The organism is Ancylobacter sp. WKF20, assembly GCF_029760895.1.
In the GTDB taxonomy this organism is placed as follows: Bacteria; Pseudomonadota; Alphaproteobacteria; order Rhizobiales; family Xanthobacteraceae; genus Ancylobacter.
Window position 1 is genome coordinate 220,155 of sequence record NZ_CP121679.1, and the last position, 56,026, is coordinate 276,180.

General features: G+C 68.5%; 49 protein-coding genes and 1 pseudogene (2 of these 50 only partly in view). 17 read left to right on the forward strand and 33 right to left on the reverse strand.

The features are described from left to right. Window positions 1-306: the final stretch of an acyl-CoA dehydrogenase gene (locus AncyloWKF20_RS01055; RefSeq protein WP_279316131.1), read on the forward strand. The gene continues 927 nt to the left of window position 1, outside the view; 306 of the gene's 1,233 nt are visible here — the last part of the coding sequence; its start codon lies beyond the left edge, outside the window; the stop codon is at window positions 304-306. A gap of 54 nt (window positions 307-360) precedes the next feature. Here the strand turns inward: AncyloWKF20_RS01055 and AncyloWKF20_RS01060 are convergent, their stop codons facing one another. From AncyloWKF20_RS01060 to AncyloWKF20_RS01080, 5 genes are all read right to left on the reverse strand, one after another. After that, the gene (locus AncyloWKF20_RS01060) at window positions 361-825 is read right to left on the reverse strand and encodes an Rrf2 family transcriptional regulator (protein WP_279316132.1); all 465 of its coding nucleotides are present in this window, start codon (window positions 823-825) and stop codon (window positions 361-363) included. Between the two features lie 262 nt (window positions 826-1,087). Beyond that, the gene (locus AncyloWKF20_RS01065; protein WP_279316133.1) at window positions 1,088-2,380 is read right to left on the reverse strand and encodes a DEAD/DEAH box helicase; all 1,293 of its coding nucleotides are present in this window, start codon (window positions 2,378-2,380) and stop codon (window positions 1,088-1,090) included. A gap of 86 nt (window positions 2,381-2,466) precedes the next feature. Beyond that, window positions 2,467-3,306 carry an EamA family transporter gene (locus AncyloWKF20_RS01070; protein WP_279316134.1) on the reverse strand — a complete coding sequence of 280 codons (840 nt, stop codon included), beginning with the start codon at window positions 3,304-3,306 and terminating at the stop codon, window positions 2,467-2,469. Window positions 3,307-3,370: 64 nt separating this feature from the next. Beyond that, on the reverse strand, window positions 3,371-4,225 hold the full coding sequence (locus AncyloWKF20_RS01075; protein WP_279316135.1) for a DMT family transporter: 855 nt from the start codon (window positions 4,223-4,225) through the stop codon (window positions 3,371-3,373). 87 nt (window positions 4,226-4,312) lie between these two features. Next, window positions 4,313-5,770, reverse strand: coding sequence for an NAD-dependent succinate-semialdehyde dehydrogenase (locus AncyloWKF20_RS01080; RefSeq protein WP_279316136.1), 1,458 nt, complete (start codon window positions 5,768-5,770; stop codon window positions 4,313-4,315). Between the two features lie 217 nt (window positions 5,771-5,987). On the opposite strand from AncyloWKF20_RS01080, the gene AncyloWKF20_RS01085 reads away from it, so the two are divergent. Next, a complete protein-coding gene (locus tag AncyloWKF20_RS01085; protein ID WP_279316137.1) occupies window positions 5,988-6,362 on the forward strand; it encodes a hypothetical protein in 375 nt (124 codons plus the stop codon). 31 nt (window positions 6,363-6,393) lie between these two features. Here the strand turns inward: AncyloWKF20_RS01085 and AncyloWKF20_RS01090 are convergent, their stop codons facing one another. Both AncyloWKF20_RS01090 and AncyloWKF20_RS01095 read right to left on the reverse strand, forming a co-directional pair. After that, window positions 6,394-9,186: a DNA translocase FtsK gene (locus AncyloWKF20_RS01090; protein WP_279316138.1), complete on the reverse strand. Its 2,793-nt coding sequence runs from the start codon at window positions 9,184-9,186 to the stop codon at window positions 6,394-6,396. A gap of 206 nt (window positions 9,187-9,392) precedes the next feature. After that, window positions 9,393-9,710 carry a GNAT family N-acetyltransferase gene (locus AncyloWKF20_RS01095; RefSeq protein WP_267583281.1) on the reverse strand — a complete coding sequence of 106 codons (318 nt, stop codon included), beginning with the start codon at window positions 9,708-9,710 and terminating at the stop codon, window positions 9,393-9,395. A gap of 163 nt (window positions 9,711-9,873) precedes the next feature. On the opposite strand from AncyloWKF20_RS01095, the gene AncyloWKF20_RS01100 reads away from it, so the two are divergent. Next, on the forward strand, window positions 9,874-10,485 hold the full coding sequence (locus AncyloWKF20_RS01100) for a nitroreductase (protein WP_279316139.1): 612 nt from the start codon (window positions 9,874-9,876) through the stop codon (window positions 10,483-10,485). 4 nt (window positions 10,486-10,489) lie between these two features. Here AncyloWKF20_RS01100 and AncyloWKF20_RS01105 read toward each other — a convergent pair whose 3' ends face one another. The 6 genes from AncyloWKF20_RS01105 to AncyloWKF20_RS01130 all read right to left on the reverse strand — a co-directional run bounded on the left by AncyloWKF20_RS01105 (window position 10,490) and on the right by AncyloWKF20_RS01130 (window position 19,356). Further along, window positions 10,490-12,841 (reverse strand): mechanosensitive ion channel family protein, encoded by a 2,352-nt coding sequence (locus AncyloWKF20_RS01105; RefSeq protein WP_279316140.1) that lies wholly within the window; start codon window positions 12,839-12,841, stop codon window positions 10,490-10,492. 131 nt (window positions 12,842-12,972) lie between these two features. Beyond that, window positions 12,973-13,770, reverse strand: a complete 798-nt coding sequence (locus AncyloWKF20_RS01110) for a hypothetical protein (protein WP_279316141.1) — start codon at window positions 13,768-13,770, stop codon at window positions 12,973-12,975. 11 nt (window positions 13,771-13,781) lie between these two features. Further along, entirely contained in the window at window positions 13,782-15,074 is a 1,293-nt protein-coding gene (locus AncyloWKF20_RS01115) for a hypothetical protein (protein ID WP_279316142.1), read from the reverse strand. 242 nt (window positions 15,075-15,316) lie between these two features. Next, on the reverse strand, window positions 15,317-17,494 hold the full coding sequence (locus AncyloWKF20_RS01120) for a malate synthase G (RefSeq protein WP_279316143.1): 2,178 nt from the start codon (window positions 17,492-17,494) through the stop codon (window positions 15,317-15,319). A gap of 180 nt (window positions 17,495-17,674) precedes the next feature. Then, on the reverse strand, window positions 17,675-18,973 hold the full coding sequence (aceA, locus tag AncyloWKF20_RS01125; protein ID WP_279316144.1) for an isocitrate lyase: 1,299 nt from the start codon (window positions 18,971-18,973) through the stop codon (window positions 17,675-17,677). Window positions 18,974-19,128: 155 nt separating this feature from the next. Beyond that, a complete protein-coding gene (locus AncyloWKF20_RS01130) occupies window positions 19,129-19,356 on the reverse strand; it encodes a hypothetical protein (protein ID WP_267583274.1) in 228 nt (75 codons plus the stop codon). Between the two features lie 144 nt (window positions 19,357-19,500). Between AncyloWKF20_RS01130 and AncyloWKF20_RS01135 the strand changes: the two genes are divergently transcribed. Together AncyloWKF20_RS01135 and AncyloWKF20_RS01140 are read left to right on the forward strand one after the other, a co-directional pair. After that, on the forward strand, window positions 19,501-20,922 hold the full coding sequence (locus tag AncyloWKF20_RS01135) for an XRE family transcriptional regulator (protein ID WP_279316145.1): 1,422 nt from the start codon (window positions 19,501-19,503) through the stop codon (window positions 20,920-20,922). A 146-nt stretch (window positions 20,923-21,068) separates the two neighbouring features. Next, on the forward strand, window positions 21,069-21,458 hold the full coding sequence (locus tag AncyloWKF20_RS01140; protein ID WP_279316146.1) for an acyl-CoA thioesterase: 390 nt from the start codon (window positions 21,069-21,071) through the stop codon (window positions 21,456-21,458). Between the two features lie 95 nt (window positions 21,459-21,553). Here the strand turns inward: AncyloWKF20_RS01140 and AncyloWKF20_RS01145 are convergent, their stop codons facing one another. The 3 genes from AncyloWKF20_RS01145 to AncyloWKF20_RS01155 form a co-directional block, all read right to left on the reverse strand. Then, on the reverse strand, window positions 21,554-23,542 hold the full coding sequence (locus tag AncyloWKF20_RS01145) for a primary-amine oxidase (RefSeq protein WP_279316147.1): 1,989 nt from the start codon (window positions 23,540-23,542) through the stop codon (window positions 21,554-21,556). A gap of 94 nt (window positions 23,543-23,636) precedes the next feature. Beyond that, window positions 23,637-23,852, reverse strand: a complete 216-nt coding sequence (locus tag AncyloWKF20_RS01150; protein ID WP_279316148.1) for a hypothetical protein — start codon at window positions 23,850-23,852, stop codon at window positions 23,637-23,639. After that, window positions 23,849-25,348, reverse strand: coding sequence for an APC family permease (locus AncyloWKF20_RS01155; protein ID WP_279316149.1), 1,500 nt, complete (start codon window positions 25,346-25,348; stop codon window positions 23,849-23,851). Before AncyloWKF20_RS01155 ends, AncyloWKF20_RS01150 begins: the two co-directional genes overlap by 4 nt. Before the next feature lie 128 nt (window positions 25,349-25,476). Between AncyloWKF20_RS01155 and AncyloWKF20_RS01160 the strand changes: the two genes are divergently transcribed. The 4 genes from AncyloWKF20_RS01160 (at window position 25,477) to AncyloWKF20_RS01175 (ending at window position 28,776) form a co-directional block, all read left to right on the forward strand. After that, the gene (locus AncyloWKF20_RS01160) at window positions 25,477-26,490 is read left to right on the forward strand and encodes an AraC family transcriptional regulator (protein ID WP_279316150.1); all 1,014 of its coding nucleotides are present in this window, start codon (window positions 25,477-25,479) and stop codon (window positions 26,488-26,490) included. A gap of 90 nt (window positions 26,491-26,580) precedes the next feature. Next, entirely contained in the window at window positions 26,581-27,078 is a 498-nt protein-coding gene (locus AncyloWKF20_RS01165) for a DUF892 family protein (RefSeq protein ID WP_279316151.1), read from the forward strand. 511 nt (window positions 27,079-27,589) lie between these two features. After that, the gene (locus AncyloWKF20_RS01170) at window positions 27,590-28,036 is read left to right on the forward strand and encodes a DUF2934 domain-containing protein (protein ID WP_279316152.1); all 447 of its coding nucleotides are present in this window, start codon (window positions 27,590-27,592) and stop codon (window positions 28,034-28,036) included. Between the two features lie 182 nt (window positions 28,037-28,218). Continuing rightward, a complete protein-coding gene (locus tag AncyloWKF20_RS01175; RefSeq protein ID WP_279316153.1) occupies window positions 28,219-28,776 on the forward strand; it encodes a histidine phosphatase family protein in 558 nt (185 codons plus the stop codon). 3 nt (window positions 28,777-28,779) lie between these two features. Here the strand turns inward: AncyloWKF20_RS01175 and AncyloWKF20_RS01180 are convergent, their stop codons facing one another. After that, window positions 28,780-29,886 (reverse strand): DNA topoisomerase IB, encoded by a 1,107-nt coding sequence (locus tag AncyloWKF20_RS01180; RefSeq protein ID WP_279316154.1) that lies wholly within the window; start codon window positions 29,884-29,886, stop codon window positions 28,780-28,782. Window positions 29,887-30,047: 161 nt separating this feature from the next. On the opposite strand from AncyloWKF20_RS01180, the gene AncyloWKF20_RS01185 reads away from it, so the two are divergent. The 5 genes from AncyloWKF20_RS01185 (at window position 30,048) to AncyloWKF20_RS01205 (ending at window position 33,363) form a co-directional block, all read left to right on the forward strand. Continuing rightward, window positions 30,048-30,506 carry a DUF2934 domain-containing protein gene (locus tag AncyloWKF20_RS01185; protein WP_279316155.1) on the forward strand — a complete coding sequence of 153 codons (459 nt, stop codon included), beginning with the start codon at window positions 30,048-30,050 and terminating at the stop codon, window positions 30,504-30,506. Between the two features lie 70 nt (window positions 30,507-30,576). Further along, window positions 30,577-30,837: a hypothetical protein gene (locus AncyloWKF20_RS01190; protein ID WP_279316156.1), complete on the forward strand. Its 261-nt coding sequence runs from the start codon at window positions 30,577-30,579 to the stop codon at window positions 30,835-30,837. Further along, the gene (locus AncyloWKF20_RS01195; RefSeq protein ID WP_279316157.1) at window positions 30,837-30,995 is read left to right on the forward strand and encodes a hypothetical protein; all 159 of its coding nucleotides are present in this window, start codon (window positions 30,837-30,839) and stop codon (window positions 30,993-30,995) included. Before AncyloWKF20_RS01190 ends, AncyloWKF20_RS01195 begins: the two co-directional genes overlap by 1 nt. Window positions 30,996-31,248: 253 nt before the next feature. After that, window positions 31,249-31,527 (forward strand): hypothetical protein, encoded by a 279-nt coding sequence (locus AncyloWKF20_RS01200; protein WP_279316158.1) that lies wholly within the window; start codon window positions 31,249-31,251, stop codon window positions 31,525-31,527. 168 nt (window positions 31,528-31,695) lie between these two features. Then, window positions 31,696-33,363 carry an alpha-amylase family protein gene (locus tag AncyloWKF20_RS01205; protein WP_279317843.1) on the forward strand — a complete coding sequence of 556 codons (1,668 nt, stop codon included), beginning with the start codon at window positions 31,696-31,698 and terminating at the stop codon, window positions 33,361-33,363. On the opposite strand, the gene AncyloWKF20_RS01210 is transcribed toward AncyloWKF20_RS01205, so the two are convergent. The 6 genes from AncyloWKF20_RS01210 to AncyloWKF20_RS01235 all read right to left on the reverse strand — a co-directional run bounded on the left by AncyloWKF20_RS01210 (window position 33,360) and on the right by AncyloWKF20_RS01235 (window position 38,930). After that, window positions 33,360-33,923 carry a cysteine hydrolase family protein gene (locus AncyloWKF20_RS01210; RefSeq protein WP_279316159.1) on the reverse strand — a complete coding sequence of 188 codons (564 nt, stop codon included), beginning with the start codon at window positions 33,921-33,923 and terminating at the stop codon, window positions 33,360-33,362. The genes AncyloWKF20_RS01205 and AncyloWKF20_RS01210 overlap by 4 nt on opposite strands. A gap of 63 nt (window positions 33,924-33,986) precedes the next feature. Then, entirely contained in the window at window positions 33,987-35,585 is a 1,599-nt protein-coding gene (locus AncyloWKF20_RS01215; RefSeq protein ID WP_279316160.1) for an alpha-amylase family glycosyl hydrolase, read from the reverse strand. A 24-nt stretch (window positions 35,586-35,609) separates the two neighbouring features. Next, entirely contained in the window at window positions 35,610-36,578 is a 969-nt protein-coding gene (locus tag AncyloWKF20_RS01220; RefSeq protein ID WP_279316161.1) for a TIGR03885 family FMN-dependent LLM class oxidoreductase, read from the reverse strand. Between the two features lie 6 nt (window positions 36,579-36,584). Continuing rightward, complete coding sequence (locus AncyloWKF20_RS01225; protein ID WP_279316162.1) at window positions 36,585-36,836, reverse strand: GlsB/YeaQ/YmgE family stress response membrane protein; 252 nt, start codon at window positions 36,834-36,836, stop codon at window positions 36,585-36,587. A 115-nt stretch (window positions 36,837-36,951) separates the two neighbouring features. After that, window positions 36,952-38,289 (reverse strand): NAD(P)/FAD-dependent oxidoreductase, encoded by a 1,338-nt coding sequence (locus AncyloWKF20_RS01230; RefSeq protein ID WP_279316163.1) that lies wholly within the window; start codon window positions 38,287-38,289, stop codon window positions 36,952-36,954. Window positions 38,290-38,384: 95 nt separating this feature from the next. Continuing rightward, window positions 38,385-38,930, reverse strand: a complete 546-nt coding sequence (locus AncyloWKF20_RS01235) for a DUF4142 domain-containing protein (protein WP_279316164.1) — start codon at window positions 38,928-38,930, stop codon at window positions 38,385-38,387. 263 nt (window positions 38,931-39,193) lie between these two features. On the opposite strand from AncyloWKF20_RS01235, the gene AncyloWKF20_RS01240 reads away from it, so the two are divergent. Continuing rightward, window positions 39,194-40,480 carry a histidine-type phosphatase gene (locus tag AncyloWKF20_RS01240; RefSeq protein ID WP_279316165.1) on the forward strand — a complete coding sequence of 429 codons (1,287 nt, stop codon included), beginning with the start codon at window positions 39,194-39,196 and terminating at the stop codon, window positions 40,478-40,480. Between the two features lie 3 nt (window positions 40,481-40,483). On the opposite strand, the gene AncyloWKF20_RS01245 is transcribed toward AncyloWKF20_RS01240, so the two are convergent. Continuing rightward, on the reverse strand, window positions 40,484-41,446 hold the full coding sequence (locus tag AncyloWKF20_RS01245; RefSeq protein ID WP_279316166.1) for an EamA family transporter: 963 nt from the start codon (window positions 41,444-41,446) through the stop codon (window positions 40,484-40,486). Window positions 41,447-41,831: 385 nt separating this feature from the next. Here AncyloWKF20_RS01245 and AncyloWKF20_RS01250 point away from each other — a divergent pair, with 385 nt between their 5' ends. Next, entirely contained in the window at window positions 41,832-43,565 is a 1,734-nt protein-coding gene (locus AncyloWKF20_RS01250) for an ABC transporter ATP-binding protein (protein ID WP_279316167.1), read from the forward strand. Between the two features lie 13 nt (window positions 43,566-43,578). On the opposite strand, the gene AncyloWKF20_RS01255 is transcribed toward AncyloWKF20_RS01250, so the two are convergent. From AncyloWKF20_RS01255 to AncyloWKF20_RS01280, 6 genes are all read right to left on the reverse strand, one after another. Then, window positions 43,579-44,451 (reverse strand): alpha/beta hydrolase, encoded by an 873-nt coding sequence (locus AncyloWKF20_RS01255; RefSeq protein WP_279316168.1) that lies wholly within the window; start codon window positions 44,449-44,451, stop codon window positions 43,579-43,581. 98 nt (window positions 44,452-44,549) lie between these two features. Next, the gene (locus tag AncyloWKF20_RS01260; RefSeq protein WP_279316169.1) at window positions 44,550-45,596 is read right to left on the reverse strand and encodes a polysaccharide export protein; all 1,047 of its coding nucleotides are present in this window, start codon (window positions 45,594-45,596) and stop codon (window positions 44,550-44,552) included. 368 nt (window positions 45,597-45,964) lie between these two features. Next, window positions 45,965-46,159 carry a hypothetical protein gene (locus tag AncyloWKF20_RS01265; protein WP_279316170.1) on the reverse strand — a complete coding sequence of 65 codons (195 nt, stop codon included), beginning with the start codon at window positions 46,157-46,159 and terminating at the stop codon, window positions 45,965-45,967. A gap of 56 nt (window positions 46,160-46,215) precedes the next feature. Then, window positions 46,216-46,959, reverse strand: a complete 744-nt coding sequence (locus AncyloWKF20_RS01270) for an ATP-binding cassette domain-containing protein (RefSeq protein ID WP_279316171.1) — start codon at window positions 46,957-46,959, stop codon at window positions 46,216-46,218. Further along, a complete protein-coding gene (locus tag AncyloWKF20_RS01275; protein WP_279316172.1) occupies window positions 46,956-47,780 on the reverse strand; it encodes an ABC transporter permease in 825 nt (274 codons plus the stop codon). The genes AncyloWKF20_RS01270 and AncyloWKF20_RS01275 overlap by 4 nt, the downstream gene beginning before the upstream one ends. A gap of 14 nt (window positions 47,781-47,794) precedes the next feature. Next, window positions 47,795-49,207: a hypothetical protein gene (locus tag AncyloWKF20_RS01280; RefSeq protein ID WP_279316173.1), complete on the reverse strand. Its 1,413-nt coding sequence runs from the start codon at window positions 49,205-49,207 to the stop codon at window positions 47,795-47,797. A gap of 241 nt (window positions 49,208-49,448) precedes the next feature. Between AncyloWKF20_RS01280 and AncyloWKF20_RS01285 the strand changes: the two are divergent. Further along, a pseudogene (locus tag AncyloWKF20_RS01285) lies at window positions 49,449-50,732 on the forward strand (LTA synthase family protein); the annotation flags it as partial. A 44-nt stretch (window positions 50,733-50,776) separates the two neighbouring features. Here the strand turns inward: AncyloWKF20_RS01285 and AncyloWKF20_RS01290 are convergent. The 3 genes in view from AncyloWKF20_RS01290 to AncyloWKF20_RS01300 are tightly spaced (at most 53 nt apart) and all read right to left on the reverse strand, a layout consistent with a single transcriptional unit that may run on beyond the window. Beyond that, window positions 50,777-52,255, reverse strand: a complete 1,479-nt coding sequence (locus AncyloWKF20_RS01290) for a glycosyltransferase family 1 protein (RefSeq protein ID WP_279316174.1) — start codon at window positions 52,253-52,255, stop codon at window positions 50,777-50,779. Then, window positions 52,252-53,583: an aminotransferase class I/II-fold pyridoxal phosphate-dependent enzyme gene (locus AncyloWKF20_RS01295; RefSeq protein WP_279317844.1), complete on the reverse strand. Its 1,332-nt coding sequence runs from the start codon at window positions 53,581-53,583 to the stop codon at window positions 52,252-52,254. The genes AncyloWKF20_RS01290 and AncyloWKF20_RS01295 overlap by 4 nt, the downstream gene beginning before the upstream one ends. Window positions 53,584-53,636: 53 nt before the next feature. Continuing rightward, on the reverse strand, window positions 53,637-56,026 hold the final stretch of the coding sequence (locus tag AncyloWKF20_RS01300) for a type I polyketide synthase (protein ID WP_279316175.1). It continues 4,894 nt past the right edge of the window; only the last 2,390 of its 7,284 coding nucleotides appear in the window; its start codon lies beyond the right edge, outside the window; it ends in the stop codon at window positions 53,637-53,639.

Consider the following 56,026-nt stretch of genomic DNA (forward strand, 5'->3'; position numbering starts at 1 on the left):
AAGCTGGCGGACATGGCGACCGAGATCACCCTTGGCCTGCAGCTCGCGCTTCAGGCGGGCCGGCTGTTCGATGCCGGGCGGCTGCCGGTGGAGTCCATCTCCATGCTGAAGCGCAACAATTGCGGCAAGGCGCTCGACATTGCCCGCGCCGCCCGCGACATGCATGGCGGCAACGGCATCTCGTCCGAGTACCCGGTGATGCGCCACATGATCAATCTGGAGACGGTGAACACCTATGAGGGCACGCATGACATTCATGCGCTGATCCTCGGCCGGGCGATCACCGGCCATCAGGCGTTTTTCTGAGCCCCGCTGCCGGGGACGTGCCGCTTGCGGTCCTTCCGCAGCCGGCACCTCCGGTCAGCGCAGCGCGTCGATGTCGATGCTGTCCTGCCCGGGCCGATCGCCTGTGCTGGCGCGGACGAGTTCGCCGAGCGTGAGCGTATCCAGCACGCCGGCGACAGCGGCATTCACCTGGCTCATCGTGGTGCGGACCCCGCACAGTCCGGGGTCGTCGCAATCCTCGCACGGCACCGCGCTGTCGGAAGCGGTGCAGGGCAGGCGGGCCATGGGAATTTCCAACGCGCGCATGATCTCGCCGACACGGATGACGGAGGGGCATCGTGTCAGCGCGTAGCCGCCACCGGGACCCTTCTTCGAACGGACCAGACCCGCGGCCCGAAGCTCCAGTAGAATGCCGTTCAGGAACTGCTTGGGAATGTGATTGGCGTTGGCAATGTCCTGGCCCAGAGCGGTAGCGCCTCCCGCGTGGCGCGCCAGAAACATCATCGCCTTGAGACCGTATTTGCCCTTGTTGGTCAGCATATCCGTCGATTCGAGTCCGAAAGGCGCACGCTAGGCAGGGGGTGGGGTTGCGGGGTGTTATCCGGCTATAGCCCGTGAACCCCGGGGTGAGGCTCCAGCCGCGGGCCATTCCGGGCCGCCGGCGAGGGCCGACCCTGCGCAAGGGCTGAAAGCAACATCCCGCGTCAGCAGCGATGTCACCGCGCCACCTTCCTCATGACGGGAAGAAATTGCAATTAATTTCGTATTAATAAATGTGATGCCATGCTGGAGCGGCGTCGGCTCAGACGATGGCGTCGGGCGGCAGCCCCGCCTCGAATGCCGCCGTGAAGGCGGCGACCCGCCGGTCGATGCGGATGTCGGAGGCGCGCAAGGGCCGCGCGAGCGAGAGCCCTTCCAGCGAGCGGGCGCGCGAGAGCGCGACATAGGCCTGCCCGGCAGCGAAGGCGCCGCTGTCGAAATCGATGCGCACATCTTCCAGCGTCAAGCCCTGCGCCTTGTGGACCGTGACGGCCCAGGCCGGGACAAGGGGAAGCTGGGTGTAGCTGCCCACCACCTTGGCTTCGATCTTGCCCGTCGTCTCGCTCCAGTCGTAGCGGATGCGTTCCCAGCTGGTGCGCTCGATCTCCACCACCCCGCCCGCGTCGAGCCGGACGAAGGCGCGGTCATGGGCGAGGCCGGTCACGGTGCCGACGGAGCCATTGACCCATTGCCGCTCGGGATCGTTGCGCACCGCCATGACGCGGGCACCGACCTTGAGCACCAGAAGCTCCGGCACGGGCAGGCGGTCATTGGCGAGGTCGAACTCGCCCTCGCTGCGCCCCTCATAGATGCGGCCGGCCTCGACCAGCCCGTCCATGCCGTGGCGGTTGTAGCCGTCCACCCGCATATTGGTCGGCGCCAGCACGACCGGGACGCGGCCGGGGCGATGCTCGCGGAAGGAGGCGCTGTTGATGGCGTCGATGGCGCGCATCATGTTGCGGCCGGCGCGCAGGTCCGCGAGGTGATCGACGAAGGTGGCGTCGCTCTGCCGGTAGACCTGGCGGAAGGGCAGGCGGGTGATGTCCACCTCGCGCAGCACCCGCGCGTCGAAGGCGAACGGCCCCTCATAGCCGAGATGGCCGAGGATCTCGCGCTCGGCCTGCGGCACCACCGGCGGGAGCTGCAGGAAATCGCCGACCAGGATCACCTGCACGCCGCCAAAGGGCGTCGGATCGTTGCGAGCGATGCGCAGCGAACGGTCGACCGCGTCCAGCACATCGGCGCGCACCATCGACACCTCGTCGATGATGAGCCGCTCCAGCTTCTTCATCAGCGTGCGCTTGGGCGCGCGCGGCTTCACCTGGTCGGGGTCGATGAGGCGCGGCGGCAGGCCGAAGAAGGAGTGGATGGTCTGCCCGCCGAGCTGCAAGGCGGCGACGCCGGTGGGCGCCAGAAACGCCTGCTTGCTGCCGCCCTGCCGGCGCAGCGCCTGCAGGAAGGTGGTCTTGCCGGTGCCGGCGCCGCCGATCACCATCACCAGCGGCGCGCCCTCGCGGATGAGCGCCAGCGGCCCGGCAAAGGCATCATCGGGCACGGTGGGTCGAATCGCAGGGGTGGGGCGCTCGGTCATGCCGGCAAAAAAGCACAGGAACGCCCGGAACACACGCCGGGGCGCTGGCGCTAATGCAGCTTGATGAGGGCGAGGCCGAGCACGATGAGCCCGGCTGCCCCCAGCCGCTCCAACTTCAGCGGCTCGCGCAGCACCACCACGGCGATCAGCGCGGCGAACATGACGCTGGATTCCCGCACGGCCGAGACCAGGCCGATGGGCGCCTTGGTCATCGCCCAGATGGTGATCCAATAGGCCGAGAGCGACATCGCCCCGCCGAAAATGCCCGGCACCACGAAGCCGGTCGCCGGGCGCAGCGCCGCCGGACCGAGCCGGAGCAGTGCCACGATGAGCACGCAGGGCCCTTCCAGCAGGAACAGCCAGGCCGAATAAAGATGCGGGCTGCCGGCGGAGCGTGCGCCGAGCCCGTCGATCAACGAATAGACCGCGATGCTGAGCGCGCAGGCGAGCGCGAGGGCAAGCGCGCGCGCGTCGAACCCGCCGCCCTTGGGCCGCCAGGCGATGGCGAGCACGCCGGCCGCCAGCACGACGACGCCGAGCACGCCCTGCGCGTCGATCGGTTCGCCCAGCAGCACCAACGAGAACAGCGTGGTGATGAGCGGCGAGCCGCCGCGCGCCAGCGGGTAGACGAAGCCCATATCGGCGCGGCGATAGGCGCCGGTGAGCGTGAGGTAATAAACGAGGTGGACGGCGATGGAGCCGGCGATCCATGGCCAGACATGCAGCGGGGGCAGGCCGAACCACAGCGCGGCGGGCAAGGCGATAACGCTGCACGCGGCGGTGATGAGCACCACCGCGACCAGCGGGTCGAGCCGGATCTTCAGAATGGCGTTCCAGCCGGCATGCATGGCGGCGGCGGCGATGACCGCCAGAAACACGCTGGGTTCCATGACACTGCCGGGAGGTGGAAGACCCCGCCTCGTTAGCTGATTCCTTAGCCGGCGGCGGGAAAATTCAGAACAGCTTGATCAGCGCGAGGCCGCTCACCACAAGGAAGGCGGCGATCACCCGGTCGGCCCGCAAGGGCTCGCGCAGCAGCGTCACCGAGAGAATGGCGCCGAACAGCACGCTGGATTCACGCACCGCCGTCACCAGCCCGATGGGCGCCTGCGTCATCGCCCACACCGAGAGCCAGTAGCTCACGAACAGCATCGTCCCGCCGAGGAGGCCCCAGGGCAGGAAGGTGAGCAGGGGCGCCACCGCCCGCCGGCCCTTCCACGACAGGAGCAGGATGGTGATGACAACCGCATCCGCCACGAACAGCCAGGTCGTGTAGAGATTGGCCTGCCCGGTCACCCGCGCGGCGGTGCCGTCGACAATGGTGAAGGCGGTGGCGGCGACGCCCGAGCCGAGCGCCAGCAGCAGCGCGCGCCCTTCCAGCGCATGGCCGAGCGCATGGCGGTCAAAGGCGTGGCGGCCGACAAGGAGGATGCTGGAGGCGAGCAGCAGGATGCCGACCATGCCGACCGGCGAGATCGCCTCGCCCATGATGAAGATGGAGATGCCGGCGGTCATCAGGAGCGCGCTGCCGCGCGCGACCGGGTAGGCCATGCCGAGATCGGCCCGGCTATAGGCGCCGATGATGAAGGCGTAATAGGACAGGTGGCAGCAGACCGAGAGCCCGATCCAGGGCAGCACGTCCAGCCCCGGCAGGCCGAACCAGAGCGCGAAGGGCAGGGCGGCGACGCCCCCGCAGATGCCGACCAGCACGAGCGCGCTGAACGGATCGAGCCGGATCTTGAGGATGACGTTCCAGCCCGCCTGGGTGGCGGCGGAGACGAGCATCACGAGGAAGACGGTGAGGTCCATGAACACAGCGGGTGCGGCGGGGGCATTACCTTGTTACCCCATACCGCCCCCGCTGCCGAGTGCGCTTTTCGTGAAGCCGGCGCGGGATCAGACCCCGAGCTGGGTAACGAACTTGGTGTTCACATAGGCTTCCATCGCCTCGGTGCCGCCTTCCGAGCCATAGCCGGAATCCTTGATGCCGCCGAACGGCACTTCGGGCAGGGCGAGGCCGTGATGGTTGATCGAGACCATGCCGCTCTCCACCCGGCGGGCGAACTCGTCGGCGCGCTGGCCGGAGGTGGTGTAGGCGTAAGCCGCGAGGCCATAGGGCAGACGGTTGGACTCGGCGATCACCGCCTCCATGGAGGAGAAGGGCTGGATCGGCACCACCGGCCCGAAGGGCTCCTCATTGAGGATGCGGGCATCGGCCGGCAGGTCGGTCAGTACGGTCGGCTGGAAGAAATAGCCCTTATTGCCGATGCGCGCGCCGCCGGTGCGCAGCGTCGCGCCCTTGGCGACGGCGTCGGCGGTCAGCGCCTCCATGGCCTCGACGCGGCGGGCATTGGCCAGCGGGCCCATGCGCACGCTCTCATCGAGCCCGTTGCCGACCTTCACGGTCTTCACCGCCTCGGTGAAGCCGTCGACGAAGCGCTCATAGATGTCCTGATGGACGAGGAAGCGGGTCGGGGAGACGCAGACCTGCCCGGCATTGCGGAACTTCGCGCCCGACAGCAGCTTCACCGCCACGTCGACATCGGCATCCTCGAACACCACGGCCGGGGCGTGGCCGCCCAGCTCCATGGTGACGCGCTTCATGTGCAGGCCCGCCAGCGCGGCGAGCTGCTTGCCGACCACGGTGGAGCCGGTGAAGGAGATCTTCTTCACCACCGGGTGCGGGATCAGATACTCGGAAATCTCCGAGGGCACGCCGAAGACGAGGTTGACCACGCCCTTGGGCAGGCCGGCATCCTCATAGGCCTTGACGAGGGCGGCGCAGCTCGCCGGCGTCTCTTCCGGTCCCTTGAGGATGACCGCGCAGCCGGCGGCGAGCGCGGCGGAGACCTTGCGGACCGCCTGGTTGATCGGGAAGTTCCACGGGGTGAAGGCGGCGACGACGCCGACCGGCTCGCGGTGGACGATCTGCTGGATCCCGGCGGCGCGCGCGGGGATCAGGCGGCCATACTGGCGGCGGCCTTCCTCGGCGAACCAGTCGATGATGTCGGCGGCGGCGAGCGTCTCGACACGGGCTTCCGCGACCGGCTTGCCCTGCTCCAGCGTCATGATGCGGGAAATCTCTTCCGCCCGCTCGCGCAGCAGCTCGGCGGCCTTGCGCATCAGCTTGTAGCGCTCATGCGGGGCGGTGTGGCGCCAGGTGGCGAAGCCCTTCTCGGCGGCGGCGAGCGCCGCGTCGAGATCGGCCTTGCTGGCGTGAGCGAGGGTGCCGATGACTTCCTCGGTCGCGGGGTTGACGATGGGCTGCGTCGCCGGCTTGTCCCCGTGCCCGCTGCCTCCCCGCCACTGGCCGTCGATGAAGAGCTGGACGTCGGGATAGGAGACGGTGAGCATGATCTGTCCTCTCGGCACGATCGCGTCGGAAGCCGGACCGGGCCGGCGGCGGATTGCCCCAACACCTAATCTCCCGCGCTGCATTGCGAAAGGGGCGTCGGCGCGCCTCTGTGCCCGCATTTCTGCACATTGCCGGCGGGCCATGGGCGAAAACGCCCGGAGGAACCGCCGCAGCTACGGGCCGTTACCCATGGGAACCACAGCGGGCGGAACAGAGATGACGACGGCGGATCGACTGCGCGCGGATATCGACCGGGGCCAGGCCGGCGACAAGGTGCCGTTCTCCGACCCGGCGGCGGCGCCGCTCGGCACGGACGACGAGGCCGCCGGCACGCCGCCCACCGCCGAGCGCGTGGCGCTCGCCCGCGCCACCGAAGGCGGGGCCGGGCGCGAGCCGCCGCCGGGCGATACCGGTGAGGAACGTCGGCCCTATAATGACGAGGCGCAGGACAGCCTTCCCGGCCAGATGCCCGGTGCCCCCGCCGCGCCCCGCCATGGCCGGGGCGGCAACCGCCGCGCCGCCTATGTGCTGGCCGGCGCGGTGGTGGTGATGGGCGCGCTGCTGGCGATCTGGGCGGCGATCATGGCGTGAACGCGGGCGCCGCGTTCAGCACTTTGTGGGATCAGCGGTTCTCGCGCAGGATCTCGCGCTTGCCGGCATGGTTGGCCGGGCCGACGATGCCCTCATTCTCCATCCGCTCCATGATGGAAGCGGCGCGGTTATAGCCGATCTGCAGGCGGCGCTGGATGTAGGAGGTCGACGCCTTCTTGTCGCGCAGCACCACGGCCACCGCCTGATCATAGACCTCGCCCGGCTCCTCCCCCATCGCGCTCTTGTCGAACACGGCGGCGTCGTCCGGGATCGGCTCGTCTTCTTCCTCGGCGGTGACCTCGTCGAGATATTCCGGCCGCGCCTGGCACTTCAGGTGCTCGACCACGCGCTCGACTTCCTGGTCGGAGACGAAGGGGCCGTGGACGCGCGAGATGCGCCCACCGCCGGCCATGTAGAGCATGTCGCCCTGGCCGAGCAGCTGCTCGGCGCCCATCTCGCCCAGGATGGTGCGCGAGTCGATCTTGCTGGTGACCTGGAAGGAGATGCGGGTCGGGAAGTTCGCCTTGATCGTGCCGGTGATGACGTCCACGCTCGGGCGCTGCGTCGCCATGATCAGGTGAATGCCGGCCGCGCGCGCCATCTGGGCGAGGCGCTGGATCGCGCCCTCGATCTCCTTGCCGGCCACCATCATCAGGTCGGCCATCTCGTCGACGACAATGACGATGTAGGGGAGGGGCGCGAGATCCATGATCTCCTCCTCCTCGATGATCTCCCCGGTCTCGCGGTCAAAACCCTTCTGCACCGTGCGGGTGATGATCTCGCCCTTGCCGGCCGCTTCCGCGACGCGGGCATTGAAACCATCAATGTTGCGCACGCCGAGGCGGCTCATCTTGCGGTAGCGCTCCTCCATCTCGCGCACCGCCCATTTGAGGGCGACGATCGCCTTCTTCGGATCGGTGACGACGGGGGTGAGCAGATGCGGGATGCCCTCATAGACCGAGAGTTCCAGCATCTTCGGGTCGATCATGATGAGGCGGCACTGGTCCGGGCGGTGCCGGTAGAGCAGGCTCAGGATCATCGTGTTGATGGCGACCGACTTGCCCGAGCCGGTGGTGCCGGCGACCAGCAGATGCGGCATGCGGGCGAGATCGACGATCACCGCCTCGCCGCCAATGGTCTTGCCGAGCGCGATGGCCAGCTTGGCCTTGGCCGCCTCATATTCATGGCTCGCCAGCATCTCGCGCAGCCACACCGTCTCGCGGCGCTGGTTCGGCAGCTCGATGCCGATGACGTTGCGCCCTTCCACCACGGCGACGCGGGCGGAGACCGCGCTCATCGAGCGGGCGATGTCGGCGGACAGGCCGATGACGCGGCTGGACTTGATGCCGGGCGCGGGCTCCAGCTCATAGAGCGTGACCACGGGGCCGGGATTGGCGTCGATGATCTCGCCGCGCACGCCGAAATCATGCAGCACCTGCTGCAGCTTCACCGAATTGCGGTCGAGGAATTCTTCCGACAGCTCATAGTCCGGCTCGGTCTCCGGCGGCTCGGCCAGCAGGTCGAGCGGCGGCAGTTCATAGGCATCGCTGTCGGGCAGCGCCGCCGGGCGCGGCGTCGGTGCGGGACGCGCCGCCACCGGGGCGGGAGCGACCGGAGCGACAACGGCAACAGGGGCGGCGACGACGGGAGCGGGTGCCGGCGTCGGCGGCGGCGCGGGCTCGGCGACGGGCACCAGAGCGAAGCTCGGCCAGGAGAACGAGACTTCCGCCGGCGCGACGGTGTAGCCGCCAAGGCTCGGCAGCACGGAGGCGGTCCACTCGGCGGGCGCGTCCTCGCCGACGGCTTCCTCGGTGGAGGCATCCTCGGGCGTGGCGTCGTCGAAGGTCTGGTCGGCGAGGCTGTCTTCGATCAGCTCGTCAAAGCCGGCGATGGAGCCCCAGGCCGCCTCGTCGGCGGCGGCGTTCACCGGTGCGGCCAGCAGCTCCGGCAGCGGGGCCGCGTGGTCGGCCACTTCCGGCGCCTCATAGGCGTCGGCGAAGGGCAGGGACTCGAACGCCTCGGCATCCTCCAGCCAGACATCCTCGCTCGGCGCGACATCCTGCTGCGCCGAGGCGACCGGCGGCACGTCCCAGCCGAGCTGGATCATGCCGGCGATCTGGCGGATCGAGGACGGCGCGGCGACGGGCGAGGGGCGGGGCGCGGTGGCGGCGCGATCATTGGCGGCCAGCGGCGGCTTCAGCTCGGCGGCGGGCGCGGCGATTGCGGCCGGCTCAGGCACGGCGACCACGACCGGCGCGGGGGTCTCGATCACCTGAAACGCCGGAATCGCCGCCGCGATCACCGTCTCCGCCGCAGGCTCGGTCACCTGCTCAACCGCCTTCTCCGCCGCCCTCTCTGCCGCCTGCCCGGCGGCCTGGCGCAGCGCGTCTTCCTGCGCGGCGAGCGCGCGTCGGGCGTCGGCGGCGATCAGCGGCTTGGGAATGGCGCCCAGCGGCGGCTTGCGCGGCGGCACGCGCAGCACCGGCGTCTGCGAGGGGCGCGGCGGCACCAGCGCGGTGGTATCGAGCGCGGCGCTCTCTAGCGAGGGTTCGGCCTTCACCGGCTCCGGCGCGGGCTTGCGCAGCAGATAGTCCGGCGTGCGGGTGAAACGGGTATTGGACGGCAGGGTGAAGGGCTGCAGCCAGCTCGGCACCAGAACGCGGGCCGGCACCGGCACGGCCGTGTTCACCCCCTTGGCGCCCTTCGGCGGGGGCGGGGCGAAGACCGGCTTGGGGTTGGCCCGCGAGAGGACGCGCGGCGCGCTCTCGCTGGCCTCGGAAGGCTTGCTCTCGTTCGTGTCGGACGGACGCGCCGGGGTACGCATGGGACGCCAGAACCTTTGCCGCTGAATACCGTGGTGCACCGGCCGCGAAGGGCGGGCGCCCCCTTCGGCCGTGCTCCATGGTTAGGAGCACAGCGTTAATGAAGGGTATGAAGCGGCAGGTTTTCCCCGGAGCTGTGGCGCGGATGTGTCACCCGCCCCCAGCGTGCCCCAGCATCCGGCGCGGCCAGTGTCAGGCGAGGCCGGTGTCAGGCGAGGCCGAGCGTCGCGCGGATCTCCGGCGCCATCAGGTCGTGGGTCTCCGGGCGCTTCATCATGTAGCGGCCGAACACCGAGCAGCGCGGCACCACGGAGAGGCCGCGCTGGCGCGCGCTGGCGAGGCCGGCCTCGACGAGGCGCGTGGCGATGCCGCGCCCGCCCAGCTCCGGCGGCACTTCCGTATGGGTGAAGATGATGTGGTCCGGGGCCAGAATATACTGGGCGACGGCGAGGTGGCCGTCCTGCTCGATCTCGAAACGGTCGGCGGCGCGGTTGTCACGCACGGGGATTTCGCCGTTGATGCTCATCTCTTGCTCCTTGGGGGCCGCACCCGCTTATGTTGGCGTGGTTCGGGTCGGCCATGGGATATTGTCGACCAAAATTCCGGCCGAGTCGCCCCTGGGGCGGCGGGTCGGCGTGAATTTCCTGCGTCCGGGCATCTAGGGCGCGGCTGGATTGTGGAAAGCTCCGATGACATCGATAGCCCCTGAGACCCGCGCCGCCGTGCTGGCGGCGCTTGCCGCGCGCCGCTCGGTGCCATCCGCCGGGCTGATCGAGCCGGGGCCGACGGGCGAGGAGCGCGCGACGCTGCTCACCCTCGCCGCCCGCGTGCCGGACCACGGCATGCTCACCCCCTGGCGGTTCATCCTGATCGAAGGGGAGGCGCGCGCGGCGCTGGGCGCGCGGCTGGCGCAGGCCTACCGGGAGGCCAATGGCCATATGCCCGAGGAAAAACGCGAGAAGTTCGCCGCCATCATGGGCCGGCTGTTTCCCGCCCCGCTCGCCGTGGTGGTGGTGAGCCGGCCGGTCGAGCACGCCTCCATCCCGCTCATCGAGCAGGAACTGTCCGCCGGCGCGGTGTGTCTCAATCTGCTCAACGCCGCCCATGCGCTCGGCTATGCCGGCATCTGGGTCACCGGCTGGGCCGCGACGCACGGGGAAGCCGTGCGCCTGCTTGGCGTCGGCGACGGGGAACGGGTGGCGGGCATCCTGCACATCGGCACGGCGAAGGAGCCGCCCGCGGAGCGCCCGCGCCCGGATGTGGCGGCGCTCACCACCCGTTGGGCGCCGCCGGACGCTTAAGGCGCTAGCTCGCCGCCGCCTCGCTCTCCACCTGTTGCAGGAGGTCGTTGGCGGCGCGGGCCCGCGCGCTTGCCGCCGCCGCGCCGGCCAGTTCCGGGGCGGCGAGCGACTGCACCGCCACCGTGTTGTTGGCGAATTCGATGCCCTGCTGCGGCAGCTGGAAGATCATCCGCTTGATCGCCTCGCGCCGCACCACGGTCGGCTTGTTCGGCCGCACGGTGAACTTGAAGCGCACGATGAGCGCAGTGTCGTCGATATCGGCCACGCCCTGCATCTTCAGCGGCATCAGGAACTCGTCCTTCAGCTCGGGATCCTCCGCCATTTCGAGGCCGATCTTCTTCACCGTCTTGCGCAGCTTTTCGAGATCGGTGTCGCGGGTGAAGCGCAGGTTGAACTTCATCGTCGTCCAGTCGCGGCTGAAATTCGTCACCTGCCCGAGCTGGCCGAAGGGGACGGTGTAGATCTGGCCGTTCTGGTGGCGCAGCTTGAGCGAGCGCAGGGTGAAGCCTTCCACCGTGCCCTTGGCCCGGCCGCAATCAATGTACTCGCCGACGCGGAAGGCATCGTCCACCAGGTAGAACACGCCCGACACGATGTCCTTCACCAGCGTCTGGCTACCGAAGGAGATGGCGAGGCCGATGATGGAGGCGCCGGCGATCAGCGGCGTCACGTCGATGCCGATCTGGCTCAGCAGCGTCAGGCCGGCGAGGATGATGATGACGAGGGTCAACGTCACTCGCAGCAGCGGCATCAGCGTGCTCATGCGCGAGGCCGGAGCTTCCGCGCTATCCTCCGCCTCGAAGCCGCCCGAGGATGGCCGCTTACCGCCGTGCAGGCTGGTGACATACTCGACCGCCTGCCACGCGCAATAGGCGCCGAGCAGGATGCCCCCGCCCGGCAGGGCGGCGCTGGCAAAGGCGTTGTAGCGGCTGTTGTCCATCATGCCGATGCCATAGACCAGCCAGATGCGCACGGTGAGCGAGGTCGCCACCAGCAGCACGGCGATGCGGATGCAGCGCATGATCGCCTCGACCAGCCGCTCGCGCGCCTCCGAGCGCTCGCCCTCGGCTGGCGGCTCGCCCTCGGCCTCGCTGGCTACGGTCTGCACCCGCATCATCCGGCAGATCTTGTCCATGAAGGATTCGATGGCGATGAGGCCGATCAGCACGTCCATCGTCATCAGGATGGCGAGGTGGATGCCCTCGAGCGAGGTCAGCGCACCATAGACGCGGGCCATGCCGAGCAGGAGGAAGATCGGGATGGCGAGCGCCAGCCACCAGCGCGACAGGATCGACACCATCGGGCCGGGCTGGCCGGTCTGGGTCAGCCCGTGCAGCCATTTGGCGACGGGCTCGCGAATGGCGATGGCGGTGGCGATCAGCAGGCTGGTCAGCAGCGCCGTGTTCACCAGCATGGCGCAGGCGATCACCAGAGGCGGCGACTGCATGCCTTCGAGGATGCGGCGTATATCGGCGAGCACGATGGCGGTGAGGATGACCACCGCCGTCCAGCGGTAGACCTTGAGCGCCTCGGCATCGCTGATGGCGGCGAGCCGCGCCTGCGGCAGATTCGGGCGCAGGGCGATGCGGAAGACCAGCAGGTAGAGCCGCCAGTAGAACACGCTGGTCAGCACGAGGTAGCCGAAGCGCGCCTGCGGCTCGGTGCCGGCGAACAGGCTCACCACGAAGCCGTGGGTGACCAGCCACATGCCGGTGAGCACGAGGATGTCGAGCCCGATCAGCGCCGAGAGCGCCCAGATCGACGCGGTGCCCTCGATGCGGCCGCCGAGGTAGCGGCGCGCCGGGCGCAAGGCGAGGCGCAGCAGCGCTTCGGTGCCGAGCGCGGCGGCGACGCAGGCCAGCAGCAGCAGCAAATAGCGGCCGGGCTCGCGCCCGCCATTCAGCTCCGGCCCGAGGATCATCGGGATGCGGGCGGTGTGCTCCACCAGAGCGGGGAATTGCTGCAGCGCGGCGTCGCCCTTCTCCACCACATCGATGAACACCTCGCTGAGCGGCTCCTCCATCTCCATGTTCATGGCCATGGGCGGGGTGCCAGCCGGTGTGCCGCCTGCCGATGGGGCGGGCGCCGCCGATGCGGGTGCCGCATTGTGCGCCGGTGCGGCGGGGCTCGCGGCGGCGGGTTTCGCGGCTGTGCCGGGTACGGCCCCTTCCGCCTTCAGCCGTTCCGCCACCGCCTTGGAGAGGGCATCGACGAGCTGGTCGAATTGCTGCGGGCTGATCGGCAGCGGCGTTGTTGCGGGGGCGGGTGCCGGCGTGGCGGTCTGGGCGCGCGCGGGCAGGCTCATCGCCGTCAGCAGGGAGAGGACGAGCAAAGCAGGCAGGAGACGGAAACGCACGAAAACGCTCATGGGACGCGCCGCAACAGGCCACCGGGATGGCGGCCGCCAGAGAATACGGGCCTTGCCGGCACTATGTTACGCGGCGTCGGGAGCGTCCATCAGGATTTGGCCCATCCGTAAGCGTTCGCTCACGCGCCGGTGGCGAGCTTGAGGTCGGTGAGTTCCGCCGGCGAGAAGTAGAACAGCCGCTCCGGCGGGGTCTCCATGGCGTGGATCCACACGCGCGGATCGACGCCCATCGCCACCAGATGGCGCTGGCATTCGGCGGAGACGCGCTGGGCGCTCGCCATGCCGGTATCGGCGGCGTTGCCGCCGGTTGAGACGGCGAAGACCTGATGCACGCCGATCGATGCTCCCGCCTTGGCGAGCCGCCGCACCCCGCCGGCGAAGACCAGCGGGCAGGAGGAGGCGCAATGCGCGTCCGCCGGCACTTCCGTGGCGAATCCCTTCTCGCGGATCAGCCGGCCCATGGCGAGCGCGTCGCTTACCGAGCCGCCGGGCGAGTTCAGCACCACGGTGGTCACATAGGCGCCGCGCTTTTCCACCTCGGCGGCGAAGCGCTCCGCCGTGCCGGGCGTGATGGTGCCGCGCGCCTCCAGCCGCCCGCCGGCCACCAGCTCCAGCGTCATCGCCTGGCGCAGGTCGGCCTGCGGCGCCGGGCGGGTGCGTTCCTTCTGCGCCGGATCGACGCCGGGGCGGGCCGAGGGCAGGAAGGGCGCCGCGTCCGGCTGCTCGCCCGGCAGCAGAGCGGGTGGCGGGGCCTTGGCGGCCTGCTCCGCGCGGTCATAGGCATCCCATCCGATCACCGCGAGGCTCAGCACGATGAGCGTGCGGAACACCGCGCGCAGCACCGTCTCGTCCGGCCGCGCGCCGAGAAGGCGCCGCCAGAGCGGGGCCGGTGCCGCCGCCGGGTCGGCTGGGGCCATTCCTTGCGCGCTCACTCCTTGCGCACCCCACGGCCGGGTTGCAGGGGTGTCACGGTGGAGGGGACGAGTGCCGCTTCAGTCTCTGCAAGCTCAGTTTCGCGATCCGATTTCGCTGTTTCGTCCCCCGCGACGCCTTCCTCGTTCTTCACCTCGCGCAGCAGCCGCATGGCGGTGATGAGCTGGGCGGCGGTCATGGTCTCGGCATCGGCCGGCGCGTCCTCGCGGCGCAGCGCGGCATGGACGACGCAGAGCGCCAGCACCAGCACGGCGGGCAGGAGGTCGATGGAGATAGCGCCGGCCCAGCTCGGCAGGAAGTCGCCGGCATAGCGCAGCACCGCCTCCGCGGTGGAAAGCGGCTGGAAGCGTGCGGGCTCGACCGGCCCCGAGCCGATGATCTCATCCGCCGCTTGCGACAGCGCGCGCGCCTGCACGGCCACCGCCCGCTCGACATTGCCGACGACGGCGTTCTGCCGGCCGGCGAGGTCGGCGTTGCGCCCATCCGCCGCCGGGGCGATGAAGCCGCGCGCCATGTCGTCCGCCGCGCGCCTCACCGCCGGCGCCATGGAGCTCTGTTCCATCGCCGCGATGGTGCCGACGAGCCGCAGCGCTTCCGCGCCGAAGGCATCGCTGCGCTCCTTGATCGGGCCGCTGCCAGAGACCATCTCGCGCATCTTGGCGATCTGCGCGCTGCCCTCGGCATAAAGCTGGCGGGTGCGCTCGCCGCTCTCGGTGAGCTGGCGGCCGAGATCGTCGAGCTGGCTGGACATCTGGGTGAGCAGCTGCACCACCGTGCCCGAGCCGCCCGTGCCGGTGAGCGCGCCGGAACGCTCGGCTTCGGCAAGGCGGGCAAAGCGGGTTGAGGCAAGTTGGATGTCCGGGGTGAGGCTCTGCGCCCCGAGCGCGCGGTTATGCGCCGCGTCGAGATCGCGCGTGTAGTCCTGCAGCGTCACGGCGAGATGCTGCTCGATGGCCGCCGAGCCGGCCAGCGCCGCCGCGTTGAGCCAGGACGACATGGCGACGATCATCAGCGAGCCGAGCAGCATGGCGCCGGTGAGCCAGACCCGGCTCGCCGTATCCCGCACATGCGGCAGGAAGGTCAGCAGCATGGTCCAGAAGGCGTAGATCGCCACCGAGACGGCGGTCGAATAGATCAGCGCGGCGAAGACGGTGATGACCGGCGAGCCGTCGAGCAGGTCGCGCACGCCGAGATAGGTGTAGACGCCGGAGGCGAGCGCCAGAACGCCGAGCGTGACGCGCATGGTCACATCGAGCCCGGCAACGCCGGCACGCAGCGTGGAAGCCATGGGGAGGGTCCGCCATCCGAGGAATTTCCTCAATCAGGCCCGTGCTTTGCGCCGGGAATGTGACCTTGCGGAAGGTATCCGGCGACCGAAATTGCGCCCGCAGCGTGCGGTAGTGGACGCTGGCGGTGCCCGATTGTGGCGAAGCGGTGCCTAGCACCTGCCAACGAAAAGGCCGCCCCGGTTTCCTGGCGCGGCCTTCCCGATTGGTGGTCTTGCGCGGTGTCCCGCCTGTCCTTGCGCTGTCAGGCGGCGGCGGCCTGCGCCTGCTTGGCCTGCCGGCGGCGCTGGGTCAGGATGAACTCGGTATAGCCATTGGGCTGCGTCAGCCCCTCGAAGACGAGGTCGCGCGCGGCGCGGAAGGCGAAGCCGTCAAAGGCCGGCGCCATCGGCGTGTAGTGGGGATCGCCGGCATTCTGCTTGTCGACCACCTGCGCCATGCGGCGGAAGGTTTCCTCCACCTGCTCCTCGGTGACGACGCCGTGCAGCAGCCAGTTGGCGACGTGCTGGGAGGAGATGCGCAGCGTCGCGCGGTCTTCCATGAGCCCGACATCGTGAATGTCCGGCACCTTCGAGCAGCCGACGCCCTGGTCGATCCAGCGCACGACATAGCCGAGGATGCCCTGGATGTTGTTGTCCAGCTCCTGCTGCACCGCCGCCGGCTCCCAATTGCCGCGATCGACCACCGGGATGATCAGGATATCGCGGCGCGAGGCCGGGGTGCGGGCGCGCAGTTCGTCCTGCCGGGCGAACACATCGACCTTGTGATAGTGCAGCGCGTGCAGCGTCGCCGCGGTGGGCGAGGGCACCCAGGCGGTGTTGGCGCCGGCGAGCGGGTGGGCGACCTTCTGGGCGAGCATGTCCGCCATGCGGTCGGGCATCGCCCACATGCCCTTGCCGATCTGGCCATGGCCGTCGAGATGGGCGGCGAGGCCCGCATCGACATTGTTGTCCTCATAGGCCTTGATCCAGGCCTGCGCGCGCATCTCGTTCTTGCGCACCATCGGCCCGACCTGCATCGAGGTGTGGATCTCGTCGCCGGTGCGGTCGAGGAAGCCGGTATTGATGAACACCACCCGCTCGCGGGCCGCGCGGATCGAGGCGGCGAGGTTGACGCTGGTGCGGCGCTCCTCGTCCATGATGCCGATCTTCAGCGTGTTGGAGTCGAGGCCCAGCATCTGTTCGACGCGGGCGAACAGGTCGACGGCGAGTTCGACCTCCTCCGGCCCGTGCATCTTCGGCTTGACGATATAGACCGAGCCGGTGCGGCTGTTCTTCACCGCGCTCTCGCCCTTGAGGTCGTGCAGCGCGATCAGCGTCGTCACCGCCGCGTCGAGGATCGATTCCGGGATCTCGTTTCCGGCCGCATCGAGCACCGCGTCGGTCATCATGTGCTGGCCGACATTGCGCACCAGCATCAGGCTGCGGCCGTGCAAGGTGAGGCTGCCGCCATCGGGCGCGGCATAGCTGCGGTCGCCCGCGAGGCGGCGCTCGATGATCTCCTTGCCCTTGGCGACATCGGCGCTGAGCGTGCCCTTCATGAGGCCGAGCCAGTTGCGATAGACCAGCACCTTGTCCTCGGCGTCCACCGCCGCGACGCTGTCCTCGCAATCGACGATGGTGGTCACCGCCGCCTCGATCACGATGTCGGCGATGCCGGCCGGGTCGCTCGCGCCGATACGGTGGGCGCGGTCGATGACGATGTCGATATGCAGGCCGTGATTGACCAGCAGCACGGAGGAGGGCGCCCCCGCCTCGCCGCGATAACCGGCGAATTGCGCGGCGTCCTTCAGCCCGGTGACGGCACCCGAGGCCAGCACGGCCTCCAGCGCCGCGCCGGCGACGCGGTAGGCGGTCACGTCGGCATGGCTGGCGCCGGCGAGCGGCACGCTCTCGTCGAGGAAGGCGCGGGCGCGCTCGATCACGCGCTGGGCGCGCACCGCGTTGAAGCCATTGGAACGGCTGGCGCCATTGTCCTCGGGCAGCGCGTCGGTGCCGTAGAGCGCGTCATAGAGGCTGCCCCAGCGCGCATTGGCGGCATTGAGCGCATAGCGCGCATTGGTGACGGGCACGACAAGCTGCGGGCCGGGAATGCGGGCGAGCTCGTCATCGACGCGCACGGTCGCGACCTCGAACGGCTCGGGCTCCGGCAGCAGATAGCCGATCTCGGCGAGGAACACCTCATAGGCGGCGGGATCGACCGGCTTGTTCTTGTGCGCGAGGTGCCAGGCGTCGATCTGCTTCTGCAGTTCGTCGCGCTTGGCGAGCAAGGCGGCGTTGCGCGGGGCGAATTCGGCCACAAGCGCGGCGAAGCCTTTCCAGAAGGCGGCGGCGTCTACCCCGGTGCCGGGGATCGCTTCGCGCTCGATGAAATCGACCAGCGCGCTGTCCACTTTCAGGTTGGCGACGTCGGAGTAGCTCATGGACGGTTCCCTCCCGTTCCGAGTTGGGACCGACGCCGAGAACTGACGTCGGCCGGATTGTGCTATGCGGCGAGTTAGGGTGCGGTGCAATATCGCACATAGTCGGAGAGGCGCCCCCGGCAAGATGCCGTTGGGGGCGCCTGTCGCATGTCAGCCTTGCGCGAGGCGGGGCGGACCGGCTCAGAACTGCGCGGTCTCGGTGGATTCCTTCATCGCCGTAGTCGAGCTCAGGCCCTCGCTGAGCACGGTGGCAATGGCGTCGAAGTAGGAGGTGCCGACCTCGCGCTGATGGCGCGTGGCGGTGAAGCCGTCCTTCTCCGCCGCGAACTCGGCTTCCTGCAGCTGCGAATAGGCGGCCATGCCGTCCTGCCGGTAGCGTCGCGCCAGCTCGAAGGTGGTGAAGCACTGGTTGTGGAAGCCGGCCAGCGTGATGAACTGGTAGCGGTAGCCCATCGCCCCCAGCTCGCGCTGGAACGCCTTCATCTGCGCCTTGTCCATGTGCTTGGCCCAGTTGAAGGAGGGCGAGCAATTATAGGCGAGCATCTTGCCCGGATGGACCTTGTGCACGCCGTCGGCGAAGCGGCGGGCATCCTCAAGGCTCGGCGTCGAGGTCTCGCACCACAGCAGGTCGGCATAGGGCGCGTAGGCGATGGCGCGGGCGATGCCGGCCTCGAAGCCGCCCTTGTAGCGGTAGAAGCCTTCGGGCGTGCGCTCGCCGGTGATGAAGGGCCGGTCCGTCTCGTCAATGTCGGAGGTGATGAGGCGGGCGGATTCGGCGTCGGTGCGCGCCATCAGCACGGTCGGCACGCCCAGCACGTCGGCGGCGAGGCGCGCGGCGTTTAGCGTGCGGATGAACTGGCGGGTAGGCACCAGCACCTTGCCGCCGAGATGGCCGCACTTCTTCTCCGAGGCCAGCTGGTCCTCGAAATGCACGGCAGCCGCGCCGGCCTCGATCAACGCCTTGGTCAGCTCATAAGCGTTGAGCGGGCCACCGAAGCCGGCCTCGGCATCGGCGATGATCGGCACGAAATAGTCATGCTGCGGCCCGTCAATGCCGTCGGCGCGCTCCATGGTCTGGATCTGGTCGGCGCGGGCCAGCGCCTTGTTGAGGCGGCGGACCACGGCGGGGACACTGTCGACCGGGTAGAGGCTCTGGTCCGGGTACATGTCGCCGGAGGAATTGGCGTCGGCGGCGACCTGCCAGCCGGAGAGATAGATCGCCTCCAGCCCGGCCTTCACCTGCTGGATCGCCTGCGCGCCGGTATAGGTGCCGAGCGTCGGCACGAAATCCTGGCTCTGCAGCAGCTCCCACAGGCGGCGGGCGCCGTGCTGGGCGAGGGTGTGCTCGAGGCGCAGCGAGCCGGAGAGACGGTTGACGTCAGCGGGCCCGTAGCTGCGGCGGATGCCGTTCCAGCGTTCCGGCGCCCAGTGCGGCGCGGGGAAGGGGTTGCTCGGGGTGTCGCGGCGAGTGTCCAGCATGGGAATGGCCTGCTGTTGAAGGTGAGGAAAGGGGCGAGGCGGGCGCGGGGGTTGTGGAGGGGAAAACCCCCGCGCCCGGGGTTCCGCCGGGGCGACCGCTTGGCGCGTCATCAAAGCGGATCGGGCGGAAACGCGGCCGGGCAGCCATGGCGGAACTAGCGGGCCCGGCGGGTATAGGTCGCGGCCACCAAGGCGCGGCCGTCGAACAGCGACACCGGATCCTGGCCGGGCGCCAGCGCGAGGCGGTGGCGGCCAATGCGGTGGACGATGCTGTAATCCTGTTCGGCCAGTCCCTGCTCGCGGAACGTCCGGCTGATCTCCTCGGCGGTGCCACCGACGATGGTGACGAATTCCTCGTCGCTGTTGTGCTGGTGCCGTTGCATGTCAATTCCTCCCGTCTGGGTGTGATGTAAATCTTTCACACTCGACATGGAGGGGCAATAAATATAGCAATATGAGTGTGTTAAGCTGATAAGGCTTGTAAAGTTTACAGGCCAGTTTTGTAAACCGAGCAAAGGAACGGGACCATGCTCGCCACCGAACCGCGCATCGGCAGCCGGGTGCAGCGGCTACGCCGGACCAAGCGCATCTCGCAGGCGGACCTCGCCAGCGCGCTCGGCATTTCCGCGAGCTATCTCAACCTGATCGAGCACAACCGCCGGCGCATCACCGTGCCGCTCTTGATGAAGCTCGCCGGCTATTTCGGCATCGAGCCGGGCGAGCTGGTGGAGAGCGACGAATCCCGTCTCGTCGGCGATCTGATGGAGCTGTTCAGCGACGATCTGTTCACCGATGCGGGCCTGACCAATCAGGACATCCGAGACCTCGCCAGTTCAAACCCGGCGGTGGGGCGCGCCGTGGTGCGGCTCTACGACCAGTTCAAGACCCTGCGCGAGGCCCGCCGCACCGGCGCCACCGGCGTGCCGGACGAGGACGAGATCGGCTATCACCCGGCCACCGACGCGGTGTCCGACTTCATCCAGGAGCACGCCAACTATTTCCCGACGCTGGAGGCGGCGGCCGAGCGGGTGCGCCACGACATCGACTTCGCGGCGGATTCCTTCGAATACGGGCTGAAGACCTATCTGTTCAACGTGTTCGGGCTGAACTGGCGCTCCGCCTCGCTGCCCGCCGGCATCGCCCGCCGGCACGATGCCAATACGCGCGAGCTGATCACCGCCGAGGTGCTGCCGCCGGAATCGGCGCTGTTCGCGGTGGCGCACCAGCTCGGCCTGCTGGCCGCCTCGCGCGAGATCGACCAGCTGATTGAGAGCGGCAACCTCGCCGCCGACGCGCCGATCCTCACCCGCAACGCGCTGGCGAGCTACTTCGCCGCCGCGCTCATCATGCCCTATGAGCCGTTCCTGCGCGCCTGCACGGAGACGCGCTACGACATCGAGCGTATCGAGCGGCGCTTCCGCACCTCCTTCGAGCAGGTGTGCCACCGCATGACGACGCTGCAGCGGCCGGGCCTGAGCGGCATCCCGCTGCATCTCGTGCGCACCGACATCGCCGGCAACATCTCAAAACGCTTCTCGCTGTCGGGAATCCATATTTCCCGCCATTCCGGCGCCTGCCCGCGCTGGAATGTCTACGCCGCCTTCCTGCATCCCGAGCGCATCAATGTGCAGCTCAGCCAGATGCCGGAGGGCCAGCGCTATTTCTGCATCGCCAAGTCGATCACCAAGGGCGGCTACCGCCACAACGCGCCGCGCCGCCACCTCGCCATTGGCCTTGGCTGCCACATCAGCCACGCCCACCAGATGGTCTATTCCGACGGCATGAACCTCGCCGACCCCTCGCAGACCGTGCCGATCGGCGTCGGCTGCCGCATCTGCCCGCGCCTCGACTGCGAGCAGCGCGCCCAGCCCCCGGTCGACCATCGCTTCACCCTGAACGACAGCGAGATGGCGGAGAGCTTTTACGCCACCGTGCGAAGGGGTGTGTGAAGGGTTTACACGCGCGCCGTCTTGCGCGCGCCGTCATCCCGGAGCGGCCATCTCTTCGCCGAAGTGCGCATCGCGACGATGGCGGCGGCACGGTATCAAGGGATGCCCCGCGCGCCCGCGCCGATGCCTCCAAGCTGGACCCGACCATGACCGCCGCCACCGAGCCACCGCCCCATTCCCCGGTCATCCGCACCATCGCCATGCCGGCCGACACCAACCCGGCCGGCGACATCTTCGGCGGCTGGCTGATGGCGCATATGGATCTCGCCGCCGGCAACGTCGCCACGCGCCGGGCCAAGGGTCGCGTCGCCACCGTGGCGGTGGAGGCGATGAGCTTCCTCAGCCCGGTTCTGGTCGGCGATGAGGTGAGCTTCTATGGCGACGTCCTGTCGGTAGGGCGCACCTCGCTGCGCATCCGCATCGAAGCCTGGCGCCGCCCGCGCGAGGGCGAGACGCTGAACAAGGTGACAGAGGCCAGCTTCACCTTCGTCGCCATCGGCGCCGACCGCCGCCCGCGCCCGGTCGATGAGGCCTGAGGCCCTGACGGCCCTGCCGCCACGTCGTTAGGACGCGCGAAAGCGCGTCGCTGATGGCCGGGCACGCCCGGCCATGACGGCCCCGCGCCCCCGCCTCAATGGCAGCAGGAGCCGCCGCCGTTCTTTTCCCCTTCCTCACCCGCCTCGCGGTTGTCGCGCGAATGGGCGTTCTTCTCCGGCGGCAGGTTCATGGCGATGTTGCCGGCGAAGAAGCCGTTGGGCTTCAGCAGGAAGCCGGCATATTCCACCGGCATGATCGGGAAGTCCTCGGGCTTGCACACATGGGTGTGGCCGAAGCTGTGCCAGACCACGACATCGGCATTCTCGATCGGCCGGTTCTGCGCCACATAGGCCGGCAGGCCGCCCCCGCCCGCATTCACATTCGGGTAGTCGCCGGACGCGTACTTCTCCGCCTTGTCGAAGGCGGTGACCCAGATGTGCTTCTTGGCGAAGCCGCCGCGCCGGGCGACGGTCGAGCCCTCCTGCGCCAGCATCACCGGCGTGGGCGTCACCACCAGCTTGTAGCCGGGAGCCTTGCCGACGCTGTTGACCGCTGACGGGTTCGCCACCTTCCAGTAGCGGCCGGTCTCGCCATTGGCCACCGCCGGGCTGTCGAGCTCGCGCTTCAGGGTGCGGCTCTTCGTGTCGAAGACGTTGCCATAGGGGTTGTCCTCGCCCCAGGGGCGCGGGGCGAATTCGTGCTCGGTCACGGTGTTGCCGCCGCCGTCAATGTCCATGTGCAGGCGGGCGTTGAAGAAGTGCTGATGCGTCGGCCCGCCCAGCCCTTCATCCACCATGCCGCCCCACGGATAGACCTCGCCCGGCGTCACCGCCGCGGTCTGGATGATGCCGGTGAGCTTGGCCTCAAGCTGGATCGTGCCGTCCTGGTAGAGATACCAGTAGAAGCCATAATCATAATTGCCGACGGTCGCGAAGAACGAGATGACCAGCCGCCGCGAGCGCCGTGTCTCATAGATGCCGTTGCGGAATTCATAGTGCTTCCACAGCGTGCCATAGTCCTCCTCATGCATGCAGATGGCGTTCTTCATGAGGAAGGGCTGGCCGAGATCGTCGGCGGCCGGCACGTCGAAATAATGGATGTGGCCCAAGCAGTCGCAGCCGAGTTCGAGCTGGTTGGCGAGGCGGCCTAGGCCGTATTCGCCGGCGTCGAAGGCGCTTTTCCAATAGTGGTTGGCGGTTGGGTCGGCATAGGGCACGACCATCTCGGTCACGCTGGCGCGGAAGATCACCGGGCGCACCCGCCCGCCGTCCTTGATGCCCAGCTCGTGCAGCACCAGCCCCTCGCGCGGGGTGAAGCCGACGCGGAAGCTCCAGTTCTGCCACTCCACCCGCCAGCCATCGACGGTGAAGCTCGGCCCCTGCCGCTGCACGATGTCGAGCGGCTTGATGTCGGTGCGGACATCGGGAAAGGCCTCGCGGCCGTAATTGCGCTTCTTCTTCGGCACCGGGACGATCTTTTCCTCGTCCACGAGGTCGACCACCTTGTTGGCGATGAGATCGACCACCGCCACCACGCCCTCGATCGGGTGGGCGTAGCCATTGTCGCGTATGTCCTCGCGCCAATAGGAGACCGCGCGCACGATGCGCCGGCCCTTCTCGAAATCGCGGCCGAAATAGCCGGAGGAGAAGGGGTCGATCTGCACCAGCGGGATGTCATCCTCGGTGATGCCGCGCTTGGCCACCGCGGCGCGCCAGCCGGCATCGGCCTTCACGATCTCCTCGGCGCGGATGAACTCCTCGATCATGATCGGCGGCTGGCCATAGGGCGGCTGGTCGTTCGGCAGCGTGGTGAAGGACACCACATGCGCGGTGGCGAGATCGACGATGGCCTCGCTCGCCGTGCCGGTCGTCACTTCCAGCACCAGCAGGAAGGCGAGACGGGGCAGGGCGCCGCCCGCGCGCCAGGCGGCCAGCTCGGCCTTGGCGGGTTCTTCCAGCCGGATGATCGGGAAGCGGTGATAGGCCCCGAGTCCCTTGGCGGCGGTGAGGATGGCAACCGCCTGTTCGATCTCAGCGGTGCTCAGCGGGTCCAGCGGGTGAGTGATGTCGACTTTGGCGTCCATGGTGGACCTCCCGAACGGATGAGGAAACAGGCGGGGCGAGAGCCCCGCCGCCGGGATGGGGTGAGGCGGGCGCGATGCCCGCCGGGTCACGGGTTCAGGGCTGCGCGGCGGCGGTGCAGAGCACCGTGTCCATCGGCGCGCCCAGCACCTCATGGAGGCAGAACAGGTCGCACAGCGCGTGGCTCTGGATGCTGGCGACCATCAGCAGGGCGACCATCGCTCCGGCGAGGGCAGCGCGGGCGAGATCGCGGGCGAGGCCCGGCGCCGGCGCGGCAGCGTGCGTATGGGGGGAGAGGCTGAGCGTGCTCACGCGAACACCTCCCCGAGGCTGGCATAAAGCTCCGGCCGGCGCTGGCGCAGATAGAGCGCAAAGCCCGCCCCGAGCAGGAACACCACGGCCAGCCCATAAGGGAAGGCCATCACCAGCGGGCTCTCGCTGCCGGTCAGCAGCGACAGGTTCACCGTCACCAGCACCAGCGCGCCGGCGAGCCCGATGAGGCCGAGAACGGGGGCGATGAGCGTCGTTCCCACGCCGTGACGGGTGGGGGTGACCCGGAAGAAGCGGATCACCGCCAGCGACACCAGCACCTGCACGGCGAGGATGCCGAGCACGGCCAGCGCCGACATGAAGGAGAACACGGTGGTGTAGGGGTCGGCGCCCGCCGCGATGAAAAGGGCGAGGATCACCGCCGCCACCGCGCTCTGCACATAGCCGGCGATGTGCGGCGAGCCATGCACCTCATGCACCTTGCCGAGCGCGCGCAGCGCCAGCCCCTCGCGGCCGAGCGCGAAGAAATAGCGGTTGAGCGTGTTGTGGAAGGACAGGATGCAGGCGAACAGCGAGGTGATGAGCAGCAGGTTCATCGCCTCCACCGACCAGCCGCCCAGCACCTCGGCGGCGGCGGTGAAGTAGAAGGCCTCCAGCCCCTTCTCGGCGACGGCCTGCACCTGCGAGGGGCCGTAGAACTGCACGGCCGCCCAGGTGGAGAAGGCGTAGAACAGGGTGATGAGCAGCACCGCGACATAGGTGGCGCGGGGAATGGTCTTCTCCGGCGTTTCCGCCTCCTCGCCGAAGATGGCGGTGGCCTCGAAGCCGATGAAGGAGCCGATGACGAAGACCAGCGCCACGCCCAGCCCCGGCGCGAAGACGGTGGACGGCGCGAAGGCGGAGAAGGTGAAGCCCTCCGGCCCGCCGCCCTTCAGCACGATGCCGATGTCGAGCAGGAGCAGGATGGCGATCTCCGCCAGCATGCACACGCCGAGAAGGACGCCGGAAAAGGCGATGTTGCGCTGGCCGCAGGCCATCACCGCGATCAGCGCCACATAGGCCCAGACCCACCAGGGCAGCTCGATGCCGAAGGGCGCCAGCGCCCCGGCGACGAACACGCCGAACAGCGCATAGACCGCGATCTGCACCGCGCTGTAGGTGACCAGCGCCATCATCGCCCCGCCGACCCCGGCCGGCTTGCCGATGCCCTGCGCGATATAGGTGTAGAAGGCGCCGGCGCCGCCGACATGGCGGCTCATGGCGGTGAAGCCGACCGAGAAGACAAGGTAGAGCAGCCCCGCCAGCACGAAGGCGCCGGGTACGCCCGGCCCGTTACCGAAGGCGAAGGCGGCCGGCGAGGCGCCGACCACGGCGGTCAGCGGCGCGGCGGCCGCCACCACGAAGAACACGATATGGGCGAGGCCGACGGAATTCTTCGCCAGCGCCTTAGGGGCGAGGGCGTCTGTCAAAAGGGCGTCGGTCGCAAGCGGCAACGCGCCGCCGCTGACGGCATGTGGCACTGCATCGTTCAAGGACATGGGGACCCCCTCTGGTTGAGGCATTTATTTCCTCCTGGGAATATCGAGGGAGCCGGGTGGTCCTGAAATTGCTGGATATGCCGAGAATTCGATAGTTTGCGCCAGCGATGGCGCGGGAGCCGCCCGCAATGGCAAATGCACCGAATTTGACCGTGCGCGTGCCTGAAATCGCTTCAATTCGGGCCTCCGTGCTGCTCAGTCTGATGGGCCCGCTCGACCGGCAGACCGGCAAGGCGGACATGATCCTCGCCGGCCATGGGCTGTTGCGCTCGCAGCTTGAGGATTCCTACGCCCTTATCCCCATGGCGCGCTATCTCGCCGTGTTCGAGGACGCGGCGGTGCATACCGGCGATTCCTGTTTCGGCGCGCGGCTCGGCGCCTCCTTCCGGCCCGCCGATCTCGGCCCCATCGGCATGCTGTTCTCGCTCTCCGGCACCATCCGCGCCGCACTCGCGCGCATGGCCAAGCATGTCGCGGTGGTGCAGGGGGCGACCGCCATCGGCCTGATGGAGGAGGGCGACCGGCTGGTCTGGAGCTACCGGCTGGAAGACCCGCGCCTGTGGCCGCGCCGGCAGGACAGCGAGTTCTCGGTGGCGGCGACCTGCCAGATGGTGCGCAGCTGCTTTTCCGCCGGCTGGAATCCGCTCGAGGTGCATCTCGAGCACGGCGCCCCGCGCGATCCCGCTCCGCTGCAACGGCTCCTGCGCTGCCCGATCCTGTTCGGCCAGTCGGCCAACCGCATCCTGATGACCAAGGCCGATGCCGACCGGCTCTACCGCGCCGAGGACCGCGACCTCATCGACATATTGGAGCGGCACGCCGCCGATCTCGGCGGCAAGGCGCAGCGCGCGGCGGGGCTGGCCGATCAGGTGCGCGGGGTCATCGGCATCTATCTCGGCCACAAGCCGCTGACGCTGACCTCCATCGCCGCCGAACTCGGCCTGTCGCCCCGCACCCTTCAGCGGCGTCTTTCGGAGGAGGGGGTGAGCCTGCGCGATCTGGTGCGCGAGCAGCGCCGCTCCGTCGCCGAGCAGCTGGTGGAAGGCGGCTCCAGCCTCGCCCGTGTGGCCGAGGCGCTCGGCTATGCCGACAGCACGGTGTTCTGGCGGGCGCGACGCGGCTGGCGGGGCCCTGATACCTAAGGGTTTGCAAGCGGTTTTCCGGCGGAACGAAGCTCCGCGCCGCCCGTTGTCTGCTCGCTTGAGGGGCCAACAGATAAGCGGAGAGACGACATGGCGGACAAGACGCTGGACACCCTGTTCCACGAGACGCTCAAGGACATCTATTACGCCGAGCGCAAGATCCTGAAGGCGCTGCCGAAGATGGCCCGCGCGGCCCAGTCGCCGGAGGTCAAGAAGGCTTTCGAGCAGCACCGCGACGAGACCGAAGGCCAGATCGAGCGCCTGCAGCAGGTCTTCGAGCTGATCGGCAAGCGCCCGCAGGGCAAGACCTGCGCCGCGATCGAGGGCATTCTCGAAGAGGGCGAGGAGATCATGGACGAGTTCAAGGGCCAGCCGGCTCTGGACGCGGGCCTCGCCGCCGCCGCCCAGGCGGTGGAGCACTATGAGATCAGCCGCTACGGCACGCTGAAGCGCTGGGCGCAGGTGCTCGGCCACAAGGACGCCGTGACCCTGCTCGATGCCACGCTGCAGGAAGAGTCGAAGACCGACGCGCTGCTCTCCAAGCTCGCCGATCAGGTCGCCAACAGCAAGGCGCTGAAGGCCGCCTGAGCGACCAGGCGGACAATCCCCGGACCCATCTCAGCCGGCGCCCTCGGGCGCCGGTTTTTTTAGGGGCGGGACGAGGGCGACGAGGCCGTGGCTGGACGGTTTACCCTCATCGGCCATTTATCGGCGGAATCGCTGGACACATCGGCCTGATCGTCCACCTCATCGGCCTGACACGCCACGCCTCCGGTGACGTCATCCGACCACCTCGCGGGCCGCGTGCGGCATCGCCCTCGCCTATTCCGGCGGCCTAAGCATCAGAAAATCAACTGCGGCCCTTCGCACTCTCGACGCCCCGCGCCGATTCATTCACCTTTAGGCGAAGGTACGTCGAAGACGACGTGGCGTCCTCTCGTACCGCGTCAGACGCCGCGCCCACCGCCGCCCCGAAAGCGGCTTGCTTGCCGCTTGTTGCGGGTCAACGGCTTGAGGCGCGCAGGGTTTTTCCCGTCGCGCTCTCCGGGGAACGTGACATGGGGAGTGACGTTGTTGGATCACCGCATGGGAGGACATGATGGACGAGCGTGAACACCGCATCCGCGAGAGGGCGCACCGCTTGTGGGAGGAAGAGGGGCGACCGCATGGGCGGTCCGAGCATCACTGGTTCGTCGCCAGCGAAATGATCGCCATTGAGGACAGCCAGAAGGTGGCTCCCGCCGCCAAGGCGGCAAAGCCGGCGGCCAAAGCGGCCAACGGCGCCGCCAAGCCCAGCGCCAAAACCGCTGTAAAATCAGCCGCTAAGCCGGCGGCCGAGCCTGCGCCGAAGCCGGCCAAGGCAGCGCCCAAGGTGTCCGCCCCCAAGGCGTCCGAGCCCAAGGCTTCCGCGCCTGCCGCCGCTCCGGCGCCCAAGGTCGCGGCCTCTCCCGCCAAGACGGCCGCCCCGGCCGCGCCGGCCCCGGCCAAAGCCACTCCCAAACCGCCCGCGGCCAAGAAGGCGGCGCCGAAGAAGGCCCCGGCCTGAGGCGCGACCCATCGCAAAGGTGCTGACGGGGATGCGGTATCTCCGCCGGCACCTGACGCGATGGTGCGGTCTGTCGGCCCGGCGGTGCGGCCCGCCGGGACTGGCCCGTCATCGCGGGTGATCGCCTGGCTGCGACGTTACGTAAAGACGGCATCGATCCTTCTGGAAACCCCGGAGTGACCATGCGGCGTCGTCTGTTCATCGGCCTTCTCGGATGTTTCGCTCTGTTCCTTGCCCCGGCCCGGGCGGATGAAGCGGCGGCGTGGCAGGCGCTGCGGGAAGGCGGCATCGTGCTGTTCCGCCACGCCATCGCGCCGGGCGTGGGCGATCCGCCGAATTTCCGGCTCGGCGATTGCGCGACCCAGCGCAACCTCGACGCCGCTGGCCGATCGCAGGCGGCCCGCATCGGCGCCGTCTTCCGTCGCGAGGGCGTGACCGTTGGTGAGGTAATATCATCCCGCTGGTGCCGGGCGACGGAGACGGCGGAACTGGCCTTTCCCGGCCGGGTGACGGCGGCGCCCGCCTTCGATTCCTTCTTCCAGGACCGTGCGGACGAACCCGAGCAGACCGCCGCCGCCCGCCGCCGGCTCTTGGCGTGGAACGGGCCGGGCGCGCTGGTTGTGGTGAGCCACCAGGTCAACATCACGGCGCTGACCGGCGTCGTGCCCGCCTCCGGCGAAGGCGTGGTGCTGCGCCGCGAGGGCACGGCGCTGCGCGAGGTCGGCCGCATCCGGCCCTGAGCGTCACGCCGCTGGCAGGGCGCCGCCCAGCACCGGCCGCTCCCGCCGCACGGTGCTTGCCTCGACCGTCGCCGCCTTGATCCGCTTGCGCGCGCCGCTGCCCAAGAGTTCCGCGAGCAGCGCCGCTTTCGCGGTGGCCGAGCGGGCGCGCAGGGCCGTTGTGGTGAGCTTGCCCGCCTCGAAGGCGGCGATCACCGTGTCATGCACATAGCTGGTGCGGCAAACGGTGAGCGTGTTGGCGAGTTCTTCCGCCAGCGGCGCCACGGCGGCGTTGATCTGCTTGCGGCGCTTGGCGGCACTGGTCTCTGGTGTTTCACGCGCCAGCCGGTCCAGCACGCCCATGGAGGCGGCGAGCGTGCGGAAATCCTTGAGCGAGATGCCGCTGCGCCCGATCCCCTTGAGAAAGGCGTTCACATCCGAGGCGCGGATGGTGTGGATGGCACCCTTGGCATCGCGGTATTTGAATAGCCGTCGCCCGGGTAGGTCGCACATCCGCCGCAGCGCCTCGACGAGGGCCGGGTGGCGGGTCTCTTTCGCGATCATCTTACCTCCCTTGCCTTTGAAGCGCAGGGTGATGCGGTCCTCCTCGATCCGCGCATGGCTCTTGAGCAGCGTCGTCGCTCCCCGCGTCCCATGCTCCTGTGCATAGGCGTCCGATCCCGCGCGGATGGCGGTGAGCGCCACGAGTTGCACCGCCGCCGCCAGGGCGAAACGTCGGTCGGGTTCGGGCCGCTTTAACGCCCGCTGCACCGCGCGGGTGATGGCGGGAAGGGATTCGGCGAGGTCGGCGAGCTTCTGCGCCTTCACCGCTTCGCGCACCCGCGTCCAGTCGGGATGATAGCGGTATTGCAGCCGGCCGGCCGTGTCCTCGCCGACCGCCTGGAGATGCGCGCGCGGATCGGCGGCGAACATCACATGGCGATAGGCCGGGGGCACCGCGAGGCTTTTCAGCCGCTGCAGCGTCTGCGGGTCCCGGATGGGTTGCCCGTCGGCAGCGGTGTAGCTGAAGCCGCGCCCGGCCTTGCGACGGCGGATGGTGAGAGCGGAGCAACCGACGATGGTGAGGTCGAAGCGACGGGCGAGCCGGCGCAGTTCCGTCTTGCTGGGCATGGAGCACTCTCCGTGCCGCCGGTCCCGTCCGGCGGGCGCAGCCTGGCTGCCGCTCCCATCAACGTCGCGTTCCCCGCCGCGTTCCGCCGTGGGCGGTCGGCCCGGAACGTCCGCCATTTCCCGGCGTTGGGATCGCACCAACACCAACACGGGAGGACACCATGAATGAGCGTGAGCAACGCATCCGCGACCACGCCTATCGCCTCTGGGAGAGCGAAGGCTACCCGGTCGGCCGCGAGCATGAGCACTGGCTCCGCGCCGAGAGGGAAGTCGACAGCGTGGGCGCCCAGCAGGAGCAGGCCGGGATGCGGGATGACACAATCTCGAGCGGGAGCTTCCGCTCCTCCGACGCCGCCGAGGCGCCCCCCATGCCGCTGCCGCCGGGCGCTGTTGACTACCCCGATGAACCAGACCGCCCGCTCGCCCCGCGCGCCAACCCGGCTGACGCCGAGCCCAATGTCGGGATCACCGGAGGCGAGGTCGAGCCGGTGAGCGAGATCGCCAGCATCCGCCGCACGCTGGAAGTGCCGCCGTCGCGGCGGGGCGAGGGCTCGCCCTCCGGCGATGCGGAAGGTGCCATGAGCGGGAACGCGGGTGCCCGCGCGCGTCGTACCCGCTGACGGGCACGTTCGGGGGACCGGAACCGCGCCGGATGGCGCGCGTTCCCTCCTGGACACACAGGAGAGACCCATGGCCATGAACGACGATCTTCCCTCCAAGGCCGACACGATGCCGGGCGCCAGCGAGGCGGACTCCACCACGAGCAAGGTGCAGGCCGCCGTTGACACCGCGCAGAGCTATGCCAGCGACCTCGGCGAGCGCGGCAAGAACGCCTATCGCAGCAGCAACGAGGCCGTCGCCTCTTATGTCGATCCGGTCCCCGGCATGATGCTCGCCGCCGCCGCCGGTTTCGTCGCCGGTTGCCTCTGGGCGAGCGGGAGACGGTACTGATGCGCGGCCAGACGCTGCTGCGTCTGGTGCTCGGTGCGATCGCCGCGCTGGCGGTCATCTGGTTCGTGTCGTCCTTCTTCGTCCTGAAGGACGACAACCCCAGGGGTAGCCTGACCGGCGCCCACTACGCGGCGACAGCAACGCCGCTACGGGCTTGAAGGCGCTGACGGATCGAGCCGGCGGATGAGAAACGAGAAGGGGCTGATGCGCGACATCGGCCCCTTTTCTATTCGCACCAGTCGGAACTCCGGCGGCGGCAAGCCGGCAAATAAAATCGGCGTCCCTGCGATCCATCCGCTCTTTCATACGTAGTAGTACGAACGGGCGGTACCTTGCCGCCCGTGACCCTGCGAATGGGCGCAGGAAGCTGGTCCCGGGGACCGGTCGGCGCCAACGGGTCAGGATGGTGAAATGACACGATCGTTCACAGGGCGCGGGTGGCTGCGCACGAGCACGTCCGGTTCGTCGACCGCCATCTACCGTTTTGACGTGGAACGTCGTGAAGAGCGCCTTGTCGCGACGGGCGATGTTCGGGCCGAACTGACCCAGATGGTGGAAGCGCGCGGAGCACGGCGTGCCACTCTGGTGCTGGAAAGCGGCCGCTGGATGCCCATCGAAGTACTGGACATGACGGCGGAAGGGCTGAAATTCCGCAGCGTCGGCGACATCTCCTTCCTTGAGAGCGCCTAGCCGAAAAACTGAATGCCCGCAGCCGTCGGCGGGGTGAGTGGCACAGCGCACTCCAACGTAGAGACCCGCATGGGCATTTGAGCGGCGGACGTGTCGACCCCCGCTATCGCGGTGGAACGGGCGCCCGGCCAGGGCGTTGCGCTCTCGTCCCCCGCGGAGAAGCGCTGCGTGATCACCGACCTCTGGTACAAGAACGCCATCGTCTATTGCCTCTCCGTCGAGAGCTTCATGGATGCGAACGGTGACGGGGTCGGCGATTTTCGCGGCCTCATGCGCCGGCTGGATTATCTCCACGGCCTCGGCGTCACCGCTGTCTGGCTAATGCCGTTCCAGACCTCACCCGGTCGCGATGATGGTTATGACGTCGCGGACTATTACAGCGTCGATCCGCGCTACGGCACGTTGGGCGACTTTGTGGAATTCACCCACGCCGCGCATCAGCGGGGCATGCGGGTGCTGATCGACCTCGTGGTCAATCACACCTCGAACCAGCATCCGTGGTTCCAGTCGGCCCGCTCGGACCCCAATTCGCCCTATCGCGACTGGTATGTCTGGTCGAAGAAGAAGCCGAAGAACGCCAATGAAGGCATGGTGTTTCCCGGCGTCCAGAAGACCACCTGGACCTATGACAAGAAGGCCGGCGCCTACTATTTCCACCGCTTTTACGACTTCCAGCCGGACCTCAACACGGCCAATCCCGATGTGCAGGCGGAGATCCTGCGCATCATGGGCTTCTGGCTGCAGCTCGGCGTTTCCGGCTTCCGCATGGACGCGGTGCCCTTCGTCATTGCCGAGAAGGGCGCGGACATAGTCGGGCCACCCACCGAGCATTTCGACATGCTGCGGACCTTCCGTGAGTTCCTGCAATGGCGGCGCGGCGACGCCATCATCCTCGCGGAGGCCAACATCCTTCCCGAGGACGACATGAAGTATTTCGGCGCCGATGGCGACCGGATGCACATGATGTTCAATTTCCAGGTCAACCAGTCGCTGTTCTATGCGCTGGCCTCGTCCGATACGCGCCCGCTGGCCAAGGCGCTGAAAGCGACGCGGCCGGATTATGCGACGGCGCAATGGGGCCTGTTCCTGCGCAATCATGACGAGCTCGATCTCGGCCGCCTGGCGCCGGAGCAGCGCCAGACGGTGTTCGACGCCTTCGGCCCGGACGCCTCGATGCAGCTTTATGACCGGGGCATACGCCGCCGCCTCGCGCCCATGCTGCAGGGTGACCGGCGACGGCTCGAACTTGCGTACAGCCTTCTGCTGAGCCTGCCGGGCACGCCGGTGCTGCGCTATGGCGACGAGATCGGCATGGGCGATGACCTCGCTCTGCCGGAGCGGCAATGCGCGCGCACGCCCATGCAGTGGTCCAACGAACCGCAGGGCGGCTTCAGCCCCAACCCCAAGACCTTCCTGCCGGCGATCGACGCGGGCGCCTATGGCTTCGAGCAGGTCAATGTCGCCGAGCAGTGCCGCGACCCGGGCTCGCTGCTGAACTGGATGGAACGCATGATCCGTATGCGTCAGGAGACGCAGGAGATCGGCTGGGGCGACGTCGAGATCATGGATGTCGGCCACAAATCCGTGCTGGCGCTGCGCTACACGTGGCGGAACAACACCGTGCTGTTCCTGCATAATTTTCACGCGGAAGGCCAGGTCGTGGAGTTCCGGCTGGAGCCGCCGGCCGGCGAGCCCGACCGGCTGGTCAACGTGCTCTCCGATGACCACAGCGAAGCGAACGCGGAGGGTCGCCACGTCATCACGCTGGAGCCCTATGGCTATCGCTGGTTCCGCGTCGGCGGGCTCGACTATGCCTATCGCCGCAGCGAGCGCTAACCCAGCGCCGCCAGCACCTCGGCCGTCGTTGCCACGGTCGCGAATTCATAGCGCAGCGTGGCGACGTGGATGTCGTGAACCGTGCGGGCGGGGATGACGCCGCCTTGCGGGTTTGGCAGGTCGAAGCAGTCGCAGGCATCCTCGACCAGAATGACCCGGTAGCCGAGATTGGACCCGACGCGCGTGGTGGTCGACACGCACATATCGGTGGAGATGCCGAAGAGCACGATGGTGGAAATCCCCGCCCGGCGCAGGCGCAGATCCAGATCGGTGCCGATAAAGGCCGCGTTGACCGATTTGGTGATCAGCGGCTCGTCGCCCACGGGGGTGAAGCCCTCGCGCAGCGCATTGCCGGGATGCTCGGGGCGCAGGGTCGAGCCGTCCTCCACCGAGTCATGGCGGACATGGAAGATCGGCCGCCCCGCTGCCCGCCAGGCCGCGATCAGCGCGCGACCACGGTCGTCCGAGGCCGTGTTCCAGCGCGGCGGCCATTTCGGATCGTCGAAGCCCTTCTGCATGTCGATGGGGATCAGGGCGGCGGCGGTCAGGTCGAGGGGCATGCGTGATCAGTCCCGGTGAAAGCGCCGGTAGCATAGTCGCGGGGCCCGTGGCTTCAATACGCCCTAAGTCTTTGCCAGCTGCACGATGACGCCCTCATAAGGCCGCAGCCAGAAGCCGCCCTGCACGGATTCCTCTCGGTCAAGTTCGGTCGAGATCAGAATGCGCCCGTGCGTCTCCCCCGCCGGCAGCGCGATATCGCCGCGCGGCGTGTCGCCGAGATTGAGCGCGATGAGAAACCGCTCGCCCTCATGCTCGCGCATGAAGATGAGCGCCTCGCCCGCCGTGCCGACCAGGCCATAGCTGCCGAGTTGCAGGGTGGGCGCCGTGCGACGCAGCGCGATCAGACGGCGGTAGAGGCTGAGCAGGGAATGCGGGTCGGCGCTTTGCGCCTCCACATTGCGGTGAGCGTGGTCGCGCGCCACGGGAAGCCAGGGCCGCCCGGTGGTGAAGCCGGCATTGGCCGAGCCGTCCCACTGCATGGGTGTGCGCTCGGGATCGCGTCCGACGCCGAGGCCCGGCTCGTTCTTCTCCCACGGGTCCTGCGCCTGATCGGCGGGGATCGGCACATTCTCCATGCCGATCTCATCGCCGTAATACATGGTCGGCGTGCCGCGCAGGGTGAGCAGCAGCATGGCGGCGAGTCGCGCCCGCTCGGGGCCGATGCGGCTGGCGATGCGCGGGCGGTCGTGATTGCCGAGCACCCAGTTCGGCCATCCGCCCTTCGGCAGCGCCGCCTCATAATCCTCGATCAGCCGGGCGAGCGCCGGCGCGGTCCAGCTCGCATGCAGAAGCTGGAAGTTGAACGGCAGATGGGCGCCTTCCAGATTGTCGCCGTAATAGGTGACGAGCCGCTCGACCGGCAGGTAGATCTCGCCGATTAGCACCCGGTCGCCATATTCCTCCAGCACCGCCCGCAAGCCGGCGATGATGCCATGCACGTCCGGCTGGTCGGTCGAGCGGGTCTGGAGCAGGCGGGAGACTTCCGGTTCGCCATCGCGATAGGCCGGGTTCAGCGGGTCGTCGCGGAACTCGGGATCCTTCATCAGGTGCCAGATGACATCGACGCGGAAGCCGTCGACACCCCGGTTCATCCAGAAGCGCAGCACATCGTGCATGGCGGCCCGTAGCTCGGGATTGCGCCAGTTGAGGTCGGGCTGCTGCTTCAGGAAGGCGTGGTAATAATACTGGCCGCTCGCCGTATCGAGCGTCCAGGCGGGGCCGCCGAAATTGCTGATCCAGTTATTGGGCGGGCCGCCATCGGGCGCCGGGTCGCGCCAGATGTACCAGTCGCGCTTGGCGCTGTTGGGCGAGGAGCGGGCCTCCAGAAACCACGGGTGCTGGTTCGAGGTGTGGTTGGGCACGAAGTCGAGCACCAGCTTGAGCCCGAGCCGGTGCGCCTCGGCGATGAGCCGGTCGAAGCCGGCGAGATCGCCGAAGAGCGGATGGATGCCGCAATAATCCGCGACGTCATAGCCGAAGTCGGCCATGGGCGAGGGATAGATGGGCGAGACCCACACGGCGTCGACGCCGAGCCCGGCGAGATAGGGCAGGCGCTGGCGAATGCCGTCGAGGTCGCCGACGCCATCGCCATTGGTGTCCTGAAAGGAGCGGGGATAGACCTGATAGAAGATCCCCCGCTGCCACCACTGGGCCTCGCTCATGTCGGCTCTCCTGTCTGCGGCGTGTCAGGCTGCCGAAGGAAAATGCGGCAGCACCTTCGCGCCGAAATCATCGATGAAGGCGCGCTGGTTTAACCCGACATTGTGAAGGTAGATGTCGCGGAACCCGAGTTGGGCATAGGCGCCGATCCAGTCCACATGGCGGGCCGGATCGGGCGAGATGCGGATGCTCTCCTCCAGATCCTCCGGCCGCACATGGCGCGTGGCGTCGTCGAACTGTGCGGGGGTCTTCAACTCCGCGGCGACGGAACTCGACAGCGCGTTGAACCGCCACTGGTCATGGGCGTTGGCGCGGGCTTCCGCCAGCGTCGGTGCGTAGGAAAGGTGAACCTGCAGATAGGCCGGCTTGCCCTCGCCGCCGCCTTCGCGGAAGGCGTCGAGAATGGCGCGCAGCCGGTCATGCGGCTGGTTGATCGTCACCAGCGCGTCGGCCCAGCCGCCGGCGCGGCGGGCGGTGGCCGGCGTCAGCGCGGCGCCGACCAAGGGCGTCGGTCGGGGCGGTAGGGTGTGGAGCCGGGCTTCCTCGAAAATGATGTGGCCATTGCGCGTGACGGTCTCGCCTAGCTGCAGCGCGCGGATCGCTTCCGCCGCCTCGATGATCCGGGCGTCGCGCTCGGGCTTGGCGGGCCAGCGCGCCCCGGTCACGCGCTCGTTCAACGCCTCGCCGGAGCCGAGCGCCATCCAGAAGCGGTCCGGGAACATCTCGCCCAGCGTGGCGGCGGCCTGGGCGATGATGACGGGGTGGTAGCGCAGGCCGATCGGTGTGGTGACCACGCCGAAGGGTAGGGCGGTGGCGGAGAGCGCGGCGCCGAGCCAGCTCCAGGCGAAGCCCGAATGCGGCTGGCGCTCGCTCCAGGGCTGCACATGGTCGGAACACATGGCGGCCGCGAAACCCGCCTGCTCGGCGGCGATGACGCAGGCGAGCAGTTCGCTCGGGGCGAACTGCTCGTGCGAGGCGTGATAGCCGAGCGCCATGGCCGGCTAGCTTCGGATCGCCCGGACAAGCCCAATCAGGATGCAGGCACCGATGACACCGGCCACCAGATAGCCGATCCACCCGCCAAAGCCGATGCCGAGGAAGCCGAACAGGAAGCTCGCCACGGACGCACCGATGATGCCGAGCACGATGTTGAGGAAAATGCCGGTGCCGGTCTTCATGATCGCCGAGGCGATCCAGCCGGCGAGACCGCCGATGATGATGGCGGCGATCCACCCGATCTGTGCGTCTTCCATTGCGTCAGCCCTCCAGCCACACGAAACGCCGCCCAGCAGCGGCCCGGTTCAACGCTTCGGGCCGGGCGCCGTTCCATGACAGCCGGCGGGCAAACGCGGCGCTGTCGCAGCTCGGTCAGGAGGTGGGCGAGGCGGGAGCCGCCGGCCTGTGCTCGCCAGCCGTGGTGTCGCCGGTGATGAGGCGCGCGGCGCGCTGGTTGGTGACGTAATTCCACAGCCAGGTGGTGCCGACGGCGAGGCGGTTGCGCGTGCCGATCAGGAAGTAGACATGCACGATCCCCCAGAACACCCAGCCCAGAAACCCCGTGAGCTCGAACCGGCCGAGCTTCACCACGGCGGAATTGCGCCCGATGGTGGCGAGATCGCCTTGATGGCTGTAGCGGAACGGCCCGATTTCCGCCTTGCCGGCAAGGCGGGCGCGGATGACCCGGGCGACATAAGCGCCCATCTGCTTGGCGGCGGGGGCGATGCCCGGCACCGGCTTGCCGGCCGCGTCCTTCACCGCGGCCGTGTCGCCAATGACGAAGATGGCGGGATCGTCGGGCAGGGTGAGCTGGGGCGTGACGAGGCAGCGCCCGGCCCGGTCGGTCTCGGCCCCGAGCCATTGTCCGGCGGCGGAGGCTTTGACACCGGCGGCCCAGACGGTGGTGGCGGTCTCGATGGTCGTGCCGTCGCCCAGCGCCACCTGATGCGCGTCGATGGAGGTCACGGGCGTGCCGGTCATCACCTCCACGCCCATCGATTCAAGGCGGTGGGCGGCATAGGTGGCGAGGTTCTCCGGCAGGGCCGGCAGCAGGCGCGGGCCGGCCTCGATCAGCAGGATGCGCGCCGTGCGCGGATCGACATTGCGGAAGTCCGGCGCCAGCGCGTGCCTGGCCACCTCGGCGATGGCGCCGGCCATTTCCACACCCGTCGGTCCGCCGCCGATGACGGCGAAGGTCAGCAGCCGCCGGCGTTCCGCCTCGTCGCGGGTGGTCTCGGCGCGCTCGAAGGCGAGCAGGATGCGCCGGCGCAGGCGCGTGGCATCCTCGATATTCTTGAGCCCCGGCGCCGCCTCGGCCCAGTCGTCATGGCCGAAATAGGCATAGGTGGCCCCGGTGGCGAGGACGAGGATGTCATAGGGGATCGGCCCTTCGCTGGTGCTTACCACGCGGGCGGCGCGGTCGACGCCCTCGGCGCGGGCCATCAGCATGGTGAGGTTGGGTTGGCCGGCGAGGATGTGCCGGATCGGCCAGGCGATGTCGGCCGGCGAGAGCACGGCGGTCGCTACCTGATAGAGCAGTGGCTGGAAGCAGTGGTAATTGTGCTGGTCGATCAGCGTGATATCCGCCGGGGCGGAAGCGAGGCCGCGCGCGAGCTGCACCCCGCCGAAACCCGCTCCGATGATGACGATGCGGGGTCGCGCGGCCGGTTCGGCCACGGGGGTGATGGGATGGTCGCTCTGGGTGGACATGGCCACTCCCTGCTGTCGATGAGCCCCCGCTTCGGCAGAGTGCCACAGCCGGGCGGAGGCTCAAGGGCGGGAGTTCCGTTTGGAACGATTGTCGATCAATCGCCGGCCAGCTTCTTGGCCATGTCGAGATGGTGCTTGAGGTCGGGCAGCGTCTTGCCCGCCCATTCCTTCAGCGCGGCATTGTCGCCGCCATTGGCGTAGCGCTCGAACAGCGACACCGCGTCCTCATGCGCCTCGACCTGATCATCGAGATAGGCCTCGACGAACTCCTTGCCCTGAAGCTTGGCGAGGTCGTCCACCATGCCCTGATGGGTGCTGTCCAGGGCGGCGGGCGGGGTCACCTGCAGCTTGGCGCTGGTGATCAGGCCCTTCAGTTCCGCCGTGGTCTTTTGGTGGGCGGTGATCATCTGCTGCGCGAACGCCTTGGTCGGCGCGTCGCCGCGCTCAAGGGCGAGTTCGCTGGAGCGGATTTCGAACATGTCGCTCGTCGCGGCCTGGGTCACGAAATCCTGCGTGGAGGGGCTCACCCCCAGAACGGAATTGACGCCGGTGGTCTCGCCGACGGACTGCGCCATGGCGGGAACGGCAGCGAGCGGGGCGGTGGCGATCAGCGCCGCCGCCACGAGATGGAAGGCCCTCATCCTCGTCTCCTGATGCTGTGCGTGCGGCCGGCGGGGAATGCCCCGCCTCATGCCCGGCACGCCTCTCCTAACCGGTGGCGCCGCGCGCAGGTTCCGCTTCGCGGGCGTTTTGCAGCGGCCCGGTCGGCTCTTTCGCGCGCCGCCGTGCCTTCTGATGCCGCCAGTCACCCGGGCGTGCAGGTCGCCCCTCGCCATTCCCGCTCAAGGTCCGCCGCGTATAGTACCGCGCGAGTCGGGAGAGCGAGGGGGCGATGGTGGGTGTCGTGAGAACGTTGCTGGCGCTGGGTTTCTTTCTGGTGGCCGGCGCGGCCTTCGCCGGCCCGCTCGACCCGCCCGGCGCGGGCTGGACGCTGAAGGGCACGGTGGTGCTGAGCCGCCATGGCATGCGCGCCGTCACCATCGCCGTGCGCTGCGGCGGGGTGGAAAAGCCCGGCGACTGCCTCGACGCGCTCGGCGCCGACCGCTGGCCGAACCCCGCCGTGGCCTCCGGCCATCTCACCGATGCCGGCTTCGCGCGGATGCGGGTGATGGGCGATTTCTACCGTCGTCATTACGCGCAGGCCGGCCTGTTTCCGCCGGTGGAATGCCCGCCAGCCTCCCGCGTCGCCTTCATCTCCGATGGCGTCGAGCGCACCCTGCTCAGCGCCGGCGCGGTGATGGACGGCATGTTCCCCGGCTGCCTGCTGCCGAACCTCGATGTGCGGCCCGCCCTCTATAAGGGGCCGGCCTGCGGCTATGAGGAGGCGCAGGCCCGTGCCGCCTCGGTCGCGCTGGCCGGGGCGACGCCGGCGACTTTGATGCGCGGGGAATTCGCCCGCCCGCTCGCCGCGCTCGACACTGTGCTCGGCCCGTTCCGGCCGGAAGCCTGCGCCGCCCATGGCGTGAGCGCCCCCTGTTCGCTGGCGACGCTCGCCGCAAAGGGTGATGGCTTTGACGGGCTGCACATCGCCGCGCAGACCTCCGAGCAGTTCATCATGCAATATGGCGCCAGCCTCGCGCCGGACGCGATCGGCTGGGGGCGCCTGCCGGCCGCCACCGGCGCGCCGCTCCCCGCAGCCATCATGGAAGTAAACGCCCTTCATGCCGCGAGTGAGCGCATCGCCTTCATGCCGCGCTATCAGGCGGTGAAGCGCGGCACGCCCGTGCTGGCGCCGGTGCTCGCCGCGCTGACCGAGCTGGCCGCGGGTCGGGGACCGACCTTCACCTATTTTTCGAGCCACGACACGCTGATGCTGGCGCTCGCCGGCATGCTGGACCTCAGATGGACGCCGCCGGGCTTCCACCCCTATCAGCTGCCGCCGGGCGGGGCCTTCGCCTTCGAGCTGTGGCAGCCGCCCACTGGCGAGCTGACGCTGCGCCTCGTCTATATCGTGCAGAGCCTCGATCAGCTCCGCAGCGGCGCCGCGCTCGCTGCGCAGAATCCGCCCGCCGCGACGCCGGTGGAGATCGGTGCGTGCGGTGCCGATCCGGCGGGCCTCTGCCCCTGGAGCCGCTTCGCCGCGCTAGCGCAGGCCGTGAGCGATCCCGCCTGCCTGCCGCCGGAGAAATAGCCCTCAGCGCCGCCCGCTCAGCACGATGGCGATGCTGGCGAGCACCACGGCGAGGCCGGCCAGCGACACCGTGGCCAGCGTCTCGCCGAGGATGATCCAGCCGAGCAGCACGCCGATGATCGGGTTCACATAGGCGAAGGTGGTCGCCACCGTCGGGGTGAAGGCGCGCAGCACCCGGATATAGGAGGTGAGGCCGATCACCGAGGCGAAGACGATGAGAAAGCCGAGCGCCAGCCATTGCGGCAGGCTCGGCGACTGCGGCAGCGGCGCGGATTCGACGCCGGTGAACAGCGTCAGCACCAGCGCCGCCGTCAGCATCTGGAAGGTGGCGGCCCATTCGGTCGCCATGCGCTGCATCAACGGGCGCTGCACGATGGTGCCCAGCGACCAGCTCACGCCGGCGGCGATCAGGATCGCCACGACAAGGCGGCCATAGCCCGGCTCGATGATGGCGCTGTGGGCGTCCACCAATGTCGGCGAGACCACGAGGAACAGCCCGAACAGGCCGAGGCAGAGGCCCGTCACCACCCGCAGCGACGGCACTTGCCGGGCGATCAGCAGTTCCAGGAGGCAGCTCCAGAGCGGGATCGCGCCCATCGCCATGACGATGAAGCTTGATGTCGCGTGCTTGGAGGCGAGCGTCGCCAGCCCGTTGCCGGCCACCCACATGAGGCTGCCGCTCGCCGCGCAGATCAGCAGGTCGGCGGGGCGCAGGCGGCGCGGCGGGCCGCAGCGGATGAGCGCCACCAGCGCGAGCAGCAGCGAGGCGCCCCACATGCGCACCGACTGAAGCTGGAAGACGGTGACCAGCGCCGGCCCGGAGACGCAGATCTTCACCGCGAAATAGGCGCCGCCCCAGACGATGTAGATCGCCAGAAGATGGCCATAGGCGGAAAGCGGCGGGCGGGCGGCGACAGGAGTGCCTGCAGGAGTGGCTGCAGCAGTGCCGGCGGCAGAAGACGACATGATCGGGGGCATTCCGGGACGCGGGGCAAACGGGCGGTTCCGGTCCGCGGCGTGCGGCAGCCCCGCGGCGCCCGGCAGGATGACCGTCCTCAAAACCTTCCATGCGCCGATGACGCCGATTTGGCAACGCGCCCGGTTTGGCAACACACCCTTGGGAGGGGGCGCTCCGGGGCGTGCGGCGATTTGGCAACGCCCACCGGCGGCCTGCCGATCCACGTCACACCATGCTTGCCGCCCGCTCCGCTTCGCGGCACATGGGGAGGAACACAGCGCGCCGCCAGCCGGCGCGGCACGGGCGCCCGGCGCCGACGGCAGGACAGATGATGTTCCCCACTCCCATGTCAGCATGCGCGGCCCGCCCGCGCCGCACCGAACGGGCCTCGGCATGCTGAAGGCGTTCTTTTCCTATTACCGGCCGCATACGCGGCTGTTCCTCATTGATTTCGGCTGCGCCGTGCTGTCCGGCGTGCTGGAACTCGGCTTCCCGATCGCGATGAAGGGTTTCGTCGATGTCCTGCTACCGCAGGCCGACCTGCAGCTCATCGTTCTCGCCGCCATCGCGCTCCTCGCCATCTTCCTGCTCAACAGTGGTCTGATGGCGGTGGTGACCTATTGGGGCCACGTGCTCGGCATCAATATCGAGACCGAGATGCGCGAGCGCGCCTTCGCGCATCTGCAGAAGCTGTCCTTCCGCTTCTACGACAATTTCAAGACCGGCCACCTGCTCGCCCGCGTGACCAAGGATCTGGAGGAGATCGGCGAGATCGCCCATCACGGGCCGGAGGATCTGTTCATCGCGGTGATGACCTTCATCGGCGCCTTTGTGCTGATGCTCTGGGTTCACCCGCAACTGGCGCTCCTCACTGCACTGATCGTCCCCCTCACTGCACTCATCGTCGCCCGCTACGGCGGCCGCATGACCCAGAACTGGCAGGCGCAGTTCGGCCGGGTCGGCGATTTCAATGTGCGGCTGGAGGAGAATATCGGCGGCATCCGCGTGGTGCAGGCCTTCGGCAATGAGGCCTATGAGCGGCGGCTCTTCGCGGGCGACAATGTGAGGTATAAAGATACCAAACTCGACGCCTACCGCATCATGGCCGCCAGTCAGGCGCTCAACTATATGGCGATGCGCTTCGTCCAGCTCACGGTGATGCTGGCGGGGAGTTGGTTCGTCGTGCACGGCACGCTAAGTATCGGCGGTTTCGTCGGTTTTCTCCTTCTGGTCTCGGTCTTCTACCGGCCGCTCGACAAGATCGCGGCGATGATGGAGAGCTACCCGAAGGGCATTGCCGGCTTTCGCCGCTATCAGGAGTTGCTGGCGACCGAGCCGGATGTCGCCGACCGGCCCCATGCGCGGGCGGTGGGCCATCTGCGCGGCGACATTGTCTTTGAAGGCGTGCGCTTCGGCTACACGCCGGAGCGGGCGATCCTCAGCGGCATCGACCTTGAGATAAGCGCCGGGGAAACTGTCGCTTTTGTCGGGCCCTCCGGCGCCGGCAAGACCACGCTCCTCTCCCTCCTGCCGCGCTTCTATGAGGTGGATGACGGTCGGATCCGTATCGACGGTACGGATATACGGGACATGACGCTCGCCTCGCTGCGGCGGAACATCGGCATCGTGCAGCAGGACGTGTTCCTGTTCGGCGGCACCATCCGCGAGAACATCGCCTATGGCCGGCTCGACGCCGATGAGGACGACATCCGCCAGGCGGCCAGCCGGGCGCGGCTGGACGGGCTGATTGATGAGCTGCCGGAAGGGCTTGATACCGTCGTCGGCGAGCGCGGCGTCAAGCTCTCCGGCGGCCAGAAGCAGCGCCTCGCTATCGCCCGTATCTTCCTGAAGGACCCGCCCATCCTCATTCTCGACGAGGCGACCTCGGCGCTGGACACCCACACCGAGCGCGAGATCCAGCGCTCGCTCGACGAGCTGGCGCGCGGGCGCACCACGTTGGTCATCGCGCACCGCCTCGCCACCATCCAGAATGCCGACCGCATCGTCGTGGTCACCCCCGAGGGCATTGCCGAGCAGGGGCCGCATGAAGTGCTGCTGGCGCGCGGGGGGATTTATGCGCGTCTCTATAACGCCCAGTTCGGCGCCGACCCGTCGATGGATGCCTGATCTGTCGGATATGTCAGCCGCTTAGGAACGGCAGGGCGAGCGCCGCGACCGCGTCCGGGAACTCCTCGTGCACGCCGAGCCGTCCCTTGGGCAGCCGGCGCAACTCGACATTCGGCAGAGCGCTGAGCGCCTCCATCTCCGCCCGCGAGCGCGGTGGCGTCTCATCGCCGAAGATGACCAGAAGGGGCACGCTGGCGCGGCGGGCGAGGTCCAGGAAGGCGTCGCGGCTGTCCACACGGTCCAGCGCGCCGGTCACGAAGCGCACCGAGCCGTGCCGCGCGCCCGCCGCCGCTGTCACCTGATACTTTTCTGCGAGGCGCGGGCCGACGAGCCAGCCGGGATCGCTGTAGACATGCTGGCGCGCCATGCGGGCGATTACCGGCCCGCTCAGGTTCAGCCGGTAGAGCAGGGGGCCGATGAGCGGGGCGTCGACGGCGGCGCGGATGCGGGCGAACCAGGGACGCGGACCCTTCATCATGGTTGGCAACGGGCCGCGCCAAGTGGGCGCGACCAGCACCAGCCGCGACAGACGGCCGGGATGGCGCACGGCATAATCCAGCGCATAGGTGGCCGCATGCCCCGCCGCGACCACGGCTGTTGCCCCGAGGTCGTCCAAAGCGCGGTCGAGGAAGGCTGAGAGCAGGGCCGGCGTCCAGTCCCGGCGGGGCTTGGCGCGTGTGCCGAAGCCGGGCCAGTCGAGGCTGGCGACGTTGAGGCGCGGGCCGAGGCGCTCCAGCAGCGGGCGCATTTCGCCGCGCGTCGAGATCGAGCTCAGGGCTGGGAGGAGAACAACGCGCCCGCCCGTCGCGGTATCATGATGCCCCGCCTCGTCGGTCTCACTCTCGACCGGCCCGCCGGGCAGGGCAACCGTGATGACGCGTCCCATAGGGGCCTCCCGTCGACATGCCGCGGCTGTAGCGGCGAGGCACACGCTCGCCCCAACCGCGCCCGCAGGCAAGCCGCCCCGCTGTCGCGGGGCGTGCGTCAGTCGGAGACCGCCACCGCGTTGGAGCGGACGACCGAGCTGATGGTCTGCGCCATCCGCAGGAACTTGGTGAACTCGACGCCGGGGGCATTGGCGACATAGACGATGTCGCCGACCCGCACCGGGAAAGCCCGCGCGATGAAGTAGCCGCTGGGATCCTTCAGGTTGAGGCGGTAGATCACCGGCACGAGGCTGTTGCCGGCGAGCAGCGGACTCTCGGGATTGAACGCCCGCACCACGGCCGGCTGCTCATAGCGGAAGATGAAAATGCCGCTCGGATCGGCCTGACTGTCCACCAGACCACCCGACACGCCCATGGCTTCCGCCACGGTGAATTCCTCGCGGTCGATCGGCATTTCGCCGGCGGCCTTCACCGCACCAAGGGCGGTAAAAGTCTGAGGCTTCTTAAATACATAGACCGTGTCGCCGGGCTGCATGTAGATGTTCTCGTCCGGCTTGGCGAGGATGGCCGCGAGTTGCATGGTGGTGCTGCGGCTGCCGCGGGTCACACGCACAAAACTCTCATGCGCCGCCCCCTTGATCCCCCCCGCCTGCGCAATGACTTCCAGCAGCCGGTCGCCCTTGACGTTGAGGTTGACCCGGCCGGCGCCTGTCAGGTCGCCGACGACCACGACGGAGGCGGAGGCCTGCTGCGGCAGGGTCACCAGAACCTGCGGCTCGATCGCTTTGCCGGTCAGGCCCTGCTCGATGATCTTGGCGATCTCGCTCGGCCGCTTGCCGACCACGGACAACTCGCCGACATAGGGTACCTTGATACGGCCATCGCGGCCAACCACCTGAGCCGGCAGGGTCTCGCTGCCCGACCCGCTATCGACCACGGAGCGGCCGCCGAACAGCCCGCCGCCGCTGGCTTCCCAGATGGCGATGGAGACAACGTCGCCCACATTCACACGGGTCTCGGGGGCGGACCGCGCGGCGCCGAAGCTGCGCACGAGGCTGTTGGAATGCCACAGACCCATGGCCCGCACGGTCTCGGCATCCACATCGACGATCACGTAATCCGTCGGCTGCTCCCGGGGCTGCATCACCTCCTGGGTGGTCGGACCCGACCCGGGAAAGAAGACGCAACCACCAAGTGTCAGACACAACGCGGCGAGCCCGGCGAGACGCGCCCTTGACCTACGGATAATCAAACCGCCCGATCCCCATTCGTGATGTCCGGCCCATGTAGAGCCGATGATCGACGGCATTTCTATGCCGTGATCAATAACGCTCGATTAAGATGAAATGCTGTTGCTTGGATACCACAACTATCCAGCTGCCGGAATTACTTCAATAATATGATACCATTATTGAGCCTATTTTATCGGCGAATTCCATGTGTCGGGGCAGGCGGACAAGGCCGACGCCGACCTGCCACAGGCCGGCGCCGGCAAGACTCACCCGCCGGGGCTTATTCGGCGGCCTGCGGCACACGCGCTTCGCGGGCGAAGAACTGGCGCTCGGCCTTCAGCGCCCGGCGCGCGGCCTGGATGCACTCCCGGCGCTTCTCGGTGCTGAGTTCCTTCCAGGCGGCGGGGTCGTACTCGACCAGACGGCGCGCAACGAAACGCTCGAGCTGGCGACTGATTTCGGGCAGGTCGTTCATGTCGTCTCCTTAGTGATAGATCAGGCGTCGCCTGATCGACGGGTGGAAAGTCCCTGTCAGGCCAGAGGCCCGAAAGGTTCTTCGGCCAGACGCTCCTCGTCGCCCTCCGGATCCTCCGGCGCGCCGTCTTTCCCCGGCGTGCTGTCGTCGATGGCGCGGAAGACGCGGATCGCGTCTGAGATCTGCTCGAACATGAGCAGCCGCCCCTGATGAAGCACCGCGCCGAAGTCGGCGAACCGGCGCAGCATCAGGGGGGATCGGGTGGTGAAGATGAGCGTCGCCTGTTCGCGCCGGGCCTGCACGAGCTCGGCGCAACGCTCGCGGAACGCGCCGGTGCCACCGAACAGCGCCTCATCGGCGATGAAGATGTCGAACGGCAGGGCATAGGACGCGGCGAACATGAACCGTGCGCGACGCTCGCGCGAATAGGTCGAGAGCGGCAGGTCAATCACCGATTCCAGTTCGCCGAAGCGCGCGACGAATTGGGTGGCCGCCTCGCCGTCGAAACCGTTGACCCGGGCGACGAAGTGCAGGTTCTCCCGGCCCGTGAGCGCGGCGTGATAGGCCTGCGTATTGGCGACAGGCGGCGAAATCGAGCCGCGACGCCGGATGCTGCCACGGTCCGGGAGCGTCGATCCGCCAATCAGCCGGATCAGCGTCGACTTGCCGGCCCCGCGCGCGCCGAGAATGCCAACGGACGCGCCTGCCGGGAACACCGCGTTGAGATGCTCGAAGACGTGCCGGGCGCCATGGGCTCCGCGGAAGGTCTTGGTGACGTCCGCCATCTCGACCGCGATCATACCAGCCTCGCGCGGAAGACACGCTCCAATGCCAGGCCGACGAGGAGGGCAACGACGCTGAAGCCGATGAGGTAGCCCTTGTCGAGCGTGAGCGTGGGGTAGGTCAGGTAGAAGCCGGAACGGAACCATTCCAGCCCATGCAGCAGCGGATTCCAGCTCAGATAGTAGCGGATGGCCGGCGGCATGAAGTCCGGCACGAAGAACACACCGGACAGGAAGATGAGCGAGCGCGACAGCACGCCGTAAATCACCGCCCAGAGCCGGAAGAAGGCGCCGATCACGCCGTTGATGAGCCCCACCCCGATCGCCAGCAGGGCGGTCGCGGCAAAGCCTTCGATCGCCAGCATCGGGCGGACCGGGATCGCGTCCTTGACCCCCGTCGCATAGATGACGGTGAACAGCAGGACAGCGATGACCAGCAGCGTCGCCGTCTCCAGCAGCGAGCGCGCCAGCATGATGTCGAGCGGGTGGACGGGAGCCAGCGCACGGACCAGACCGCTCGCTCGCACGGCGCCCGTGGTGCGGCCGGAGACGTGAGTGAACAGGAAGAACGGCAGAATGCCGGTGCCGAGGAACAGCAGCAGGCTGGTACCGAAATCCGGCCGGCGCCCGATGAGCGTGAAGATCGTCATCATCATGGTGAGCTGGAGGATGGGCTCCAGCAGCGCCAGCAGGTAGCTCAGGCGCGAATGCACGGAACGCAGCCGCATCTCGCGCAGCATCAACGCGACGACAACGCGCCCCTGCGTGCGCAGGCCATCGCCGAACCGGCGGAGGCCCAGCCCATCCTCATTCATGGCGGCGTTGCGCGCGAACGTCATGGCCCGTTACCCGTTCAGGCCACGTGATCGCGGACGGAGAAGAACACCATCACGCTGATGAACCACAGCGCGCCGGCCGCAAGGAACACGATGAGGATCGTGACCGCACGGCGCGGGTATTCGCTCGCCTGCGCGAGGCCGGGCTGCACATAGGTTGCGACATAGGTGTGCTGCGACGCGGCCTCCGAGCGCGCGAGCTCCAGTGCCGACAGGGTGGTTTCATAGTACTTCTCGGCGAACTGCCGGCTGAGATCGACGTCTTCGTAGTTGGAGAGCATCTCGGAGATCACCGGCGATGTGCCGCTTGCCGATCCGGCAGCGGCCGTGCCGGCTGTGCCCGTCGCGGTCGCCGACTGGTTCGGGTCGCCCTTGCCGAGTTCGCGCTCGGTCGCGGCAATCTGCTTGGTGGTCGCGGCGATGCGGCTTTCGAGCACCCGCACGCTCGGCGCGCTCGGGTCCATATAGGTGCGCAGCGAGGCGAGCTGCGATTGCAGGCCGGCGAGCTCCCCACGCAGCTTCATGGCAAGGTCGAGCGTGCCACCTGCGGTCTTGGCCGCATCCGGCGTCTGTTCGCTGTCGCGGAACTGGCGCATCTGCCCACGCGCCCCGCGAAGGCGCTCTTCCGCCCGCGCGACGTCTGCCTCCGCGAACCGTACCGCGTCCTGACGCGAGCGGGCCGAGATGTCGTTGATCAGCCGCTCGCTCTGTTTCACCAGCGCGGAGGAAATCGTGTAGGCATCATCCGGCGTGAAGGCGCGCACGCGCACCAGCGCAAGGCCGGTGGCCATGTCGAAATTCGCGGTGATCATCGACTGCCAGTAGGAAACCAGGCCCTCCATCGTCACGCCGGGGGTCAGGCGCGAGAGCCAGTCGACATTCTGGCGGCTGTACATCTCCTGAAGGTCGACGGTCTTCATCAGGTCTTCGACCGCCTGCCGGCTGGTGATGTAGTCCACGACGAGAAAATTGTCGGTGTAGAGGCCTGACTGGGCTGCCGCCCCCAAGGCCGTGCTGGTGGCGGTAGCGCCCGCCGGAGAGAAACTCTGGTTGCGGACCGCGAACCGGAATTCCGAAACGTACTGGTTCGAGACGAAAAAGCCGTAATAGACGCCCGCCGCGATGGTCGGCAGGGCCACCATCAGCAGGAACGACGCCCACAGGCCGATGGAGCGCTTGGCGCGCCGCCTTTGGGGCAGAAGCGCGTCCAGCCCCGCGCCCTGCACGTCGGGCATGGGGAAGCGCCGCTCGGCCTGCGGCGCGCGCACGGGCTTCAGCCGCAGCCGCGAGGTCACGCGCTCGCCTTCCGCAACGATCCGGGCGGCGGGGCGCGGGCGTTTTTCCTTGGTCGGCAGCACGGTCTGCGTCTGGTCGTCTGGCGCGCTGGCCGCGGTGGCGGGCATCGGCACTACGCGATGACGTTCACTCATGACGCGCCTCCGTTTCCATTTGACCGCCGTCGGCACCGAATAAAAATAAGACGTTTTCTTCAGTACGCGGAGAATTGAGGCAATATTTCGAGTTATGTCTATCAAGAATGACAATAAATTTCTCGGCCGTGTTGAATATATTATCGGTTGATACTAATTTGTCGGCCGTCATGCATGATGAAGAGCCAGCGAAATGGATCAGATGATGACCAGCATTGGCATTCTGGCAGCCTTGTTCGGCATGGTTCTGGCGGTCGGCGACAGGATCGAGCGCAAGGCTGTGCCGCACCGGCCCCAGGCCGCTCGCCCGCTGGCGGTGACGGCGTTCAGCCTTGGCGTTGTGACCAGCCTGTTTCTTCTGTGGCTGGGCGTCTCGGCCCGCCCCTTCTTCGCGGCGGCGGCAAGCCTCATCACGCTGGCGGTCTTTGTCGGCATCTCGCGGGTCAAATACAGCTATCTGCGCGAACCGCTGGTGTTCAGCGATCTCACCTTCATCGCCACACTCATTCGCCACCCGGCGCTGTTCTATGTCGGCCGGCGCGAGGTGGTGGGAATTGCCCTGTTCATCGCCGCGGTGGTCGCTCTCATTGCGGTCTGGACCGCGCAGGAGCCGCGCCTCTTCGGGTACGGCGCGCAGGTGCTCGTTCTGGCCGGTGGCGTCGGCCTTGCCGCGCTGCTGCTCGCCGGCCCCTTGGCGCAGCGCCTTGCCGTGCTCGAGCCGCTGCGCAGCGCCCCGGCCCGCGATCTGGTGCGGGATCTCGGCCTCCTGACCACACTGGTCGGAGGTTTCGCCCTGTGGCGGGCGGAGCGCGGTCGCGCGGCGCATCCCGGTGCCGGGCCCGCGCGCCTCGGCGACCGCTATCGCGCGGTGATCGTCATCCAGTCGGAGTCTTTCTGCGACATCCGACGGCAGGGTGTCGCGGCTGATCTCGCGGCGTTCGACCGCCTGCGCGGCCGTGCCTTCGCCAGCGGCCGGCTGGAGGTCTCGTGCTTCGGCGCCTACACCCACCGGTCCGAGGTCGAGATGCTCACGGGCGTCCCCTTCGCCGCGCAGGGCATGGATCGCTTCGACCCCTATCTGCGCCCGAACCGGCTGGCCGAGGCCTCGCTCGCCACGCGCTTGCGTGCCAGCGGCTGGCGCACCCTGTTCCTTCACCCGCACGACCCGCGCTTCTTCCGCCGCGACCGGGCGATCCCCCAACTCGGCTTCGAGCGCTTCGTGGCCGAGGACGCCTACAGCGACGCGGATCGCTATGGACCCTATGTCTGCGACCGGGCGGTCGCTCGCACGCTCATTCGCGAGATCGAGCAGGCGGTTGAGGCCGGCACGCCGCTTTTCGCCATGGCCGTGACCATGGAGGCGCATGACCCCTACGGGCCGGGCCGGCTTGCCGAGACAGACGATGCGGTCGCGCAATATGCGCGCCATATCGCCCATGCGGACGCCTTGCTCGGCGCACTGGTCGAGGCGCTCGACCTGCGCACGGACCGATCGCTGCTGGTATTTTATGGCGATCATGCCCCCATCCTTCCCGGACATGAGGCGCTGGTTGATGATACGGCCACGGATTACCTCATGCTCGAATGCGGCTGGGCGGCGCAGAAGGACACGGAGCCGACCGGCTCGGTCGACCGTTCCCCGGCGAAGATCAACGCGCTGTTGCGCTCGAAGCTCGGCACTGGTCGCCAGCCGACCACGGAAGGCTCCGGCGTCGCGACCGAGGCGGGCCGCGGCACCGGCTTGGACGATGGTTCGGCGACGCCGTCGATCAGCCGGTCGATGACCGAGAAATGATCCCGCCAGCGCGGGACGCTGAGCTGCGCCAGCTTGGCGAACTGCGCGGCCCGGTCCGGCGAGTGCGGATCGGCATATTCCTCGATGGTGCGGGCCCAGCCGAGGCCGTCGATCGGGTCGAGATAGCGCGGGGCGTCGCCGGCGATGTCGCGGAAGACGTCGAGTTCCGAGCAGATCACCGGCACCCGCAGCGCCAGCGCCTCGAACAGAGGTAATCCGAAACCTTCCGCGAAGGAGGGGAACAGCACGCCGCGTGACTGGCGCATCAGCCAGCGCAGATGCGCGTCGGGCAGCCGGTTGCACTCCAGCACATGGTCGCCGAGCTTGCGGCAGCGCTCGATGATGTCGACGACGTTCTCGTTCTCCCAGCCGCGCCGGCCGACGATGATGAGCTTGGGCGCCTTGGGGCCGAGCTTCTCGACCAGCACCCGCCAGGCATGCAGCAGGACGAGGTGGTTCTTGCGCGGTTCAATCGTACCTATGGTCAGGAAGAACGGGTGGGTGGTGACATTCTCCATCGGCCCGTCATCGAACTCGTCCTCGATGCCGAGCGGGCTCACCACCGTCTCCGGGACGGGCAGGCGGTAGCGCTCGGCGAAGGCGTTGAGCTCGCCCATGGTGTGGCGGGAATTGCAGACGATGGCATTGGCGGAGGTCAGCACGGTGCGCATGCGCATCTCGTGCTTCTCGGCGTCTCCCGGACGGACATATTCGGGGTGCGTCAGCGGGATGAGGTCATGGACCAGGAACATCGGCTTCATGCGGTGGCCGCGCGCCATGGAGCGCATGCCGTTCACCGAGTTCAGCCCCTCATGCGAGACGTTGAGATAGACGGCGCCATCGGAATTGCGGCGGCGCAGGAGGCGCGGCAGCAGGTTGACCGGTGAGAACAGGCGGCGCAGCGGCGGGAGTATGTCCGGCAGCCCAGAGCGGAGCGGAGCGGGCGGCTCGAGATTGGCCAGCACGCCGGTCGGCTGGCCGAGAAAGCGCTCGATGGCGAAAAGTTCGCGTTTGGTGACGCGGCCTTCGGAGAGCTTCCAGCGCAAGGCCAGTGTATCCACGAAGGACGACACCGTGTCGGCATCAAGATACCATGTCGAGGCCCGCAGCCGGGCGACGAAGGCGGCCTTGTCCTTATAGGCGGGGCTCGACAGAAGATGGCGGGCATAGGCGAGCTCGACGCGGTCGATACCGGTCGGCGTGCGCTGGTTCGAGCGCCTCAGCAGCCTTGTGATATCCAGAACGACCTTCATGGTGCAGTCTCCCGCGCCGTGGCGGGCATGAAGCCCGCCTGTTCGGCGCTCAAAATCGTCAGGCCCAGCCCGGCCATCCGCGCGTCGCACTGCGCCAGCTCCTCGACGACCAGCGCCACCGCGGTGCGGATCTGGTTCGTCTCGTGAGTGGCGCTGATGAAGAAGCGCAGCCGTGCCGAAAGGTGCGGCACAGCCGGGTGGATGATGGGAAGTACATTGATACCGCGTGCCAGCAGGCGCTCCGACAGCATCACCGCCTTGAGCGAGTCGCCCACCATCACCGGCACGATGGCGTGGCCCTCGGCGGTGCCGGTATCGAGGCCGGCCGCCTGCGCCTCCGCGAGGAAAAGCCGCGAATTGGTGGTAAGCCGCGCGACGCGCTCGCTTTCCTCACCCATCACCGCGAGCGCCGCGCGCGCGGCGGCGCTGGCGGCGGGAGGCAGGCCGACGCTGTAGACGAAGCCGGGCGCCGTCGCCTTGAGGAAGTCGATCAGCGGCTGCGGCCCGGCGATATAGCCGCCGCAGGAGGCCAGGGACTTGGACAGCGTGCCCATCCAGATATCGACGCGGGTGGGGTCGATGCCCGCCTGTTCCGCCAGACCGTGGCCGCGCGCCCCGAGGACGCCGACGCTGTGGGCCTCGTCGACCATGAGCCAGCAGCCATGCCGCTCCTTGAGGGCGATGAGGCGGGCGAGGTCCGGCATGTCGCCGTCCATCGAATAGAGCCCTTCGACGGCGATCAGCGCCCGCTGGCTGCGCGGGCGCTCGCTGGCGAGCATGGCCTCCAGAGCGTCGAGATCATTGTGCGGGAAGCTGCGGCGGCGCGCGCCCGAGAGTTCGGCGCCGACGATAATGCTGTTATGAATCAAGGCGTCGTGGAAGATCACGTCTTCCGCGCCGAGCAGGCTGCCTATGGTCGCGACATTGGCCGCATGGCCGGAAACGAAGGCGATGGCGTCGTCCTGCTGGTGCAAACCCGCCAGTGCGGCTTCCAGCTCCCGGTGAAACGGGCGCTCGCCCGCGACCAGCCGGCTCGCCGAGACGCTGGTGCCGTATTTTGATACCGCGTCATGCGCCGCCTGCCGCACGGCGGGGTGGGCGTTGAGGCCGAGATAGTCGTAGGAGGCGAAGTTGATGACCTCCTGCCCCTCGATCCGGGTGGTGGCGCCGGCACAGCCTTCATGGGCGCGGTAGAACGGGTTGGCGACACCGAGGAGATCCCCCGCGGCGCGCATGATCTTCAGCTCTTCAAAGCCCGGCAGGGTCTCGAATGAGGTATCATAAGACCTCTGTGGTACTTCGGCGCTCGTCACCGGCCGGCCACGCATCCGGTCCAGAAGGGCGCTGCGCGCCGCGCCGTCGAGGAGGGGATTCGGCACGCTCATCGCAGCAGACTCCCGTCCCGGCGCATCTCGGCGGCGACGCGCGCCTGAAGCGCCTCCACGACCGCCGGCTCGACCCGCAAATGGCGGTCGGCAAGCTCGGCGGTCTCACCTGACAGATGCAGCCCCGCTGCGAGGATCGGGCCGCCAGCGGCTCCCTCCATTGAGGGGCGCAGCTTGCGCAGCAGCTTGTCGCCGACATCCTGCAAGCTCGCCCCGGCACCAAGGCCAAGCATGGGCAGTGCGACCTTGTGGCGGCGCTGCATTTCCATGTCGAGCTCCAGCGCCATCAGCGAATCCATGCCGATATCGCCGAGCGGACGGGCCATCTCGATCGCGTCCGCCGGCAGGCGCAGGATGCGCGCCACTTCGGCGCCGAGCAGGCGCAGTATGGTCGCACGCGCTTCGGCGTCGCTGAGATCGCGGATGAGCCCGGCAAGGTCGCCGCCTTCCGCGCCCTCGATGGTGTCTTCCGCCGCCGGCTGGAGCGCGGCGAAGCTCGCCCCGCGCATGACGCCGAGCTCGCGGGCCGCCCGCCAGTCGATCGGTGCGTGAACGCGGGTGGCGGGCTGGTCGGGATCACCGAGCGCACGGCCGAGCTCGTCGAGCGCATCCGAGGCGGTGAGCAGGCCCAAGCCCAGGCGGCGGCTCAGCTTTTCCGAGGTGGCGCCATCGCGGGCGAGCACGCCGACATCAGAAATCGCCCCCCACAGCATGGCGAGCGCCGGCAGGCCCGCCGCCCGGCGCCGCCGCGCGAGGGCTTCCAGATAGCCATTGGCGGCGACATAGGCGGCCTGGCCGGGATTGCCGACCAGCGTGGTCGCCGAGGAGAACAGCACGAAATAATCGAGGTCCAGCCCGGCGGTCGCGGCATCGAGATGGCGCGCGCCGTCGATCTTCGGGGCCAGCACCGCCTCGAAACGCCCCCGGTCGAGATCGCGGATCAGCGCGTCGTCGAGCACCATGGCGGTGTGGATGACGCCGGCGATGCGGCCGTGGCGGGCGGTCATCCGGGCGAGGAAATCGTGGCAGGCATGGGCGTCGCGGGCGTCGAGGCGCTCGGCGGTGATGTCCGCGCCGTCAATCTGCAGCGGGGGTGTCATGACACCGTTACGCGAGGCGACGACAATGTGGCGCGCGCCTTTGCTCGCCAGCCAGCGCGCGGTTTCGCGGCCGAAGCCGCCTGTGCCGCCGACGACGATGTGAACCCCCTCCGACGCCGCCGCAAAAGGCGCCGTCTCGGCGCGGGCGGGCGGGGTGACGGGCGGGCGGATGAGGATCTTGCCGACATGGCCGGCGCCCTGCATCAGCCGCAGCGCGGCGCGGGCATCGTCGGCGGCGAAGACCCGGTAGGGAAGAGGTGTCAAAACACCACTGACGAACAGCGCCGACAGCTCCGCCAGCATGCCCTGCACCAGAGCGGGGCGGGCGGCGATGAGCTGGTCGGCATCGACGCCGAAATAGGACAGGTTGCGGGCAAAGGGGCGCAGGCCCAGCCCGGTATTGGCGATGAAATCGCGCTTGCCCAGCTCGACGAAGCGGCCGAAGGGCTTGAGCGTGCGCAGCGTCAGCTCCATCGCCCGGCCGGACAGCGAGTTGAGCGCGACCTCGCAGCCGCCCGCCGCGCGGATCGCCTCGGCAAAGGCGGTGTGGCGGGAATCATACACCGCGTCCGCGCCGTAAAGCCTTGCCAGAGCGCGCTTTTCCGGTGAACCGGCGGTGGCGATGATGCGCGCGCCGCGTGCCTTCGCGATCTGCATCGCGGCCATGCCGACACCGCCGGCGGCGCCATGGATCAGCACCGTCTCACCCTCGCGCAGCCGGGCGCACTCAATGAGGGCGTACCAGGCGGTGAGGAAGGCGACGGGCAGGGTCGCGGCGGCCTCGAGCGGCATGGCGGCTGGCACGGGCAGGGCGGCATGGGCGGGAATGGTGGTGTGGCTCGCCAGCGCGGCGGGGGCGAAGGCCATCACCGCATCGCCCGGCCGGTGTGAAGTTACCCCTGGGCCGACGCGCAGCACGCGGCCGGCGCATTCGAATCCGAGGCTGGCGCCGGCAAAGCCGTTTTCCAGCATCTCGTCGCCGATGAGCCCTTGCGCGAACATCACATCGCGGAAGTTCAGCGCGCCGGCGGCGACCTCGATCTCGACCTCGCCGGGGCCGGGGGCGCGGCGCTCCTGCGCCCGCCAGTCCAGCCGGTCGAGCGAGCCCGGCCGTTCCATGGTGAGACGCAGCGCGGGGGCGGCAAGCGCACCCTCGCGCGGCGCGGGGGCGAGGCGCACCGCCTGCAAGCCCTTGTCATCCAGCACCAATTCGCGCTCGTGCGGGAGCTCGACCATGGCGCGGGCGAGTTCGGCGGCGACGTGTGAATCGATCACCCGGCGGTTCA

Bases quoted from the DNA above. Each gene is read 5' to 3' on its own strand.
- AncyloWKF20_RS01200 (WP_279316158.1), top strand. From the start codon at position 31,249: ATGACACGATCGTTCACAGGGCGCGGGTGGCTGCGCACGAGCACGTCC.
- AncyloWKF20_RS01130 (WP_267583274.1), bottom strand. From the start codon at position 19,356: ATGCAACGGCACCAGCACAACAGCGACGAGGAATTCGTCACCATCGTC.
- AncyloWKF20_RS01095 (WP_267583281.1), bottom strand. From the start codon at position 9,710: ATGAGCATCAACGGCGAAATCCCCGTGCGTGACAACCGCGCCGCCGAC.
- AncyloWKF20_RS01080 (WP_279316136.1), bottom strand. From the start codon at position 5,770: ATGCTCACCGTCTCCTATCCCGACGTCCAGCTCTTCATCGACGGCCAG.
- AncyloWKF20_RS01275 (WP_279316172.1), bottom strand. From the start codon at position 47,780: ATGACGTTCGCGCGCAACGCCGCCATGAATGAGGATGGGCTGGGCCTC.
- AncyloWKF20_RS01170 (WP_279316152.1), top strand. From the start codon at position 27,590: ATGGACGAGCGTGAACACCGCATCCGCGAGAGGGCGCACCGCTTGTGG.
- AncyloWKF20_RS01245 (WP_279316166.1), bottom strand. From the start codon at position 41,446: ATGTCGTCTTCTGCCGCCGGCACTGCTGCAGCCACTCCTGCAGGCACT.
- AncyloWKF20_RS01260 (WP_279316169.1), bottom strand. From the start codon at position 45,596: ATGCAGCCCCGGGAGCAGCCGACGGATTACGTGATCGTCGATGTGGAT.
- AncyloWKF20_RS01060 (WP_279316132.1), bottom strand. From the start codon at position 825: ATGCTGACCAACAAGGGCAAATACGGTCTCAAGGCGATGATGTTTCTG.
- AncyloWKF20_RS01190 (WP_279316156.1), top strand. From the start codon at position 30,577: ATGGCCATGAACGACGATCTTCCCTCCAAGGCCGACACGATGCCGGGC.
- aceA (WP_279316144.1), bottom strand. From the start codon at position 18,973: ATGCTGGACACTCGCCGCGACACCCCGAGCAACCCCTTCCCCGCGCCG.
- AncyloWKF20_RS01290 (WP_279316174.1), bottom strand. From the start codon at position 52,255: ATGAAGGTCGTTCTGGATATCACAAGGCTGCTGAGGCGCTCGAACCAG.
- AncyloWKF20_RS01270 (WP_279316171.1), bottom strand. From the start codon at position 46,959: ATGATCGCGGTCGAGATGGCGGACGTCACCAAGACCTTCCGCGGAGCC.
- AncyloWKF20_RS01230 (WP_279316163.1), bottom strand. From the start codon at position 38,289: ATGTCCACCCAGAGCGACCATCCCATCACCCCCGTGGCCGAACCGGCC.
- AncyloWKF20_RS01295 (WP_279317844.1), bottom strand. From the start codon at position 53,583: ATGCGTGGCCGGCCGGTGACGAGCGCCGAAGTACCACAGAGGTCTTAT.
- AncyloWKF20_RS01160 (WP_279316150.1), top strand. From the start codon at position 25,477: ATGGCAAATGCACCGAATTTGACCGTGCGCGTGCCTGAAATCGCTTCA.
- AncyloWKF20_RS01140 (WP_279316146.1), top strand. From the start codon at position 21,069: ATGACCGCCGCCACCGAGCCACCGCCCCATTCCCCGGTCATCCGCACC.
- AncyloWKF20_RS01175 (WP_279316153.1), top strand. From the start codon at position 28,219: ATGCGGCGTCGTCTGTTCATCGGCCTTCTCGGATGTTTCGCTCTGTTC.
- AncyloWKF20_RS01165 (WP_279316151.1), top strand. From the start codon at position 26,581: ATGGCGGACAAGACGCTGGACACCCTGTTCCACGAGACGCTCAAGGAC.
- AncyloWKF20_RS01110 (WP_279316141.1), bottom strand. From the start codon at position 13,770: ATGGCCCCAGCCGACCCGGCGGCGGCACCGGCCCCGCTCTGGCGGCGC.
- AncyloWKF20_RS01225 (WP_279316162.1), bottom strand. From the start codon at position 36,836: ATGGAAGACGCACAGATCGGGTGGATCGCCGCCATCATCATCGGCGGT.
- AncyloWKF20_RS01085 (WP_279316137.1), top strand. From the start codon at position 5,988: ATGACGACGGCGGATCGACTGCGCGCGGATATCGACCGGGGCCAGGCC.
- AncyloWKF20_RS01145 (WP_279316147.1), bottom strand. From the start codon at position 23,542: ATGGACGCCAAAGTCGACATCACTCACCCGCTGGACCCGCTGAGCACC.
- AncyloWKF20_RS01090 (WP_279316138.1), bottom strand. From the start codon at position 9,186: ATGCGTACCCCGGCGCGTCCGTCCGACACGAACGAGAGCAAGCCTTCC.
- AncyloWKF20_RS01180 (WP_279316154.1), bottom strand. From the start codon at position 29,886: ATGCCCAGCAAGACGGAACTGCGCCGGCTCGCCCGTCGCTTCGACCTC.
- AncyloWKF20_RS01075 (WP_279316135.1), bottom strand. From the start codon at position 4,225: ATGGACCTCACCGTCTTCCTCGTGATGCTCGTCTCCGCCGCCACCCAG.
- AncyloWKF20_RS01215 (WP_279316160.1), bottom strand. From the start codon at position 35,585: ATGAGCGAGGCCCAGTGGTGGCAGCGGGGGATCTTCTATCAGGTCTAT.
- AncyloWKF20_RS01135 (WP_279316145.1), top strand. From the start codon at position 19,501: ATGCTCGCCACCGAACCGCGCATCGGCAGCCGGGTGCAGCGGCTACGC.
- AncyloWKF20_RS01115 (WP_279316142.1), bottom strand. From the start codon at position 15,074: ATGGCTTCCACGCTGCGTGCCGGCGTTGCCGGGCTCGATGTGACCATG.
- AncyloWKF20_RS01255 (WP_279316168.1), bottom strand. From the start codon at position 44,451: ATGGGACGCGTCATCACGGTTGCCCTGCCCGGCGGGCCGGTCGAGAGT.
- AncyloWKF20_RS01195 (WP_279316157.1), top strand. From the start codon at position 30,837: ATGCGCGGCCAGACGCTGCTGCGTCTGGTGCTCGGTGCGATCGCCGCG.
- AncyloWKF20_RS01070 (WP_279316134.1), bottom strand. From the start codon at position 3,306: ATGGAACCCAGCGTGTTTCTGGCGGTCATCGCCGCCGCCGCCATGCAT.
- AncyloWKF20_RS01220 (WP_279316161.1), bottom strand. From the start codon at position 36,578: ATGGCGCTCGGCTATCACGCCTCGCACGAGCAGTTCGCCCCGAGCGAA.
- AncyloWKF20_RS01120 (WP_279316143.1), bottom strand. From the start codon at position 17,494: ATGAGCTACTCCGACGTCGCCAACCTGAAAGTGGACAGCGCGCTGGTC.
- AncyloWKF20_RS01235 (WP_279316164.1), bottom strand. From the start codon at position 38,930: ATGAGGGCCTTCCATCTCGTGGCGGCGGCGCTGATCGCCACCGCCCCG.
- AncyloWKF20_RS01250 (WP_279316167.1), top strand. From the start codon at position 41,832: ATGCTGAAGGCGTTCTTTTCCTATTACCGGCCGCATACGCGGCTGTTC.
- AncyloWKF20_RS01210 (WP_279316159.1), bottom strand. From the start codon at position 33,923: ATGCCCCTCGACCTGACCGCCGCCGCCCTGATCCCCATCGACATGCAG.
- AncyloWKF20_RS01155 (WP_279316149.1), bottom strand. From the start codon at position 25,348: ATGTCCTTGAACGATGCAGTGCCACATGCCGTCAGCGGCGGCGCGTTG.
- AncyloWKF20_RS01280 (WP_279316173.1), bottom strand. From the start codon at position 49,207: ATGAGTGAACGTCATCGCGTAGTGCCGATGCCCGCCACCGCGGCCAGC.
- AncyloWKF20_RS01265 (WP_279316170.1), bottom strand. From the start codon at position 46,159: ATGAACGACCTGCCCGAAATCAGTCGCCAGCTCGAGCGTTTCGTTGCG.
- AncyloWKF20_RS01185 (WP_279316155.1), top strand. From the start codon at position 30,048: ATGAATGAGCGTGAGCAACGCATCCGCGACCACGCCTATCGCCTCTGG.
- AncyloWKF20_RS01100 (WP_279316139.1), top strand. From the start codon at position 9,874: ATGACATCGATAGCCCCTGAGACCCGCGCCGCCGTGCTGGCGGCGCTT.